Raw genomic sequence first — 57,671 nt, 5'->3', positions numbered from 1 at the left:
CACACTACAGTTTTTGTCTCAATTAACGCATTTAATCGCTTTGTGCCGTTTTCATCTAAAAGAACAACAATGCCTTTGCGAGTAGTGTTGGCTACCAATGCTACGCCATGCTCACTTTCTATTTTCGGCAGCATACCTTTGTCTGCAGTATCGCCGTCAACGAGTTGTGCGACTTTATCACCCGAAAAAAGTTGCTCTAGTAGGGCTTTAACCTCATCAGATTTTGCTGCATCAAGTGAAATGAAGTGAGCGCTGTACGCCTGCGAGTCGTCAACAATATCGACCTTAGAAAATACGCCATACTTATTGAGCTGGGCTAACGAATGGCTGCCCGCATCGTCATTTGTAAGCAGCAATAATTTGTTTAAGTGGCGGGTCACGTACCCCGTAGCCCACGTCTTGCCTTTATTGTCACAATGCGCAAAATGCCTTGCCGTATTTGCATCAAGTTTATTGATATTGACCGTGATTTGACCTTGAAGGTAGCTGTCAGCCTGTTCACCTACCAATGAAATAGTCATGGTGTTTGAAAGCTTGACCATAAACTCATGAGGAAGATCTTGTAATGCTGCGATAGATGTCATATTCACCACTGTAAAGTTCGCTGTATGTACTCAAGGTATGGTAAAACCAGCAATATTCAAGGGTAGTACACACTAATGTGTGAAGATTAAGTTCTATTTAGTTTGCCTATCAGACCAAAAGAGCAGTGATCCCCAGCCGCAGGGCATGGTATTATTGATGGCGAATAAAAAACGGTATAAAAGACATATGTTTGAACCAAAAAGACTAGCCCGATTAAAGTGGGCCTGCCGCAGAGGCATGCTAGAGTTAGATGTACTATTGCTTCCTTTCGTGGAAGAAGCCTTTGACTCACTAAGTTATGAAGACCAAGAAACATTTGAACGTTTACTTACCAGTGATGACCCTGATTTGTTTGCTTGGATAATGGGACATCAAAAGTGCGAAGATCCTGAATTAGCCGCCATGGTGGCGACTATTGTAAATCGTGTCAAAGTATAGAGTTAGCATAAAGCACAATAGATTTAGAAAAGTATTTGGGGAATTATGCGTGGCCGTTTGCCTTATGGCAGCACTATGCAGCCTTCCTCAATACCTATGGTCTTGGCTGGGCTTCACCGCGGAATTAGTGTGCATAGTTGCCGTGGCTACGTTAATGATAGTCTGGCGTCTTTATGACGCGTTTAGTAACAATATTTCTACTACTCAATATGCACTCTCTTTGACCAGCGATGGTATTATTCGCGCTATTGACGATAGTGCGCTTCTTTTAGAACCATCAAGCACGACCATGCCCAGTGTGTTAACCGATGCTTTATCCGATGGCACATCGATGAAGATTCATCAGTCTTCCCAGTTATTTACTTGGGGAATGTGCATTAACGTGTTGCGCCATAAACGGCATTGGTTCGAAAAAGGTCATAACCATTTGACGTGGGTCTTAAAAGGTGAGTGCTGCGAGGCAGACTACCGCAGGTTGGCAAGAGCCATTATCTTCGCAAGAAAAGCGACGCCCTAAAGGAATTTAACAGATGTTTCGTGAGTATACTAAAGCGTTATTCAAACGCGTTGACGCCAGGCAACTTATGCAGTTTAAGCCGCCTACGTTGCCGCAGCGCATATACACAAAAACGCTCAATGTCGATAACGTGCACTATGCTTCTTTTTGTCAAGAAGTTGATTGGCCGGCGAATGAGCATGCTCATCCTCTTTATTTGCAAATGCTTTCGTTGCCGTTACAGATGCAGTGCTTGCTAGACAAACAAAGCCCATTTCCTTTACTCGGTTTGATTCACGCTGCGAACAAAGTGTTTGTGCTAGAGCATTGTGATTTAAGCGAGCCATTTGAATGTCGAGTGCGCTTTCACGACGTGAGACCCCATAGCCGCGGGTGGGAAGTGGACGTTATGCTAGAAGCACTTCAGTCGGGGAATCTGGTCTATAGGGCCATAAGTAGCTATTTGGTGAAAGTTAAAGCCGTACATGTTGCACCGCTTGGCCCAAAAACCGACCTAAGTGACGAATGTAGCCTTGAAGATAGAGCGCTAATTGCTGACATTAATGCATCGGCAAATACCGGACGACGCTACGCTAAGCTTTCTGGCGACTATAACCCTATTCACTTGTCTGCTATATCCGCCAAAGCCTTTGGGTTCAAACAGCCCATAGCACATGGGATGTGGACCTTATCTTGTGCGGTGTCAGCGTTTGTAAGTCACCAAGAGAACAGTCAATCTATAACCGTGAAAGAAGTAAATTGTCGCTTTAAAAAGCCAGTTTTCTTGCCTAATAACATTCATATTCAGCAACACTGTAAAACGGATACTAGTGCGCTGTTAGACGTAACCGATAGTGACGATAGCCTTGTACATTTATCAGCGAGCGTGGCGTTTAATCAGTGTGGTATTTAATCAAAAAAAGCTTTAAAAGAAGATAGCCCTGAATTGAATCCAGGGTTGAGAAAAGGCATCTGAAAGAGTGATTGAGAGAGCATACAAGTATGCTCTCTTTTTTGTTTGGGCGTTTATAAATAGCACTGTTTGCTTGCAAGTGCTGTATTCTTAAAGCATCCGTTCGCACTAGCTGGCGTTTTTAATTTGAACGTAAACCTTAAATTAGCCCTACATAGCAAGCGTATATCGCTATGTTTTAGTCGGCGCTAGAAAAGCTGTCTTGGGTTATTAATAAACCTACGTCAGAACCCGACAATTGCTTTCTTGGTGTAAGAATTGTGGGGGCTGGATTGTCCAATTGTTCAGGATGGTCCAAGTTGAAATGTAGCCCTCTGCTTTCTTTTCGTTCCATCGCGCATCGCACAATGAGTTCTGCAACCGTAACGAGGTTTCGAAGCTCTAGCAGGTTATTACTTACTCTGAAGTGTGAGTAATACTCAGTAATTTCTTGCTCTAACAGTTTGATACGGCGCATGGCCCGTTCAAGGCGCTTGTCAGTGCGTACAATACCTACGTAGTCCCACATGAATAGTCTAAGTTCGTGCCAGTTATGTTGAATGATAACTTCTTCATCTGAGTTTGATACCTGGCTTTCATCCCACGGCGCTATAGCCTCTTCACATTCTGCACTGTGAAGGTTTTTAATTATATCGTCTGCAGCGGCGCTGGCGAACACCACGCATTCAAGTAGAGAATTAGAAGCCATACGGTTAGCACCGTGTAGACCTGTGTAGGCAACTTCGCCAATTGCGTAGACATTATTTAAATCGGTCTTAGCATTAAAGTCTGTCATTACCCCGCCACAGCTATAATGCGCAGCCGGTACTACTGGAATAGGCTCGCGGGTAATATCTATACCAAGAGAGCGGCACTTGCGATAAATATTAGGGAAGTGCTTAACGATAAAATCAGCAGGCTTGTGACTAATATCTAAATACATACAGTCAGCACCTAAACGCTTCATTTCATAGTCAATAGCCCGGGCTACTACGTCACGAGGCGCCAAATCGCCTCGTTCGTCAAATTTGTGCATAAAGCGGGTGCCATCAGCGTGGCAGAGGTTTGCTCCTTCACCGCGTAGTGCTTCAGTAATTAAGAAATTACGTGCCTGCGGGTGGAATAAACAGGTAGGGTGGAATTGGTTAAACTCCATATTCGCTACACGGCAGCCTGCGCGCCATGCCATAGCAATTCCGTCACCGCTTGATACATCAGGGTTAGATGTATATTGATAGACTTTGCTGCCACCGCCAGTGGCCAACGCTACGAAAGGCGCGCGTATGACTTCCACGTGTTCTTGTTGTCTATTCCAAACGTAGGCACCTACAACACTTTTTTTCTCTTCTTTTGAAGGAATAAGGTCAATAGCATTGTAGCGCTCGAAAACGTGGATATTCGGATGTGTCGATACCGCGTCATTTAATGTAATCTGAAGTGCCTCACCTGTGGCGTCAGCGGCATGAAGAATACGGCGATGGCTGTGCCCACCCTCGCGGGTAAGGTGAAAGCGTTCCTCGCCAGATTCGCTTTTTTCTGTATCAAAGGGTACGCCGTAACCGATAAGCCATTCAAGGCATGCCTTTGCTCGCTCCGCAGTAAACCTCACGGCAGGCTCTTCACAAAGTCCTGCGCCTGCTGCTAACGTATCTGTTACGTGAGCATCTATGGAGTCTTGTTCATCGAATACGGCAGCTATACCACCTTGTGCATAGCGGGTAGAGCCTTCATTGCGATCACTTTTACTTAGTACAATAACCTGGCAATGGTCGGCGAGCTTAAGAGCCAAGCTTAATCCCGCCGCGCCACTACCAATAATCAATACATCACAACGGTGTTCTATTGCATTTGAAGTGGAAGTTAGTGAAGACGATGCAGATTTCATGTATTTTTATATCAATTCAAACGAGCAAAGGTCCGGCAAGTCTAAAGGATGAGTAGCAAAACACAATCATTCTTGTCTGCTGACCTAAGCATTTTTTAAAAAATTTAATGCTTTTACAGAACTTTTGTAAAAAGAGCGCGTCTATACACATGCTTGTTAGAGCTATTGTGTAGTTGAAGTAGGGAGTAATGGCTCGAATGAGCGAGCAGATAACCGACCAACAACTGGTCGAAAAAGTACAGCGTGGCGATAAAAATGCGTTCAACTTGTTGGTAACTCGTTATCAACACAAAGTAATGCATCTCGTTTCTCGCTATGTGAAAAATACCGGTGACGTAGCTGATGTAACGCAAGAAGCGTTTATTAAAGCATACCGCGCCTTGCCTAATTTTCGTGGCGACAGTGCATTTTATACTTGGCTTTATCGCATTGCGGTGAACAGTGCCAAGAACTATCTTGTATCTCAAGGTCGCAAACCACCTGCAAGCGATGTAGATGCCGATGAAGCGGATTTTTACGAAGGAAGTGACGCTTTAAAAGAGCAATCCACTCCTGAGCGAAGCCTGCTATCTGAGGAAATCGAAGAAACCCTCTTCAAGGTGGTTGAAAAGCTACCAGACGATTTGCGAATGGCAATTACATTACGTGAAATTGAAGGGTTGAGCTATGAAGAAATCGCCAACGTAATGTCTTGTCCTGTTGGTACGGTAAGGTCCCGTATTTTTAGGGCTCGAGAGGCGATTGATAAAGTTATTCAACCGTTGTTAGAAAATTAAAAAGAAATAAAATCAAAAAAAGATGAACTTTCTTTTTTCCACGATGACTAACAGCTGTGTTAGGGTAGTTAATGATCACTTTGATCTGGAAATGAATATATGACGCAACAGCAAGAAAAATTGTCCGCATTCATGGATGGTGAGATAGAAGGCAATGAAATCATCGACGCTATTAAGCAAGATGAAGCGCTTCAAGCCAAATGGCAACGTTACCACGTGTATCGCGGTGCAATGCGAAAAGAGGCAAGCGTAGCCCCTCAGTTGGATATCACAGCAAGCGTAGCAGCTGCGCTTGAAAATGAACCGGCGATAGTCGCACCTAAACGCTCGCGTTGGCAGTCAATTCCATTAATTGGCAGTGTCGTTCCTTTTGCGAAGCAGTCAGGTCAGTTTGCGGTGGCAGCGTCTGTGGCGGTGGCAGTTATTTTTGGTGTGCAATACACCAATCAAGAAGCGCCAACCGAGCCATTTATGACAGCGCCAACAATTGCGCCTCAAGGCGGATTGTCTCCAGTGAGTTTGGAGCAGACCCGAACTTTACCGCGTAACGATATGAATGAAATGCTTGAGAAAAAGCGCAAAATAAATGCGCTGATTGCCGACCACGAACAGCAAATAAAACTCAAGCAAGCGCAAGAAGAAAGTGAAAGCGAGACAAGCGGACCAGAGCGCCCATAGATTATCGTTGAGCTATTAAAAATGAGTTGAAATGTGTGTTCGCACTTAAGTGCGGTTAAGATGCATTTCATATTTTAACCATACCAGCATATACTGCTGGTATGTTTGTTTTAAGGCGGGAATAATGCGCTGTAGTTCTATCCTTGCACTTCTTTTCATTTCGGGCGGGGCTATCAATCCCACGTTTTCTCATGCAACGGCACCCAGCGAAGTGGCGATTTCTTCTGGTGCAAAAGTTCAAGCGAATAGCGATATTGATGCTAAATCAGAAGATAACGCTGGTAATGGCACAAACGCTCCAAAAGAGGAAGGTGCTGGAAAGGAAGATGGCTTTCAAATAGAAGCTGAAGAAAGTCGTAATGAGGAAAACACATCTACTTCACGTACGCCACAGCTTCAGTCAGCGAATCAGTGGCTGGCCGAACTTCAAAACATTATAACCAACGCCAATTTTCAAGTGTCTTTTGTGCAAACTGTCGCAGGAAAGGAAACGGTTCCTTACCTGTGGCGTCATGGAATAATGGAGGATGGTTCTGAACTAGAGCAATTAAACCTTCAAAATGGGCCCGGTCGCGAGCTTATTCGCGTTAATGATGTAGTGAGCGTATTTGAACCAGACGTTCAACCTTACAGCTTACGGTCAAAGCATATAAATGGTCCAATTCCTAGTGCATTGCTTTACCACCCAGAACAACTCAGTTCAGCCTATGAGTTTGTCGCCGTGGGTCGAGCGCGAGTAGCAGGACGTTCGGCACAGCAAATTCGTATAGTTAGTCGAGATAACACACGGTTCGGCTATCAACTGTGGCTCGATGAGTCCTCTGGCATGTTGCTAAAGCTGAATATGCTTGATTTGCAAGGGGCATTGTTAGAGCAAATTCAAGTTACCGCTTTTGCCATATCGCCTGAACCTTCGGAATACTTTTCGCGAATAAACTCAGCATCTTTACCAGCGCCTATGGCTTTGAGTAATACGCCAAGTCGAGCACATAAGTGGGATGTCACATATTTGCCAGCGGGAATGCGAGAAATAAAGCAAGATACAAGACGCTTAGCATTAACAGGGCAGGTCGTAGAATATAAACTTTTTTCGGATGGTCTAGTGGACGTATCTGTTTATGTTCAGCCAGCCAAAGATGCGCTCGGCGAAACCCTTGCGTTACGAAACGAAGTTAGCACCTTTTTAACGCTAACCGACGGGAAGGCCCAAGTGACGGTAGTGGGGGAGATTCCACTGCAGACTGCTAATGCTATTGCTACGTCTTTACGACCTGTTGCTAATAAAGGGCAATAGAGAGCTAAGGTTAATCAGTACTAAAACACGGTAAAAAGACAAGTATGATTAAAGAAACCGCCACTGTAGTTGCCGTAGATGGTGATACGGTAACAGTTGAAGCGGCCATTAAATCCACCTGTAATGCATGCCAGGCCCAAAGTGATTGTGGCACCGGTGTCATCTCCCGTGCAATTGCACCTAAAACCCAGCAATTGACCTTACGCACGCCTATGCCTGTTCAAGTGGGTCAGCAGGTGACTGTGGGTATACCCGAAGCGGGTATTCTAAGCGCTTCGGCTTTCTTATATTTGCTACCGCTTATTGCTTTTATTGGCGCGTATTCAGTTTTTATATCACTGCTTAGCTCAACAGGTTTTAGTCATGAATTGTGGGCTCTGGGACCGAGTGCTTTGGTTACTTTCATAACTTATAAGCTTATTGCTTATAAGTTACATCGAGTTGAGCGCACGAAATATCAACCTGTTTTACTAGGCCAGCAAGGCCTGAATTGAGTGAAGTGCTTGCCTATAAGTGGGTTTTGTCTTTTTGATGTATTCATTTAATCTGTAGAGGCCCAAATTAGCAGAGCTTCACGTGTTTTAAGCTTCTGGGCAAGAGAGCAAAGTCACGCCAAGTTGCCACTTTTATGCGCTTTGCGTTCTATTTGTATTAAAATTTCCGCCATGCCAATTCGCTTTTCGTGCTAGAAATGGGTAAAATCCGCTCGCGCTGCGTGTAAGCCTGAACCCAAGGCAAGCAGCATTTTTTGTTTAATGAATTTTTCTGCAGGTAATTTCCAGCATTATGCAACAATCGCACATTCGTAACTTCAGTATTATCGCCCACATTGACCACGGTAAGTCTACGCTATCAGACCGTCTAATCCAGCACTGTGGAGGGCTAACCGATCGCGAAATGGCCGAGCAGGTTCTCGACTCAATGGATCTGGAAAAAGAGCGCGGTATTACCATTAAAGCGCAAAGCGTGACACTGAACTATGAAGCGCGCGATGGTGAAACCTATCAGCTAAACTTCATTGATACGCCAGGACACGTTGACTTCACTTACGAGGTTTCTCGTTCATTGGCAGCTTGTGAAGGTGCACTACTTGTTGTTGATGCCGGGCAGGGCGTTGAAGCACAGACGCTAGCAAACTGCTACACCGCTATCGAGATGGACATGGAAGTGGTGCCGGTGTTAAACAAAATCGACTTGCCGCAGGCTGAACCAGACCGTGTTGCAGAAGAAATTGAAGACATTGTCGGTATTGATGCACTTGACGCTGTGCGCTGCTCAGCGAAAACAGGTATTGGTATTGAAGATGTACTTGAAGTCATCGTAAATAAAATTCCACCACCAGAAGGTGACCGCGAAGCGCCACTTAAAGCGTTGATCATCGATTCGTGGTTCGACAACTACCAAGGCGTTGTTTCATTAGTACGAATCGTTGAAGGCCAGCTTAGCAAGAAAGACAAAATCCAGATAATGTCTAACGGACAAACTCACCAAGTAGATAAAATTGGTGTGTTTACGCCTAAGCCATTAGATACAGGCACATTGAGAGCCGGTGAAGTTGGTTTTATCATTGCCGGTATTAAAGACATTCAAGGTGCACCAGTAGGTGATACCATAACCTTGGCTCGTGAGCCAGCTGAAGCTATGCTGCCAGGCTTTAAAAAGGTTAAACCTCAGGTTTATGCCGGTATTTTCCCAATAAGCTCAGATGACTACGAAGACTTCCGCGATGCCCTTGCTAAACTAAGTCTGAACGACGCTTCACTATTCTATGAGCCAGAAAGCTCAGCAGCGCTTGGCTTTGGTTTTAGAATCGGTTTCCTTGGCATGCTGCACATGGAAATTATCCAAGAGCGTTTAGAGCGTGAATATGATCTTGGCCTTATTACCACAGCGCCTACGGTAATTTACGAAGTTGAAACAACCAAAGGCGAGACGCTTACCGTAGATAGCCCCGCTAAACTGCCGCCGGTAAATGATATAGCAGAAATTCGTGAGCCTATGGTTGAAGCTAACATTCTTGTTCCTCAAGAATACTTAGGTAACGTAATTACGCTTTGCGTTGAAAAACGCGGTATGCAAACCAACATGACATACCACGGCAAGCAAGTAGCAGTAACTTACGAGCTGCCGATGGCCGAAGTAGTGCTTGATTTCTTTGACCGTTTGAAATCTACCAGCCGTGGGTTTGCGTCTCTTGACTACAACTTTAAGCGTTTCCAAAGCTCAGATATGGTGCGCGTAGATATTCTGATTAATGGTGAGCGTGTGGATGCACTTGCAGTCATCACTCACAGAGAAAACTCTCAGGGTCGTGGTCGTGAATTGGTAGAGAAGCTTCGCGAGCTTATCCCACGCCAGATGTTCGATATCGCTATTCAGGCGGCTATTGGTAACCATATTGTTGCAAGAAGTACGGTGAAGCAGCTGCGCAAAAACGTAATCGCGAAATGTTACGGCGGTGACGTAAGCCGTAAGAAGAAGCTACTTCAAAAGCAAAAAGAAGGTAAAAAGCGAATGAAGCAAGTGGGTAATGTTGAATTGCCACAAGATGCGTTCCTTGCAGTACTTAAGGTGGGCAAATAATGGCAAATTATTTCTCCTTAATTTTGGTGGCACTCACCTTAATAACAGGATTAGTCTGGCTAGTGGATAGCCTGGTGTTTGCTCCGAAGCGAAAAGCGCGTTTACAAGCTGCAGCGACTGCAGAAGGTGCGGGCTATGGAGAAGACCCTCAGCTGCCGTACTTGGTTGACACCTCACAACAGATATTCCCTGTTATTGCTTTCGTTTTGGTATTGCGCTCGTTTTTATATGAGCCGTTCCAGATTCCATCAGGTTCAATGATGCCTACGTTATTGGTTGGTGACTTCATTTTAGTTGAGAAGTTTGCTTACGGCGTAAAAGACCCTGTTTTCAGAAGTAAGTTGATTGAAACGGGTGTGCCAGAACGCGGCGATGTGGTGGTTTTCAAATACCCTGAAGAACCGTCAATCGACTACATCAAGCGCGTAATTGGGTTGCCGGGCGATACCGTGGTTTATCAAAATAAGCAGGTTTACATCAAACCTAAGTGTGAATCTGGTAGCAATTGTCCAAAATTAAAAGCAGTGCCATTAACGTTCCAAGAGCGCGGCGAGTTTGTGCAAGACATGGCGCAACTTATGCGCTATACCGAAGATCTTGGTACAGTAGAGCATGATATTCTACGCCACCCCGTTCGTGAAATTTCACCGGTTAACTTTTACACCCAGCCGGGAACACGAAGTAACGAGTGGATAGTTCCAGAAGGTCAGTATTTCGTATTGGGCGATAATCGCGATAATAGCCGCGATAGTCGTTTCTGGGGTTTTGTCCCGGATGCAAACTTGGTTGGGAAAGCCGTAGCAATTTGGATTTCTTTTGAGTTTGAGCGAAGCCCTTCAGACTTTCTTCCTACGTGGGTTCCAACAGGTATTCGATTTGAGCGTGCAGGTGGCATTCATTAATGCAGGGAATTGATAAATATCGTCGCCTTTATAAGGCGATAGGCTATACATTTACCAATGAGGCGTTATTGGAACAAGCGCTCACTCACCGCAGTGCAGCCAAACAGCACAATGAGCGCTTGGAGTTTCTGGGCGACGCTATTTTAGGCATGATTGTGGGAGAAACACTGTTTAAGCGTTTTCCAACAGTACCTGAAGGCAAGCTTACCCGTATGCGCTCTACATTGGTTAAAGGCGAGACGTTGGCTGAACTCGCTAAAGAAGCTAGCGTGGGTGAACTACTCAACTTGGGGCCAGGTGAGCTTAAAAGTGGCGGTCACCGCAGAAGCTCGATTTTGGCTGACGCAGTTGAAGCTATCTTAGGTGCTATCTATCTTGACTCAGGTATGGACGAAGTCCGTGGCGTTATCGACCGTTTGTGGGAGACTCGCATAAACAAGCTCGACCCTAATGCCCACCCTAAAGATAGTAAAACACGTCTTCAGGAATTTCTGCAAGGTCGCAAGCAGGCACTGCCAACGTACGAGGTGCTGTCTATTTCCGGTAAAGACCATGCACAAACATTCGAAGTGAGCTGCAAGGTGGAAAGTCTACCAAAAGCAGTAGTGGCGTCTGGCAATAGCCGTCGTAAAGCAGAACAAGAAGCTGCTCGTTTAACATTGGAGAAGCTTGATGACAACACATGATGAGTCGAATTTGCCAGAGATGCCAGATATTCAAACTCGCTGTGGCCTAGTTGCCATAGTCGGGCGCCCTAACGTGGGCAAGTCGACGCTACTTAACCGTTTACTAGGTCAAAAGGTAAGTATTACCTCACGTAAGCCTCAGACCACGCGCCACCGTATTCTAGGTATAGATACTGACGGCGACTATCAAGCGATTTACGTTGATACACCAGGGCTTCACCAAGACGAAAAACGCGCGATTAATCGCTACATGAACCGCGCCGCGTCTAGCTCATTAGCTGAAGTTGGCCTTGTGCTGTTTGTCGTGGAAGGTGATCGCTTCAATGCTGAAGATGAAATGGTATTAAGTAAAGTTAAGCAGGCAAACCTTCCTTGCTACCTTATCGTAAACAAAATGGATAAGGTGGAAGATAAAGAAAACTTTATGGTTCACCTACAAAAGCTTGGTGAGAAACACCCGTTTGAGCACATGATCCCTATCAGCGCTAAACAGGGCAAAATGGTAGACGATATTAGAGACTTAGTGGCTAAGTCGTTACCTAAGAGTGAATTTTTCTTCCCAGAAGACTATATCACTGACCGTTCAAGTCGCTTTATGGCTGCTGAAATCATCCGTGAAAAGCTGATGCGCTTTACTGGCGATGAGTTGCCTTACTCTACTACGGTAGAAATTGAGCAGTTCAAAATGACAGACAATGGTGTTTATCGTATTAGTGGCTTAATTTTGGTTGAGCGCGAAACGCAAAAACGCATGATCATTGGTAAAGGCGGTAAGCATTTGAAAACCATTGGTGAGCAAGCGCGTAAAGATATGGAAAACTTGTTCGACAATAAAGTATTTTTGGAACTCTGGGTTAAAGTGAAACAAGGCTGGGCAGACGATGAGCGCGCTTTGCGTTCACTAGGCTACGGTGACGACAGCAACTTTTAGCCTATATCGTTGTTAGCATTAGTACGTTGAGCCTTATTCTAATGCTAATTAGCGCTTAATTCTAAAGTGCTTTTGGTGAACATGAAGTTAGAAGCATTCGCGTAAAGGTATGCACAAGCACTTACAATAAGCACTGGCACGTATAGTAATCTCTTTTCAGGAGCGGTATATGGCAATTTCAGATATGCGCAGACAGTACTCGAAAGGCAGTTTGAGCGAGACTGATATTACTTCAAGCCCATTTATTTTGTTCGATAAATGGCTGAAAGACGCCATTGAAGCTGGTATCCCCGATCCTACTGCGATGACGGTTGCCACCGTTGACGCTAGCGGTCAACCTTCTCAACGTATTGTTCTGTTAAAAGATGTCAGTGAAGAAGGCTTTGTATTTTTCACAAATCTCGGCAGTCGAAAAGCGCAAGAACTTTCGGTTAACCCAAAAGTATCCTGTCACTTCCCATGGTTTTTTATGGAGCGCCAAGTTCGCGTCTGTGGCAGTGTTGAAAAGCTTTCTGTTTCTGAAAATGCAGCCTATTTCTTCTCTCGCCCTAAAGACAGTCAGTTGGCAGCCTATGCGTCTAAACAAAGCAAGCCAATTGGCAGTAGAGAGCTTTTGCTTACCCAATTTAAGCAACTGAAAGATAAGTTTGCGAACAAGGAACTTCCTGTACCGGACTTTTGGGGAGGCTTTCGCATTGTGCCTCATCAAATTGAATTTTGGCAGGGCGGAGAAGATAGGCTTCACGACCGTTTTGAGTATAACAAAACCGAAGATGGTGCATGGGCAACACAGCGCTTAATGCCGTAAAAGCGCTTATTGACTGCATAGGGTAGCGAGTCTTATGCAGCCGCTAGACATTTTAAGTACTTAGCATTTGATTGAGCGTAAAGCGAGAAAGGAGCAACGCCATGATTGATAGTCATTGCCACCTCGACTTGCTTGCATCAAAAGTAGACCTGCATACTTCGCTGGAAACTGCCAAGGCCGCTGGGCTTACTCGCATAATGGCACCAAGTATTAACCCACGGTCTTGGGAAGCGCTTCAAGCGCTTAGTGAGCAGCACAGCAGCCTTTTGCCTATCGATACCGCGCTAGGTCTTCATCCCTATTTTTTGACCGATAGCAACCAAGATAATACAGCTTCGACCACTGACTTACCTGAGCAGGCGATTGATGAAAATCTTGGGCAGCTTGAAGCCGCTGCTGCCACTTTACACCCTTCGGTAAAAGCGGTGGGAGAAACCGGTATTGATGGGCACATAAGTGTGCCATTAACGCTTCAAAAGAAAGTGCTACATGCCCATTTGAAACTCGCCGATACAAAAGCGCTCCCTGTTATTCTGCATCACCGAAAAAGTCATCATTTACTACTTGAAGCCTTCAAGCAAGCTAAGTATCAAGGTGTTGGGGTAGTGCATGCTTTTTCTGGCAGTGTGGAGGCGGCTAAAGCCTATATTGAGCGAGGCTTTTACTTAGGAATAGGTGGTACCATAACCTATGAAAGAGCACGAAAGACGCGAGACACCCTGAAGTATCTGCTAGAAAACCATTTCGATAAGATACTACTAGAGACTGATGCCCCTGATATGCCCATGTACGGCAGGCAGGGTGCGCCTAATGAACCACAGTATCTATCTGATGTTGTTGACGTTATACACGAGCTTTTCGCTATATCACCTAAACAAATAATATCTATTACAACACAAAACTATTTACGCTTGTTTGAAACAGCTTAGAATTGTGAGCTCGTGTAAAAGTATCGTGAATACCCGCTTACGTATCTTTGTTCTTTCTCATAGATTCGATGGCTTGTATAAACCAAGGGCGAGACTTATAAAACGCCCGCGTCAGGTAAATGCCTAACATTAAAGCCAAAAACACTAAAATACACGCAATTAACGCCAGTTGATAACGCAGGGCAAGGGGACTTTCTAATATCGCCTGCGTATCCATATGAATGTTCACATAGCCTAAAACATTATCATTGTCGTCGGTGATCACGCCTACATAGGTAAGCGGCGTCACGCCTTGGGACTGGCTCATCGACACAACGCTATCAATCTGGGGTAAAGGCGCAATGTACCTTCCGTCTTTATCAAACACTGATAGAGCAAGAATATGCGGCTCCTTAACCAAAACAGTAGCAACACTTTCAATGTAGTTTCGTTGGGCAAGGGTACTCGATAGCGTCGAGTCAGCTCTTACTTCGGTTCCCTGGTTGGCTGCTTGATCAGCTTCAAATGCGGGGCGAAGTAGTTTAGCGTACTGCCTTGCTATGCTCTCCCCAGAAAAACGAGTTTGTACCGTTAGCCAGTCACTTTGGTATTGCTGCAGCAAAAGTATCAATACAATCACCAGCGCAAACACCGTACTTACAATCAGCGTATGAAATAGTCTTTTCAACGCCGTGTAAAGTGAGTGCGAATTGCTTTTTGATTGTGAAGGGGCTTTGCTCAGCACGTTTAACAATGCGTAATTCCATAATTGCTATGAGTTGCCTAACAGTAGGTGAAATCTAAATAATTTTAAAGGGGATATTTTATTAGTTAGCCTAATTGGTTAGCATTAGAGCAACATTTGCCAATCACCACAGATACTGTGTGCGTTATGAAAGACATATTCACCATCGAAATCAAAAATGACGATATTCATCTAGCTTCATATCTGGCAAACATTGTCAGCAGCGAGCACAATACAAAAGCGTATTCGCATACGCTAACTGTAATCGGACAAGCTATAACCCCGTATTTATTAAAAGGCGTATTAGATAAACTCATAAACGTATTTTCGCCAGTAAGTGCTGCGTTTCATCATTTGCATCAGCAAATGGGAGACGATGCTATCGAAATAAGAGGGCAGGTAATTAATGCAAAGCCTGAGCAAATAAAGTCTCTACTTGGTGATGTCAGTGATGCTTACAACCTTGATGTTGGGCTGCAAACCTCGCGACCGTCTTTGTCTGAACCTGGACTGCTGGTTATGGATATGGACAGCACCGTTATTGCCATAGAATGTATTGATGAGATAGCAAAACTGGCTGGTGTTGGTGAACAGGTTGCCGAAGTGACAGCAAGAGCAATGCGCGGAGAAATTGCCTTTAACGATAGCTTGACGCATAGGGTGGCGTGTTTAGAGGGGGTACCCATTGACCACCTAAATCAAATTCGTGACAGCATTCCTATTATGCCTGGTATTCAGACACTGCTTAAACATTTAAAAGCGAATAACTGGAAACTCGCTATTGCATCAGGTGGCTTTACTTTCTTTGCTGACCACTTAAAAGCAAGGCTGGGACTGGACTATGCGATATCAAACACGCTTTCGGTAAAAGACGGGCACTTAACAGGGAAAGTGGAAGGCGAAATTATTAATGCTGATGTAAAAGCTCGCACAGTAAAAGCGCTGTCTGAAAAGTGGCAAATACCATCGAGACAAACCGTTGCCATGGGCGATGGGGCGAACGACTTGGTGATGATGGCTGAATCAGCCTTAGGCGTTGCGTGTCACGGCAAACCTTTAGTGAATGAGAAAGCGGACGTAGCCGTACGCGTTGGTAGTCTGCACAGTCTTCTTTATTTCTTAGATAAATAGACGCTAAAGGAACTGGAAAGGGAGCAGCCATTCCTGCATTCCCACGCTTTGCTAGGAAACTTACCAGCGCCTTCGGAATGCACAATTATCTGTACGCACTGGTATGTAGGCGCCAGTTATTAAAAAATTGGCGCTTAAATAAATCAGAGGTCTGAGCTTAGTTTTTTCTAAGCGCAGGCCTGAATATGTAAGTTAAAATACTGCCTCTTACTTACGCGTTGTTAACCATGGCTCTAGGTTGTACTGCACTTTTTAGCGTTTTATTCGCCGTAATGTCTTGCATAGTAAAACCATATCTTATGAGCACCTCGTCCGTGACATCGACAAGATGGGAACAGGCAGCAATACTCCACATTTTCTTTTCTAACTCACGAGCTCTGTGCATGGCGTACATGGTGACGTAGTTAATTTCTGTTTGCAGCATGGTCAAGTCAGGCTTGCCAGTTGTGGTCAGCATAACGTGTATAGCGACAAACTGGCCGCGCACCATGGCTTCTCTTATAAATGCTCGGCGTTGTTCATTGCTTTCAAACTTATGTGAGTAACGAGGAATGATCGCCATTCGCGGCTCTTTTTGAGACGCATCGAAAGATATGAATAGCTCTTGTCGTAAGGGCATGTTTTCAAGCTTAACTGCTTTGATACCACTTTGTACGAAAGGAGAGTCTTGCTTTCTATCTCTAAACAAAAATTCCAAATTTACTTTACCGCGCTCTGCGTATTGCGTGGTAAGGGTAGTGATGCGTTCGTCTTGTTTTCCAACTATACAGGCCTGCGGAGTATAGCGCACACCTTCTTTACTCATCAGGAAAGATAAGGAGGTCGCATTTCTTGCGTTTATACAACGCAGTGCTTGGCCCATGCCCTCTACTTCTTCTTCATCGTTATCGACTTTAAGATTGGCCTTGTTCTTTTTAATTAATTCTTCAAAAAAGTTGCGAGCGCTTTTGCCCTCTTCGCCAGTAGCTGTCTTCAGGTGAAGGATATTCTTCTCGACATTATGATAAATAATTTCATACTGAAGGTGCATTACGTCATAGTTGTTCGCTATTTCCTGAAGCCGAGGAAAGGCAACTTCTACTCTTCCTTCCAAACTACCCTTATAATCTTTTGCTAGCTCAACACGAAGACCTAATCCGTGTACTGAGATGTCTTCGCTGATCCCTCGATGGACCGTCGATTCGCCATTAAACCTTGCTTCAATTTGCGTTCTTAGCTGGTAGCGGCTTTCAATGCGCTGCTCTTCGTACTTAAAACGTACAATATGAATGTTAGATGCTGCACGATTCCTTGGGTGACCGAAAATCCTTAAATGCGAAAGGTTGTCGCGATTAAACTTAAGTTCGTTGTACGTCTCTTGCCCTGTTACTGAGGTCACGTCTGTAACATGAGCCAGATAACGCAGGTTTTTAAGCTTTGACATCAAACGAGCAGAAGGCGGTGTATTAAGCTTTTTAACTTTATTGCCAACAGAGTCTGGGATAGAAAGCGGAATATGCGCTTGCTCTGGGTCCATGTCTGTCAGAGTTATTTTAAACACTCGCCAACTCGCTTTTCTTGAGCCAAAACCCAAAAATACACGGGATAAGACCTCTTTCTGCAGTAACTCTTCATAAGAGGCTGAATAAAAATAAACTTTATCTGTGTGCAAATGGGTAAAGCTGAAGACGAATATTTCACGAACTTCATCAGATTTGTTTAGTAACCGAGTAAGTCTTTCTTGCGATAGCAAGAAATTAAGACGACAGTTTTCTTCTTCGTCTTGCCAATACTGTACCGTTTCTCGGTTTACTTCATTTACCATCGCATAGCGAGGCACTAAAGTTTCGTTGACGACATCGATAAAAACAGGAAGCGTAGGGCTACGAGGTGAAAAATATTGTTCACAGGTTTTACTGGTTATCGCTTCGATGGTGTTCGTCATATTCACTTTATAGCGGCGTTTATTGCCGTGGATAAAGCTTTCTAGGAACTTATCGAATGCTGGGCTTGGATGAGTCTTATCGCGCTGTAAGGCTAAATAGTTAACATCATTTTTCGTAATGATTTTTACTAGTTTGTAAGCAATGCCATTTTTTTTATCCATGGCAAACTCGCTTTCAAGCCCCCTGAAATAAATAAAGAGCGTTTCACCTTTTTTGAAAAAGGCGTCTTTAGACAATTTTATCTGAAGGCCTTCAAGAGAAATATCTACGCTTAAGCCTCGCACAGAGCGGTTCTCAGTGTTAAATATTTCTACGGCAACCGCGAAGTTCATGCGCTCTGTATTGCGCTGCCTGTAATCGAGAAGGTTTACGGTAGGAACTTTGAACTGTTCTAAAACGGCTGAACGCTTTTTAAGTTCTGGGTTTTCTTTATCAGCTCTTTCTTGTGCGAGTTCTTTTTCACGCATTAACCGAAAGTTGTTTTCAGTGTTTTGAACGGCTTCGTATACACCGTAGGTGTAGCGTCCGAATACGCGCAGTTGTTCTTCAAACTTATCAACAGCCACGTCGTCCATGTAGTGGCTACGTCCTTCGTGGACATATTTCTTGCACTTGCCATCTACGTGACCGCGCAAATCTATAGTACGCATACAAGGTTTAGCTAAACGCTTCACTTCCATTTTAATAAGAAAGCGCTTTTCTTTAGGTACGTCAGAAGCAGTTTGAAGCAATACTTGGTTAAATTCAGGCCCATTAACCATGGGCTTTAGCTGTTCAATAATATCAGCATATTGCTTTAAATCTTGACTCATGAATGCGCAACTTTGTTGTTAAGTATCAATTATTTTAGTTGTTATCGGCAAATCAGCAAAACTCATTAACCCCTTAATTTTTATGCTTGGAAGTATATTCCTGAATGAAAACTGACCGTGGGTTTGTGCTTAATTCACCGTTATTAAGTGTTAGAATACTCTTTTTAAGCAATGGATAAAACTGGAATATGGCAAAACGTAAAACTGCTTATGTGTGTTCTGACTGCGGGGCCGAGTTCCCACGTTGGCAAGGACAATGCTCTGAGTGTAAAGCGTGGAACACGATAAGTGAGTTTGTGGTAGCGAGTGCCAAAAGTGTAGCTCGACAAACTACTTCAGGGTATGCAGGGCAAACCGCAGCCAAAATCGAGACACTAAACGCTATAGATTTAGAATCACTGCCACGATTTTCGTCAACGTTTAAGGAACTAGATAGAGTGCTTGGCGGAGGAATAGTCCCTGGTGCCGCTATGTTAATTGGTGGTTCACCTGGCGCCGGAAAAAGTACACTTTTGCTACAGGTAATGTGTCAGATGGCGAAAAGCGAAACCGCCCTTTATGTTACCGGGGAAGAGTCTCTCCAACAGGTGGCAATGCGTGCCAAGCGTTTAAACCTCCCTGACGATAAGCTGATGATGTTAGCCGAAACTAACGTGGAAACCATCTGCGATTTAGCGCTTACGAAAAAGCCTAAAATTATGGTTATCGACTCTATTCAGGTTATGCATGTGTCAGATGTTCAATCTGCACCGGGCAGCGTATCCCAAGTAAGGGAAAGCGCGGCGTATTTAACGCGCTTTGCCAAACAAAATCACATTGCCATGTTTATTGTTGGCCACGTAACGAAAGACGGAAACTTAGCGGGCCCTAAAGTACTTGAGCACTGTATCGATAGTTCTATGATGCTGGAAGGGGAAAGTGACGGTCGTTACCGTACTTTGCGCAGCCACAAAAACCGCTTCGGTGCAGTCAACGAACTGGGTGTATTTGCCATGACGGAAAAAGGCTTGAAAGAGGTCAGTAATCCTTCAGCTATTTTCTTAAGCCGAGGTGAAAATGAAACGCCTGGTTCTAGCGTTATGGTCATTTGGGAAGGCACCCGGCCGTTACTTGTGGAAATACAAGCGCTGGTGGATTATTCACAGATGTCTAACCCAAGACGGATAGCTGTGGGTCTAGATCAAAATCGTTTGTCCATGCTGTTAGCAGTACTTCACCGGCACGGTAATGTACAAATGAACGACCAAGACGTATTTGTGAACGTTGTTGGCGGTGTACGAGTCTCTGAAACCAGTGCTGACCTGGCGTTATTACTGGCGATGATTTCCAGCTTCAGAAACCGTTCATTACCGCGCGACTTGATTGTGTTTGGTGAAGTAGGCCTTGCAGGTGAAATTCGTCCGGTTCCCAATGGAACAGAGCGCATAATAGAAGCGGCAAAGCATGGTTTTAAACGAGCTATTGTGCCTAAAGCTAATGCCCCTAAACAAGCTATTAATGGCATGAAAGTCGTGTCCGTGGCTCGGCTTTCTGAAGCGTTAGATGCCTTGGAATAACGCGAAATGCATTAACGTTAAAGCTGTAGGGAACGCGCAAGAAGACTTGTGAAGTACGTCTTTTTGCGCAGTTTGAGGGTGGAGCCTTTTCTGAAGCTCTGCAGAGACTTGTCGTATTTTTTTGTTTTAATTTGGCGCTTGATAAACCGCATTAACCAGCGCATTAAGATCTTTCTCTTCAATACTAGCATCATCGCTGTTTAGTAAGATTAAACGGCGAAGGGCGCTTATGCTTTCCACATCCATACGCTCTACTTTACACCCCAACGAAACTAGCTCCTGTCTGCTGTCCGCGTGGCGATATAACTGTGAGATTGAAAGGGTGATAACTGGGCTGTCTTCATTTGCTTGGAAGGTAGCAACATAAGGTTCATGGCTGTCGAAAGGTAAGTTTGACAATGCGGTTTCCGTTGCTTGTAGTTTTATGCCCTGCAGAGACACGTCACTAACTACTACATCGATACTATTGTCGTTATGTGCCAGCTTGCCGTTTACATTCAGCGGGACTCGTTGGAATTGACGCTTATCTGTCATCACTCAAATACCTAATTATCATTGACGACCTCAGTATTGGCTAATTTTCTCCCGTTCGCAACGAAAAGCAAACAAATAAAAAAGCCGCTATCGATGACAGCGGCTTTCGGGCTTTTAAGGTAAGGAAATCTTTATCCCCAATTCCCTTTATTTAGACATGCGCTTGTATTTGAGGCGATGGGGTTCAACCACATCTTGCCCAAACTCCTGCTTCAACCAGCTTTCGTAGTCAGAGTAGTTACCTTCGAAGAAGTTAATGTTACCTTCATCGCGGTAATCCATGATGTGCGTTGCCACGCGGTCTAGGAACCAACGGTCGTGCGAGATAACCATGGCGCAGCCAGGGAATTCGAGCAACGCATTCTCTAGTGCGCGAAGGGTTTCAACGTCTAGGTCGTTGGTTGGCTCATCCAGCAGCAACACGTTGCCGCCTGCTTTAAGCAGTTTTGCAAGGTGAACACGATTTCGCTCACCACCAGACAAGTCCTTGATAAACTTCTGCTGATCGGTGCCTTTGAAGTTAAAGCGGCTGCAGTAGGCGCGGCTGTTAATCTCAAAGTTACCAATGCGAATGATATCTTGCTCGTCAGAAATTTCTTTCCACACAGTGTTTTCTTCGTTCATGTGGTCGCGGAACTGTTCTACCGCAGCAATTTGAACGGTATCACCTAAATCTATGTTGCCTGAATCAGGTTGCTCAGCGCCGGTAAGCATTCTGAATAAGGTTGATTTACCCGCACCGTTAGGGCCAACAATACCCACAATTGCACCTTTCGGTACTTTAAACGTTAAATCATCAATTAATACACGATCGCCATAGGACTTTTTAAGGTTGCTAACTTCAATAACCTTGTCACCTAAGCGCTCACCTGGTGGGATGAATAGTTCGTTCGTTTCGTTACGCTTTTGGTAGTCGCTAGTCGATAGCTCTTCGAAACGGGCCATACGGGCTTTACTTTTAGCATGACGACCTTTTGGATTTGAGCGTACCCACTCAAGTTCCTGTTTCATACTCTTCATACGTGCCGTTTCGGTGCGCTCTTCTTGCTCTAGTCGGTTCTCTTTTTGCTCCAACCAAGAAGAGTAGTTACCCTCCCATGGAATACCTTCACCTCGGTCAAGCTCTAAAATCCAACCCGCAACGTTATCAAGGAAGTATCTATCGTGGGTAATAGCTACCACTGTACCTTCATAATCGTGAAGGAAGCGCTCTAGCCATGCTACTGACTCCGCGTCCAAGTGGTTGGTTGGTTCGTCAAGAAGCAACATTTCAGGCTTTTCTAAAAGTAAGCGGCAAAGCGCAACACGGCGACGCTCACCACCAGATAGTTTGCTTACGTCCGCATCCCACGCTGGTAGGCGAAGGGCATCTGCAGCACGCTCTAGGGCATTTTCTAAATTGTGGCCATCTTTCGCTTGAATGATTGCTTCTAGCTCACCTTGCTCTTTAGCAAGGGCGTCGAAATCAGCGTCTGCTTCTGCATAAGCGGCATAGACTTCGTCAAGGCGAGTCAGTGCATGTTTAACATCAGCTACGGCTTCTTCGATATTGCCACGAACATCTTTGGTTTCATCAAGCTGAGGTTCCTGTGGAAGATAGCCTACCTTCAAACCTGGTTGAGGACGCGCTTCACCTTCGATGTCGGTATCTACGCCGGCCATAATGCGAAGTAAGGTAGATTTACCTGCACCGTTTAGACCTAGCACACCAATTTTGGCGCCTGGGAAAAAGCTAAGTGAGATATTTTTTAGAATGTGTCTATTAGGTGGGACGATTTTGCCCACGCGATGCATACTGTAAACGTATTGCGCCATGCTCTATCCTCGCTGAATAAGCGGTGAAAAATAAAAAAGTGATTGTGGTCTATTCTACTCGTAACAGGGTAGTTTGTGCCAGTTACTTACGCTTAGTGTATTAGTGCTTGGCGACATTTTAATCACTCATGCCAAAAAGATCGATTTATGCATCGGTTGGCGAGTTGATTTAAGGTAAACTTGCTTTTTATAAGCATGAGTAAATATGGGCTTTAGGGTGAGCTACTGATCTAGTAAAAAGCAATAAAGAACCCAAAGCGATAGACTCAATACTATTCATATTTCTGAACAGGCAATTAAGATGACCGCTATGAATAAACGCATATATAGTCTGGATGAGCTCGCCAAGCATGTAGGTGGGGAAGTGCAGGGCGATGGCAATATCACTATTTCCGCGGTTGGCACACTTTCTGGTGCAGCATCGCATCAAATATCGTTTCTGACCAACCCTAAATATAAACCACAGTTGAAAGATACAAATGCCGGTGCGGTTATTCTGCACGAGAGCTTAAAAGGTGACAGCCCAGTTCCTGCACTCGTTGTGGCAAACCCTCATGCAGCCTTTGCGCTTATCGCTCAACTATTCGATACCACACCAGCGGTTGCTACAGGCATTTCCGAGTCAGCGGTTATTGCGCCATCTGCCCGCATCGGCAGTGATGTATCGCTAGGCCACAACGTTATTATTGAAGATAATGTGGTGTTGGGCGATAGAGTTACAGTTGGCGCTAATACCGTTATCCGTAGAGGCACGCACATTGGTGAAGGCTGCACTATCCATCCAAATGTGACCATTTATCACGACGTGGTTATTGGCAAGCGCGTAACCATTCACAGTCAAACGGTAATTGGGGCAGCGGGCTTTGGCTATGCAAATGATAAAGGCGTGTGGATCCCTATTCCGCAAACCGGCTCAGTACGTATTGGTGACGACAGTCAAATTGGTGCGAGCAGCAGCATCGACCGCGGTGCTATGGAAGATACGGTGTTAGGCACCAACGTTATTATCGACAATCAAGTACAAATTGGTCATAACTGTATTATTGGCGACCATTCCTGCATTTGCGGCGCTACCGGTATCGCCGGCAGTTGTCATATTGGCAAACACGTAATTATTGGCGGAGGAGTTGGCATCAACGGTCACATTAGCATTTGTGATAACGTCCAGGTGACCGGCTATACCATGATTGTGCAAGATATCACTGAGCCGGGCGTTTATTCTTCTGGTCAGCCAGCACAAACCAACCGTGATTGGCGTAAAAACACAGTTCGCCTTGCTAAAATTGGCAGTTTATTTGACCGTGTTAAAGCCCTTGAGAAACAGGTCTGATCTCGCGCTGGCGCAAGTATTACGTTAAACCTGCGCCATTTATATTAATTTGGTCATAAAGCGGTATACAAGTAACCGAAAATGACTAGAATATGGCTCGAATTTGAGCAATCAGTGCGTAACGCCATATAAAAACCGCAGTTAAGGAGCCCCCATGTTTTCTCGCGAAATGAATATAGCCGACTTCGATCCTGAATTAGCCGATGCAATGTCTAAAGAGGTTGAGCGTCAAGAACACCACATTGAGCTAATTGCCTCTGAGAACTACTGTAGTCCACGTGTAATGGAAGCACAGGGTTCGCAGCTTACTAACAAATACGCTGAAGGCTATCCAGGCAAGCGTTACTACGGTGGTTGTGAGCACGTAGACGTTGTTGAGCAACTAGCTATCGACCGTGCAAAAGCGCTATTTGGTGCAGACTACGCAAATGTTCAGCCACACGCTGGTTCACAAGCAAACTCAGCTGTTTTCATGGCATTACTTGACGCGGGCGATACGGTATTGGGTATGAGCCTTTCTGAAGGTGGTCACCTGACTCACGGTTCGCATGTAAACTTCTCTGGTAAAACTTACAACGCTGTACAATACGGTTTGAACAAAGAAACCGGTGAAATCGATTACGCTCAAGTAGAAGCGCTGGCCAAAGAGCACAAGCCTAAAATGATTATCGGTGGTTTCTCTGCGTATTCAGGTGTTGTTGATTGGGCTAAATTCCGCGAAATCGCAGATAGCGTAGGCGCATACTTGCTTGTAGATATGGCGCACGTTGCAGGTCTTGTAGCGGCTGGCGTTTATCCTAACCCACTTCCTCATGCACACGTGGTAACAACGACAACGCACAAAACTCTTGCAGGCCCGCGTAGTGGTCTTATCTTGTCAGCATGTGGCGACGAAGCAATTTACAAAAAGCTTAATAGCTCGGTATTCCCAGGTAACCAAGGTGGCCCTCTATGCCATGTTATTGCAGCTAAAGCGGTTGCTTTCAAAGAAGCACTACAGCCAGAATTTAAAGTGTATCAGCAGCAGGTTGTAGCGAATGCGAAAGCTATGGTTTCTGTAATGCAAGAGCGTGGCTTTAATATTGTTTCTGGCGGTACCGACAACCACTTGTTCCTTCTTGATCTCATCGACAAGGATATTACGGGTAAAGATGCTGACGCAGCCTTAGGCGCAGCAAACATCACCGTTAATAAAAACTCGGTTCCAAATGACCCACGTTCACCGTTTGTAACCAGTGGTCTTCGTATCGGTAGCCCAGCGATCACTCGCCGTGGTTTTAAAGAAGAACAAGCTAAGCAAGTTGCTACTTGGATTTGCGACATTCTAGATAACATGGGCGATGAGTCAGTTATTAAGCGTGTTCAAGATGAAGTGGTTGCTCTTTGCGCACAATTCCCTGTTTATAAGTAAATAGGATTGTGTTTTATTGCGTACTTTGGTACTAATGCTGGACTAACTAGTCTAGGTTTGATCAATAAGCCTAAGTACGCAATATTTAAGGAATATTCATGTTTTGCCCGTTTTGTTCAGAACAAGAAACAAAAGTTATTGATTCTCGTTTGGTTGCAGAAGGGCAGCAAGTGCGTAGACGCCGTGAATGTATGGTGTGTCACGAGCGCTTCACGACCTTTGAAAGTGCTGAGCTCGTTATGCCCCGCGTGATAAAGCGCGACGGTTCACGTGAACCGTTTAATGAAGATAAACTTCGTGCAGGTTTGCAACGCGCACTTGAAAAGCGTCCTGTTAGCACTGAAAAAGTTGAACAGTGTGTCCTTTCACTGAAGTCAAAGTTGCGTGCAACAGGTGAGCGTGAGGTGAGTAGCGAACTGCTCGGCAACCTAATAATGAAAGCCCTAAAAGAACTCGACAAAGTTGCCTATGTCAGGTTCGCTTCTGTTTATCGTTCCTTCGAAGACATTCGTGAATTTGGAGAAGAAATTGCGCGATTAGGGGACTAGGTCGGGCACTCCCAAAACCTCAGACACTTAGGGCTACAACAGGAATCCAAGTGAACCACGAAACGGTTAAAAACGATTATCATTGGATGGCGAAAGCCATTCAACTTGCCCAGCAAGGGCGCTATACCACTTCTCCTAACCCTCGCGTTGGTTGCGTAATTGTTGATGAAAACAATCAGCTAATAGGTCAGGGATATCATATCCAAGCTGGCACTCCTCATGCCGAAATACACGCATTAAGACAAGCTGCTAGCACAAGAGAAGGCGGAGCAAAAGGCGCGACGGCTTATGTAACCCTTGAGCCCTGCAGTCATTTTGGCCGCACGCCGCCTTGTGCGGTGGCTTTGGTTGAAGCAAAAGTGGCGCGAGTGGTTATTGCCATGACCGACCCTAACCCAAACGTATGCGGTAACGGTATCAGCATTCTGCAAGAAGCTGGTATTGAAGTGGTCAGCGATGTGATGGCCGCAGAAGCTGCAGCATTAAACCCTGGGTTTATCAAGCGCATGCTTACTGGCAAGCCTTTCGTGCGCGTGAAATTAGGCATCAGCCTCGATGGAAAAATAGCCCTTCAAAATGGTGTAAGTCAATGGATCACTGGACCCGAGGCAAGACGCGATGTACAGCGCTATCGCGCGCAGAGTTGCGCGGTACTTACAGGTTCAGGAACGGTAAAAGCTGATAACCCTAGTTTGTTAGTTAGAAAGCAAGAAGCACAGCTCAATGATTATCCACTTGAACAAATTCGCCAGCCTGCTCGAGTTGTCGTTGATGGCAAAAGCAAGCTCAGTCGAGACTACGCGTTGTTTAACGACGGGAATATTACCTTAACGGCTACTTCCCAGTCCCATCCAGATACGGCAACACAGCACTACCTAGTGGTAGATGAAAAAGACGGTAAACTCAACTTACATACACTAATGTCGGCGTTAGGCGATAAGCAATATAATGAAGTATGGGTGGAAGCGGGCCCAGGCTTAGCCGGAGCATTGTTGCAAGAGGGGCTGGTGGATGAGCTAATTTGCTACCAAGCGCCTAAGCTTTTAGGTGAAAAGGGTATAAGTATGGTTAATTTGCCAGCGTTTACGTCATTAAATGAATGTATTTCGCTTTCGCTTATTGAAAATCGTCAGGTGGGGAACGATATTAAGCTTATCTTTCGCCCTGATGTTAGCAACACTCGTGGTTAACGCGATTAAAGAGGAACTTTATGTTTACTGGAATTATTCAAGCGCTCGGTACTATTAAAAAGCTTGATAACCGTGGCAACGATATTCGCCTAACCGTTGCGTCACCTACGCTTGATATGTCTGATGTCGCACTTGGCGACAGTATTGCGACCAATGGTGTTTGCTTAACAGTGACTGATATGGGCCCCGATTATTACTGCGCGGATGTATCGGCAGAAACCATCAAATTGACCGGGTTTGCACATTATAGTGCAGGCTCAACCGTTAACCTTGAAAAAGCTATGCGTCCTAGCGACCGTTTAGGCGGTCATATCGTGTCAGGTCACGTGGACGGCGTGGGCGAGGTTACGCAAATTATCAAGCACTCAGACTATGTAGAGTTCTGGGTAAAAGCGCCTGAAGCACTAGCGAAATACATTGCGCACAAAGGCAGTATCACCGTTGATGGTATTAGTTTGACCGTGAACGAAGTCAACGGCGCGGAATTCATGCTTTGGATCATTCCTCATACGTTGCAAGAAACGATTATGGGAAGCTATAAAGTGGGCACAGCGGTAAACCTAGAGGTTGATGTTATTGCGCGCTATTTAGAGCGATTAATGCTAGGCGATAAAGCCGCCGAGCCTACAAGGAAAGGCATCGACATGGCATTTCTTGCCGAGAACGGATTTTTAAGAAAATAACCCTACAAGAAGCACACAACATGGCATTTAACACTACACAAGAAATAATTGAAGACATTCGCCAAGGTAAAATGGTTATCTTGATGGATGATGAAGATAGGGAAAACGAAGGTGATTTAATCATGGCGGCGGAGCATGTCACGCCTGAAGCCATAAACTTTATGGTTACTCACGCTCGCGGCTTGGTGTGCTTACCTATGACTCAAGAGCGCTGCCGCACGTTAAATCTTCCTTTAATGGTTGATAAAAACGAAGCGCAGTTTTCTACCAACTTCACCGTTTCTATTGAAGCAGCAACAGGCGTGACAACCGGAATTTCAGCTGCCGACCGTGCAACAACAATCAAAGCGGCTGTATCCAAAGATGCCAAAGCGACAGACATTGTTCAGCCTGGGCACATATTTCCATTAATTGCTAAAGAGGGCGGTGTGTTAAATCGCGCAGGCCACACCGAAGCAGGTGTAGACTTGCCACGTTTGGCCGGCTTAGAGCCAGCTGGGGTTATTGTAGAAATTCTCAATGAAGACGGCACTATGGCTCGCCGCCCAGAGTTAGAAAAGTTCGCGGCCAAGCACAACCTTAAAATTGGTACCATTGCTGATTTAATTGAATATCGCAATTTAAACGAAACGACAATCCAAAAAGTTGCGCAGTGTAACATGCCAACAGAATACGGTGATTTTGAGCTGCACACGTTTAAAGACAGCATCGACAACCAGCTGCACTATGCGCTTAAAAAAGGCGACATTAACGAAGATGATCCGACACTTGTTCGAGTTCACCTTCACAATACTTTTAGTGATCTTCTTGGCTCGACGCGCGGTATTCAACGCTCAATGACGTTAGCAGATGGCATGCGCAAAATTTCACAAGAAGGTGGTGTGCTAGTGCTATTAGGCAAAGAAGAGCATATTGAGAGCCAAGTACGCCGCTTTGCAGCAGAAGACAGAGGCGAGCGCCCAGCTGGCGCTGACTGGCAGGGGTCGTCACGCACTATTGGTGTGGGCAGCCAAATTCTTGCCTCTATGGGCGTTCACAAAATGCGCCTTCTTAGTAAGCCAATTAAATATCATGCACTTTCAGGCTACGGCCTTGAAGTTGTAGAGTACGTGCACGACTAGCTCTGGGGTATAGGCCACAGTGAAAGTGGAGAGGGAATGCTCGTCGCAAACACGCGGTGAATACATCCCTGTACGCTCCGCCACCGCATCCATGCGGTGGAGGGTTTGCGACGCGCATTCCCTCACCACATTTTGTTAAGCATAAAGTGGCCGTTTACGAATAGTTGAAGTTAAAGAAACAATCGATTTAGTTTGGGCGCAGTTATGGTATACTTCGCGCCGTTTTTTCTCGAGGAATGAATCCATGCAGGTAATTGAAGGTAATATCAGAGCAACCGGTAAGAAGTTTGCTATCGTTGTATCACGCTTTAATAGCTTTGTTGTTGAAAGCTTACTGGAAGGTGCATTAGACACACTAGAGCGTCACGGTGAAGTAAGCGATGACGATATCACGGTAGTACGTGTACCTGGTGCTTACGAGTTACCTGTAATTGCTAAGAAATTAGCTGAGAAGAAGTCATTTGACGCCATCATCGCTCTTGGTGCAGTTATCCGTGGCGGCACGCCACACTTTGATTTTGTAGCAGGCGAGAGCAACAAAGGTCTTGCGCAAGTATCACTTGAATACGGCGTACCTGTATCATTTGGCGTAATCACAACAGATTCAATTGAACAAGCTATCGAGCGTTCGGGAACCAAAGCGGGCAATAAGGGTGCAGAAGCTGCACTTGGCGCGCTAGAAATGGTTAACGTTATCGATGCTGTTGAAAAGCTTTAAGGTAAACATTAAGTGAAAGTTTCAGCTCGTCGTAAAGCCCGTGAACTCGCCCTTCAAGGTGTGTATTCATGGCAAATGAGTCACAACGATATTCAGCAGGTTGAACTGGCGCTAGCCACCAGTAACGACATGCAAAAGGTAGACATGGCGTATTTCCAAGCCTTACTTCGCGGTGTTGCACACAACGCAAGTAACCTTGATGCAACCATTAAACCTTACCTTGGCCGTTTGCCAGAAGAGTTAGACGCTATCGAAAAAGCCATTTTGCGCATTGCGACGCTGGAACTCACTGAGCGCATCGACGTACCTTACCGCGTAATTATTAATGAAGCGATTGAGCTAGCTAAGGCATTTGGTGCTGAAGAAAGCCATAAATTCATTAATGGTGCACTGGATAAAGCAGTGCGCACGTTGCGTAAAGACGAGCGCGACTAACCTTACCGTGGCGGCATGGATTGCCGCTAAAAGGGTTTAAAAATTACCGTGAAAGAATTTGATCTTATCGGCCGCTATTTTTCAAACAGCGGCCACAAACGCAAAGACGTTGTTATTGGTATTGGTGATGACTGTGCAGTAACAACGGTTCCTGAAAACCAACAACTTGCCGTTACTACAGATACCCTTGTTGCAGGAGTGCACTTTTTAAAAGATGCCCCGGCTAAGTCTGTAGCATACAAAACTGTTGCTGTTAACTTAAGTGACCTTGCCGCTATGGGGGCTGAGCCCGCATGGATCAGCTTGTCTTTGTCACTGCCTGAAGTAGATGAAGCCTGGTTAGACGACTTTGTATCTGGTTTATACGAGCTTACTCAGTACTATTCTGTCCAGCTTATCGGTGGCGATACAGTAAAAGGCCCTATGGCGTTTACTATTACCGCACAAGGTTTTATACCGCCGGGTTCCGAATTAACGCGCAGTGGCGCTAAGCCGGGTGATTGGCTTTATGTTACCGGAACACTAGGTGATGCAGGAGCGGGCTTAGATATTCTGCAAAAAAATCTCAGCGTAAGTGGTGAAGCGAAAGACGTGTTGGTAAACCGTCATTATTTCCCAACCCCTCGCGTTGCGGTGGGTACGGCGATTCGTCGTATTGCAACGTCTTGCATTGATATCTCTGATGGCTTGATTTCAGATTTAGGGCATATTTTAAAAGCGTCTAATTGCGGTGCGAATGTTCATGTAGATCGTTTACCGCTATCACGAGCACTAACAAGTGCAGTCACACCTGAACAAGCTATTGAATATGCACTATCCGCTGGCGATGACTACGAACTTATTTTCACTGTAAGTGAAGAGCAGCGCGGTAGCCTTGAAACTTCGTTGGCAAGTACGAATGTGAAAGCCACGTGTATTGGCCAATTAACCGGGCATAGCGGCACACTTTCGTTGCTAAAAGATAACGAAAAGTATACGCCAGCTAATGCATCTGGCTACGAGCACGCCTTTTAGGCAAATCACATTTTACAATAGTAAATAAAGGAAGAAGCATGCAGGCGGAATATCGCGCTAGAGTGAGTATGAAAAATCCTGTTCATTTTCTCGCACTCGGTTTTGGTAGTGGGCTTGTTCCTTTCATGCCAGGTACATTTGGCTCGCTTGCTGCACTACCGCTACTTGTAGCGTGCAGCAAGATCTCGGTGGTTTCCTTCATCGCGCTTACGCTGATATTTTCAGTGGTAGGTATCTACCTGTGTGGCAAGACTGCAGACGATATGCAGGTACACGACCACGGCTCTATAGTGTGGGATGAAATAGCGGGCATGTTTATCACCTTTCTATTTGTACCTATCTCAGCGTCATCTTTACTCGTGGGCTTTGTTCTGTTCAGACTTTTCGACATCTTAAAGCCTTGGCCAATAGGTATTATCGACAAGCGCTTACACGGTGGTACAGGCATTATGCTGGATGATATTCTTGCTGGAGCCATGGCGTGTGGCTGTTTACATTTATTAATGGTGTTCTGGCCTGCAGCGCTGGCGTTGTTCTAGCTAAAAGTAAAGATTCAGAGCCGCTCTCATAGATAGGCGACAGAGAACGATTAGGCAATGAAAAGTTAGGCAGTGAGAAATCAGGCAATGAAAACTCAGGTAATAAAGAGTCAGGCAATAGCGAAAATACATAACGAAAAAGCCCGCAGTTTGCGGGCTTTTTGATTTCAGGTTTAAACGAAAAGCATAGTAGTCGCTTTTACTAAGCCAGTTTTATAACGAATTAGATAACTGATTAGCTAGCTGTAAACCTATTTGCAGCAGCAATAATACCTTCAGCATCTAAGCCGTGCTCTTTGTACATTTCCTGTTGCGTACCTTGCAGAATAAAGCTATCAGGCAGACCTAACATTTTGACTGCCTTTAGTACGCCGTTTTGCTGCAAGTGTTCTAGTACGGCACTACCAGCTCCACCCATAATACAGCCGTCTTCTAACGTTATAAGGGCGCTATGTTCACTGGCCGCTTTTAAAACGGCATCGCCATCTAGTGGTTTTATAAAGCGCATGTCGATAACCGTTGCATCAATAGCTTCTGCTGCTTCTAGTGCATAGGGCAATAAACAGCCGAAGTTCAAAATAGCAACGCTTTCAGATTTATCTTTAGAGGTTTCTCGACAGGTACGTGATTTACCTATTTCAAGTGCCGTCATCGCCTCATCTGGTGTAATCCCCATGCCTGCACCACGAGGGTAGCGCACTGCAGCAGGCTTTTGTAGCTTATGGCCTGTATAAAGCATTTGACGACATTCATTTTCGTCTGACGGTGCCATAACGACCATATTTGGAATGCAGCGAAGGAAAGCAATATCAAACGCGCCTTGGTGAGTAGGGCCATCGGCGCCCACGATACCCGCTCTGTCTATAGCAAATAATACCGGCAAATCTTGTATTGCCACATCGTGGATAAGCTGATCGTATGCGCGCTGAAGGAACGATGAATAAATCGCAACAACCGCGTTCATACCATCTTTGGCAAGACCGGCACCAAAGGTCACAGCATGCTGTTCGGCAATGGCAACATCGAAGTACTGTTCGGGAAAACGCTGAGAAAACTCAACCATACCAGAACCTTCACGCATAGCAGGTGTCACAGCCATTAATTTTGGGTCTTGCGCGGCCATATCACATAGCCATTTTCCAAAAATAGCAGAGTAGGTTGGGGCAGAGGGCTTCGACTTTGGCAGAGCGTTATCTGCTGGGTTAAATTTTGGCACCGCGTGAAACTTAATTGGGTCTTCTTCAGCAACGGCATAGCCCTTACCTTTCTTTGTCACAACATGTAAAAGCTGAGGACCTTCAAAGTTACGCATATTGCGAAGGGTATCGACTACAGCGTTCACATCGTGACCATCGATAGGACCAATATAATTAAAGCCCAACTCTTCGAAGATAGTACCGGGCACAACCATACCTTTAAGGTGCTCTTCTGCACGGCTAGCGAATTCCTTAATAGGTGGTACATTGCTTAACAGCTTTTTGCCGCCATCGCGAATTGAATTGAAAAAATTACCCGTTAGCAAGCGGGCTAGGTGGCTGTTTAACGCCCCTACGTTTTCAGATATGGACATTTCGTTGTCGTTAAGTACAACCACCATATCTTTTTTGATGTCACCTGCGTGGTTAAGGGCTTCAAACGCCATACCTGCGGTCATTGCGCCATCGCCGATAACGGCAACCACTTTGCGATCTTCACCTTCTTTTTCTGCCGCTACGGCCATGCCCAGCGCCGCGCTAATCGATGTAGAAGAATGACCCACAGCAAAGGTGTCATAGTCGCTCTCAGGCGGCCATGGGAAAGGGTGCAGACCATTCTTTTGACGGATGGTACTCATGCGCTCTGCACGGCCAGTAAGAATCTTATGAGGATAGGCTTGATGCCCTACGTCCCACAATAAACGGTCAAACGGTGTGTTGTACACATAATGTAACGCGACGGTGAGCTCTACTGTGCCTAAGCCCGAAGCGAAGTGACCACTCGTTTGACTTACACTGTTAAGTAAATACTCACGTAATTCATCGGCGAGCTCGCGTAATTTATCCTGGGGCAATTGCCTCAATTTTTCAGGTGTTTGCGCAAGCGCAAGCGTTGGGTAATGTTGGAGATCTAAACTCATGTACTTATTATCTTTTTCAACATGGCGCGTGGCTAATGGTCGCGTTTTACCAAAAGCTCGCTAAACGCAATTAAACTGTCAGTATTGTAGGGTAAACGCGTCAATGCTTGAAGTGCATTATTGTGAAGCATTTCTAATTCTTGTTTAGCGCCAGCCATTCCAAGCTTGGCGGGAAACGTGTTTTTACCCAATGCTTCATCCGACCCTGCCGGTTTACCTAACTTCTCGCTGCTGCCTTCAACGTCCAAAATGTCGTCTTGAACTTGAAAAGCTAGCCCGATATCGGCGGCATAAGCCATTAAGTCAGTTTTAGTTTGTGGCAATAAGCCTTCACTGACAATAGCAACCATTTCAACACAGGCTTTTAGCAATGCTCCGGTTTTTAATCTATGGAGCTGTTTTAGTTCTTCTAACGAGATGGCCTCACCTGTACTGGCCAAATCAATTGCCTGGCCACCACACATTCCTACATATCCTGCACTTTTAGCAAGTACAGACAACAGTTGTCCGCGCTTGGTTTCGGCAAATACGCTTAAAGGAGCATCAGCTAGTACAGTAAATGCAAGAGATTGCAGAGCATCCCCCGCTAAAATAGCCGTAGCTTCATCGAAGGCGATATGACAAGTTGGCATTCCACGACGTAAATCATCATCGTCCATGGCTGGTAAATCGTCATGAACTAACGAGTAGGCGTGCACGCACTCAATAGCCATGCTTATAGCCATCTGATCTTTTTTAGGCACGTCTAGCGTGTTTCCTACAACCTGTACTAGTAGAGGACGCATACGCTTACCACCCGCAAGCAATGCGTGACGCATCGCATCCTTAAGGCGCGGTGCGTAATCGGGTAAATCATCAATTAAGGTAAGAAGGGATGCATCAGTTTGCTGTTTTACTTGCTGATGCAAAGCAGAAAAATTCATAGGTCGCCTGTAAGTTAAAAATGAACGTTTTAAGGCTGTTCACTTTCAGGAAGAGTTTGAAGCGTTTCTTCGCCTTGTTCACTAAGCAGTATTTTTACTTTTTGCTCGGCGTTTTCAAGTGATTGCTGGCCTTGACGAGATAATGCTATACCTCGTTCAAATTTTTCCAGTGCTTTATTAAGCGGCAGATCACCGTTTTCCATTTCGTTAACGATAGCTTCTAGTTCTGATAAAGTTTCTTCAAAAGACGCTGATGCTTTTTCTGTCGTCATAAAAACACTCAATACATTGGCCAAAATACGTGTACCGCGCACATTAACCGAGGGCCGCACAAGGGTCAAATGGTTTGTCCGTATATCGCCTATATCACAGTAATATAGCTTTTTTTTCATGCAGTTGACCACGTTGAATATGAAGATATTGTGCTATATTCGAAATAAGTGACTACATTACTTTAAATAAACAAGTGTATGCGTGTTCTGATAGATAAGCGAACCCTATAAGCATGGTAGATAGATAGAAAACCTTTAAACAAGGTTTTTTAAAGTCACACTTAATAAAAAACAAATAAATATGATATTTTTCAATAATGTCGTTTTAGTATTTTTATCCGTTGCCGATAGAATATTTGTAGATTAACAGCACTGACTGCGCATAAATGGGGAAGAGTGAGTGGATTTAGCAACCGTCATAGGTATGTTGGGCGCCATTGGTTTCATAGTTATGGCTATGATTCTAGGCGGCAGCTTAGGCATGTTCATCGACGTCCAATCGATATTGATCGTGTTTGGTGGGACTTTGTTTGTTGTCTTGTCACAATTTACTTTAGGTCAATTCTTCGGTGCGGGTAAGATTGCTGGTAAAGCATTCATGTTTAAGATTGAATCGCCAGAAGAGCTTATTGAGAAAATCGTAGAGATGGCGGATGCGGCGCGAAAAGGTGGCTTTTTGGCTTTAGAGGAAGCGGAAATCTCGAACGAATTTATGCAAAAGGGCGTAGATATGCTGGTTGATGGCCACGATATTGAGGTGGTTAGAGAGACGCTCGCTAAAGATATTTCTATGACGTCAGAGCGACATGATTTCGGCGCCTCGTTTTTTAAAGGTATGGGCGATATTGCACCCGCCATGGGTATGATCGGCACCTTGATTGGTTTGGTTGCCATGCTATCGAACATGGATGACCCGAAAGCTATCGGCCCCGCAATGGCGGTAGCACTACTCACAACGCTTTATGGTGCCTTTTTCGCCAACGTTATCTGTTTGCCAATAGCATTCAAGCTGTCTGTGCGAGCGGGGGAAGAAAAGCTAAATCAGAGCCTTGTTCTAGATGGTATTGTCGGTATAGCTGACGGTCAAAACCCGCGAGTTATTGAAGGCGTATTGAAAAACTACCTGGCGGCGAGTAAACGCGGAAGCGCAGAGGAAGAGTAATGGCAGAAGAAGAATGCCCAAAATGCCCCCCCGAGGGGCTTCCAGCTTGGATGGGAACCTTCGCAGACTTGATGTCACTGCTAATGTGCTTCTTTGTACTTCTGCTTTCATTTTCAGAGATGGATGTACTTAAATTTAAGCAGATTGCGGGTTCGATGAAGTTCGCTTTCGGTGTACAAAACAAAATCGAAGTAAAAGATATTCCAAAGGGAACCAGTGTAATAGCTATGGAGTTTCGACCTGGTAAGCCTGATCCTACTCCAATTGAATCTATACAACAGCAAACCAACGAAATGACACAGCAGATGCTAGAGTTTCAGGCAGGAAACGAGGATTCGGCCGGCGGAAGGCAAAAGCAGCGTGGCGAACAACGCGGCGGTCAGTCTCAACAAACGGCTACTGAGTCATCTTCATCTGCTGAGCAAAGCACTGATCAATCTCAAATGGCTGAGTTGATGAAAAAGGTGGCCCAACAATTGGAAAAGCAAATTTTAGATGGCTCGGTAGAGATGGAGTCGCTGGGGCAACAGCTTACCATTCGTATTCGCGAGAATGGCTCCTTCTCAGCCGGGTCTGCTTTCTTGCAGCCACAATTTCAGCCCGTATTAAGAAAAATTGGTTCATTGTTAGCGGATGTGCCTGGTGAAATTGAGATTTCTGGCCATAGTGACGGACAGCATATTGCCAATGAGCTTTATCGCTCGAACTGGGATTTGTCGTCACAACGCGCCGTCGCGGTGGCCGAAGCCATGCGTACAGCACCTGGGTTTGATGAAAGCCGTATGTCTGTTGTAGGCAAAGCAGATACTAATCCTATTGTCGAAAATGCCACGACTGCAAGTGATAGAGCTAAGAATCGCCGAGTGGAGATTAATATTAACCAAGGTAAACCAATGATATCCAAACCTATATCAGTGGTAGACGATTAAGCGTTACTCCTTTGAAATGCAATATCCACAAAAAACGGTGCCATATGGCACCGCTTTTTTGGTTTCAAATTGCTTACTGGATATTCACACAACAACGAGAATCAAACTCTAGCCAATTCCTCTCTGTATTGAGGTTTAGATATAACAAGCTGTACAGTACTTATAGTTCTTTCTAGAAAGCCACCTTCGCAGTATTTCAGGTAGTAGGTCCACATACGCATAAAGCGTTCGTCGTAACCATCATTTAGTAATTCATCTTTCGCCGCGATAAATGCTTCATACCAGTGGTTAAGGGTTTTTGCATAGTCCACACCAATATCGTGTAAATCACGGATCATCATGTTCGTGTATTTTTTAAGATGGGCATTTAGCTGGTATTGCGATGGTAAAAAACCACCCGGGAAAATGTATTTCTGTATGAAGTCTACGCTGTTTGAGTAGCTATCATAACGTCTATCGTCAATGGTTATCGACTGAAGCAACATAAGGCCGTCGTCTTTCAAAAGAGAAGCACATTTTTCGAAAAAGTTACCTAAATACTGTTTGCCAACCGCTTCAATCATTTCAATGGAAACCAGCTTGTCGTATTTACCGTCGAGTAGACGATAATCTTTTTTAAGTAACGTAATTTTACTTTCTAGACCTTCTCGTGCAATCCAGTCCTTTGCCCAAGCGTGCTGTTCTTCTGAAATGGTGGTTGTTGTTACGTTGCAGCCGTAATGTTTTGCCGCAAAAACAGCTAGGCCGCCCCAGCCAGTGCCTATTTCTAAAAGGTGGTCTGCTTCAGAAAGTTGTAATTTGTCACAAATGGCTTTTAATTTGTAATTCTGCGCGTCGTTTAGCGTTGCATTTGTATCTGGGTATATTGCTGATGAATACATCATTGTTGGATCAAGAAAGCGGGTGTAAAGCTTATTGCCCAAGTCATAATGCGCTTCAATGTTCTTTTTAGCTTGGTCTTTTGTGTTTCGACGCGCAAAATGTTGAATTTTATTGATGGGCATGGTCAGCCACTTGAACTTATTTTCCCACTCATCTAGGGTGGGTAAGTTCCGTGCGAAAATCCTTACTACGGCTGTTACATCGTCACTGTCCCACAAACCATCCATGTACGCCTCGCCAGCCCCCACACTGCCGCCAAGTAACAACTGTCGATAGGCTTGCACATCTTTGATATTTACCGTAGCGCGCAGGTCGCTTTCGTCTGTGCCGAAACGCGCAACGACATCGCCGTTTTCTTGGATAGTTAAGCGACCAAATGGAAGCTGATTTAAACACTTCAAAAATAGTGTTCTACAAGTTTTATCTACAAAAGAGACCTCTGAGGTGGTCAGTAGTACAGATTCACCGAAAGACATTGTTATTGTTCCTGACTCTTTTCTGGGTGTGTATATAGTGGCGTTCGTTTTAGCAATAGCTTAAGCGCGTGCCAATAGATTCCGGCCACGGTTTTTATTGTCATACTGGGTATACGTTTAAGTGCAGCAGATAGATTCGCATTATCTAAAGTAAATTTGGTCAAATTAATCCCAGCGCTAAATTCTTTGTCTTCTCTTACGCAATCCATCGCTAAAGAAAGTCTAGACGAAGGCTGGGAAATCGACCATTTATAGGTCATATCCATAGGGTTAAAAGGCGACACGTGAAAAGCCTTAGGCGTATCGGCTTGGCTGTCTAGGTTTACAAGATAGTGATGGCGCTCATTCCAAGGAGTATTGCTAACCTCGGCAAGCATATGGGTGTATTTACCCTCTGCGTTGCGAAGGTAATAAAAATTCACCGGGCTAAAATAAAGCCCCCACATGCGTAATTGGCCAAGCATGAAAACGTCGCCGCTTAGCGCCTTACCATCATTTAATTCGGTCATTCTTTGCAACACGGCTTGTTTCAAAGGAATAGAAGCGTCGCCTAAATAGTCTTCTCGCTTGAATCGAACTCGTGCTTTGGAATGCGCGCTAAAATACTTCAGCGTATCCGATAGCTCGTTAAGTTCGTCGCTTTCAAGTTTTAACCAAAACAGATAAATGTCGTAGTCAAACTTGTGTTGGGTAGGCTTGAAACGTTGATGGTATACCTTGCCCTTATATATCGCGCTTTCTATCACAGGGCTTCACCAAAACGAGCACAAACGTCTAGTGCACTGGTAACGCCGTCTTCATGGAAACCGTTGTACCAGTAGGCACCACAGAAATGTAAGTTATCTACTCCGCAAATCTCATTTCTTCGTGACTGCGCTTCAACCATGTTGGCACTATACTGCGGGTGCGCGTATTGGTAGCTTCGCAAAATACTCTTTTCGTCGATTTCAGGCGTATTATTCAGCGTTACACAATAAGTATTCTCTGCTTCTAATCGCTGGAGAATGTTCATATTGTAGGTGACAGAAGCGGGGCGGGCTTCCTCGCTTGCGTCTTCTTTTAAGCTGTAATTCCAACTAGCCCACGCCAACTTCCTTTTAGGTAATTGGTCAGTGTCTTTGTGCATTACTACATCATTTTCCGCATAGGGAATATTGCCTAGAATATCTTTGTGCAGTGAAGTAGGAGAATGAATCATTTTTAGCGCTTGGTCACTGTGACACGCAAACACGACATGATCGAAGGTCGCAACTGCACCAGATGAATCGGTAACTTCCCACTTATCATCGCTTTTGACCACAGAAATTACCGCCGTGGATAATTTAATTTTAGACTCAAAAGGCGCAATCAGTGGGGGGATATATTGGCTTGAGCCACCTTTAATTGTGTACCACTGTGGTCGGTCAGTAATATTGAGCAGGCCATGGTTATTAAAAAACTGCAGGAAGAAGGTTAACGGAAACTTCCTCGTCTGTTCGAGGCTACTAGACCAAATTGCTGCGCACATAGGTAGTATATAGTAGCGCGCGAAATCGTCGCTTAGCCCTAATTCTTTAATAATATCTTCCAGCGTTAACGAAGACGTGTCGCGCTTATCAGCCACCATGGCTTTACACGCTTTATTGAACGTCAGTATGTCTCTAACAATGCGCCAAAACTTAGGTCGAAGAATGTTACGTCGCTGTGCAAATAAGCTGTTTAAGTTATTACCGTTGTATTCTAGGTTTGCTTTTTTACTCATAACAGAGAAGCTCATCTCTGTTGGTTGGTAGTCAACGTTTAGCTGAGTAATAAGCTTTATGAAGTTCGGGTAAGTCCAGTCATTAAAGACGATAAAACCCGTATCAATATGATGTGTCTGGCCGTTATCATCGATTTTCTTTGTTGCCGTGTGACCGCCAATGTAGTCATTCGCTTCGTAAACGGTGATGTCATGCTGTCTATTTAAAAGGTGTGCGCAGGTCAACCCTGAAATACCTGTGCCTATTATGGCAATCTTATTATTCATTCTTACTTCTCTTATTGTTTTTTTCGCATGGCCACGGATAAGCGCTTTTGAATTGGCGTCGGCAATATGTGCATAAATCGCAGAATAAACCCAAAGAAGCGAGGAAAGAAAACGGTTTGCTTGTTACTTTCTATTCCTTTTAGCATGGCCTCAGCGGCTTCTTCAGCGCTAATTTTCATCGGCATTTCAAAGTCGTTCTTGTCGGTTAAAGGTGTTTCAACGAAACCGGGCGATACTGCCTGTACTTTCACACCTCTATGGTGAAGATCGACTTCTAAAGACTTCGTAAAATAATGAAGGGCAGCTTTACTAGAACCATAAGCTTGCGTGCGTGTGAAAGGTAATAGACGGGCCATACTGTCGACTATCACTAGCTTGTCGCCATCTTTTAATCTCGGGAGAAGCGCATCAACACAGTGGACTACTCCGAAAAAATTAGGCTCGAAAACGCGGCGGAACATGTCTGGTTCGAAATCTTCAAGGTCGACATACTCACAAGTACCAGCATTAAGTACAGCAATATCGAACTTAACATTTGCTAATGCTCGCTTTGTATCTTCCACATCTGACACATCAAACTGACAAGCGCTAATATTACTATGTTTGCTAAGCTCATCGAGGGCATCTTGGTTTCGTCCACAGGCAATGACATTATACCCATTATCTGCACACTTGATTGCTAATGCCTTACCTATTCCAGATGTTGCGCCAGTAATTAAGATACTCTTCATTTTGCCAGCTTCCCTTTTATCTTTTTGATTATAAAACCTAAGATAGGTACGTGCTCGTAAACCATTTTGCCCAAGTCGTAATAATCTTTGTGGTAAATGATGATGTCATCGGCAACGCCAAGTTGCGTTGTACCGTCTAGCGTTATCTTTTTAGTCTTGTTTTTGAGGACGAGGGTCATTGTCCAGTTTATGACGTGAGTCACCTCGGATTGACTTTGGTTATTTTGTACAGAGCACTGGAAAATGTTCGCTATATCGAACTTGCACGTTTCGGCCTGGGTAAGAAGGTTAGAAAAGTAGCTTTTAACTTCGTCTATTCCGTTATGCACAGTGATGGGATCGATAAATGTAATATCGCTGGCATAGATGTCTTCCAAGTCATCTGGAGATATCTGACATATATCTGTGTAAATTTTACAAAAGCGCGCGATGACATCCATATAGCATCCTTCACGTTAAAATATTAGGTACCGGTTGACAGATAAGTTGTGACTTTCTTTTAATCTCTCGACCATTTTTTGATTATCGATTGCAAGTCTCTGATATCAAATCTGTTAGTATTTTTATACAAAATCTAAATTACATTAATTGCTGAACTTAAGATCATGTTTTTCAGTTTATCTGTGAAAAATTTTCCCATTCGATCCTATTTGTACTCGGTCGCGTAAGTATTTTCGTGTTTTCGGAAGTGTTGAGTATGAGTGTAGAACGTTTTCCCTTATTTCCTTTATCTGCGCATCTTTTGCCTGAAGGCAGAATGGCGTTGCGTATTTTTGAGCCTAGGTATGTGCGTATGGTTAAGCAGGCATGTGCCGAAAATAAAGGCTTTGTGATGTGTATGCTAAATGCAAACGGTGACAAAGATTCAAATGAACATATCCATAAAATAGGGACATACGCACAGGTTGTTGACTTTGATATGCTCGACGATGGGTTGCTTGGCATAAAGGTTGCTGGTTCTCACTTAGTTGAGGTAAGTAGCATTGAAGTCGAAAAAGACGGTCTTCGCACTGGAAGTTGTAAGGTGTTAGCGCCTTGGAAATGCGATTTGGCCCCTCAACAAATAGCGCCTATGGACGAGCGGCTTAAAGAAATATTTGGAAATTACGAAGAACTGGCGTCGTTATACGACTCACCAAAATTTGATTGTCCCAACTGGGTATTAAATAGATGGTTGGAGTTACTGCCAGTGGATGGCTCGCAAAAACAGCATTTTTTAGCACAAAGAGAATGTACTAGTTTGGTAAATTATCTTTCTGCACTGATTGCCTAGTTTTGAGAGTTGAAGTTGACATTACAAATTCGTAATCCAACATTTGCGTTTTTCGCAAACGTTTTAAGTCAGAACGTCGTAGAATGATACAACCAAAACGGAAAAGCGGACGAATCTTATGTTAGTTGGAATTCCTTTGGAACAAAGCAACAGCACAATCAAACCTAAAGAATGTGCTACTGAAATGTCTGATTACCTAGTGGCGGTTGCTGACGCCAGATGCAAACGCTCCTTTGCTAGAGTATTTAATTACTTCGCACCTCGCTTACGTTCATATGCTTTAAAACAAATGGGTAATGAAGCGTTAGCTATGGAGCTTGTGCAAGATACTATGTCAAATGTTTGGCAAAAAGCGCACCTTTTCAACGCTGAGAAAGGGTCTCCATCGACATGGATATTCACAATTGCGCGTAACATACGCTTTGATATGTTGCGTAAGTTGCAGAACCGAAAAGAAGACGTATGCTCTGATGACCTGTGGCCAGTGCTTTGTGAGCAAACTGCAGATGCTAATGAGGCGCCACTTGACGAGCAAGTTACTTTAGAGCAAATTGGTCACTTGTTTGAATCACTGCCGGTAAAACAAAAAGCGGTAGTTGAAGCTATCTACATTGATGGCAAGTCTCAACAGGAAGTTGCCGATGAACTTTCCATTCCGTTAGGGACGGTAAAGTCACGCACGCGTTTGGCGCTTCAACGATTAAAGGTCATGTTAAACGATAATGATTAGGTTTCATCCCAGTGCCCAACAACTTAGAGATTTCGTTGAGGGCACGCTGTCACCTGCTATATCTTTAATGGTTTCAGCACATTGTGATATGTGTCCGAAATGCCAACGATTTGTTGAGATTGAGACAGAAAGCTTAGCGGCACAAATGGTGTCATCTGTAAGCGAAAATGCTTTCGCGGCTTCTGATGCTTCCCTTCAGTTTGGCGATATGTTTTCACAAATTACACAACTCCCACAAATCGCTGACGGCAGTGTTGAAACTGCTGGTGTTTCTGAATATCGAGAATCTTTTAAAAAGCCTCTTGCACCATCTAAATCAGAAAAATTAAATACTATTGAATTGGATGGCAGGACGTTTACTTTGCCTAGAACCCTTCACCGGTATATCGACAAGACCGGGAACTGGTCTAGTTTAGTCGGTAAGCTATGGCAGGCCCCAGTTGATTTAGGTAATCAGGGTGTAGCCAATTTTATATTTATGGGCGGTGGCGGTAGTGTGCCAGAGCATACTCATCGAGGAACCGAATACACGCTAGTTATTGATGGTGAATTTAGCGATGGACTTAGCCGCTATGATACCGGCGACTTTATTTTCATGGATGGTGAAAAGACCCATACGCCCAAGGCTGAAGGAAAAGACGGTTGCTTAGTATTTAGTATTGTAGATCAGCCACTACACTTTACTTCCGGTTTAGCGAGACTATTAAATCCATTTAGCCATCTCTTCTTCCGCTAAGGTTTAAAACAATTGCTTGTCTGCTTCTTTGCTTACAATCGCTAAATAACAAAAAACGCACTTAAGTGCGTTTTTTCGTTTTAAATATTAATGTTCAATAGTCGTTCGCGCTTCGAACTTGCTTAGACTAGCTAATAAACTCGCTATCCGGATAGTTAAGTCTAAGTGTCTTCATGGCGTTATCACGAAGCTCAGTTAGACCAAGCTGTTCATAGCTTGAAACCATAATTTCCAGGGCTTGTTGGACCTGCGTAGTGTTCGGGAAGTGCTCAATAACATAGCGACCACGGTTGGCAGCAGCAACATACGCCTCCCTTCTCATGTAGAAACGTGCAATTGCAATTTCATAACGTGCCAAGCGGTCTTTAATATGAACCATACGCTGCTTCGCATCAGCCGCATACTTGCTATCAGGATACTGCTGAATCAAACGACGAAAGTCTTCAAACGCTGCGCGAGATTTTGATGGGTCTCTATCAGTACGATCGATGTTCATTAACTCTTGGAATAGGTTACTGTCTGATTCCATGTTAGTTAAACCACGCATGTAATATGCGTAGTCAACATCCGAATGATTAGGGTTAAGACGGATAAATCTGTCGATAGTGGCAAGTGTTTCTTCATTCTTACCCGACTTGTAGTAGCTGTAAATAAGATCTAGCTGTACTTGGTGAGACAGTGGTCCAAACGGGTAACGGGAATCTAGCGCACTTAACGTTTGAGCAGCAGCGCTAAAGTTACCGACTTCCATGCTTTGCTTTGCTCTGTCATACAGTTGCTGTGCACCCATGTTAGCTAAAACGGCTTTCTCTTCTTTATCTGAAAAACTACATCCTGCGACAGATACCATAGCGCCCAATAAAACGGGAGCCAGTAGACGAAATGATTTCATAATAATTCTATTTTCCTGCTAAACAGTTTAATACTTCGCTGTCTAAGCTCATGTGTTAAACAACAACACTTTAATTGCATTCTAACGTACTAACGACGAGAAAAACCATACAAAAACGTAAACAAGGCAGTGTACAGCGTGAATACTTGTTATAATACCCTTTTTTAGACGTAATCAATGGTGTTATGACACAGTCGCCGAACACAATACAATTAGAAGCTTCAACGGAAGCTGCGCATTTTGGTTTACGCTTAGATCAGGTTTTGGCTGATTTGTTCCCTGAATATTCTCGTTCTAAGTTAAAAACTTGGATTCAAGACGGGAATGTTTCGGTAAATGGTGAAGTAATCACCGTTCCACGACACAAAATGCAAATGGATGAACTCATTACTGTACAAGCCGAAATGGACGTGCAGGTAACAAGTGTTGCGCAAGACATTGCGCTAGATATTGTTTACGAAGATGAGCATATTTTAGTTATAAATAAACCTGCTGATTTGGTCGTGCATCCAGGTGCGGGAAATCCAAGCGGTACAGTGCTTAATGCATTGCTAAATCACTATCCTGAAATTGACAAAGTTCCCCGAGCAGGCATTGTCCACCGTCTTGACAAAGACACTACGGGTCTGATGGTAGTAGCAAAAACAATACCTGCGCAAACGCACCTTGTGGATCAGCTACAGCGCCGTGAGATGAGCCGTGAATATGAAGCCATCGCTTTAGGTACTATGGTTGCGGGTGGTATTGTAGATGAACCTATCGGCAGGCATGCCACAAAGCGCACGCACATGGCAGTTCGCGAAATGGGTAAACCAGCAGTAACGCATTATCGCGTTATTGAAAAGTTCCGCGCTTATACTCACTTGCGTTTGAAGCTTGAAACCGGTCGTACGCACCAAATCCGCGTACATATGGCGCATATAAAGCATCCGCTGTTAGGCGATCAGGTGTACGGCGGGCGTCCGCGTTTACCTAAAGGTGCGTCTGAGGAATTTATTGCTGCACTTCGCGGATTCCAGCGACAAGCGTTACATGCCGCTCAGCTATCGCTATTCCATCCTGAGACCGAAGAGTGGATGACCTGGAAGGCACCTCTGCCTCAAGATATGCAAGACTTGCTTAAGGCGGTGAAGAAAGACTCTGCAGACAACCCGCAAGATATGCTTTAAGCAGATGACACTATGACATTTTCAGCTGCAAATTCACCTATTACGTCATCGTTGGATTTAATCAGTCCGGCATGGTCATGCCCCTCTAACATTGTCGCATATACAACGACAAGATTGGGGGGCGGTAGTATGGGGGATTTTGCAGGTCTAAATGTTGGTGCACACGTGGGGGATGACCTTTTATTAGTTAAAGCCAATAGAAGCCTGATCCCACACAGCGAAAAGATAACGTGGCTAGAGCAAGTACACGGTAATCGCGTAGTGTCTCTGCCAAGCGTGGATACCACTGCGGATGCAGCGTACTCTTCTTCCAAGTCACACTTTTGTGCGGTGATGACCGCAGACTGTGTGCCCATCTTGTTGTGTGATGAAAGTGGTGAACAAGTAGCTGCAGTGCATGCCGGCTGGAAAGGTCTTGAAACAAACATTATCGCCAATGCCGTTGGACACTTTAGCTGTAATGCTAATAAGCTCATAGCGTGGATAGGACCTGCAATTAGCGGCGCTTGCTATGAAGTAGATGCACAGTTGGCAAGTAAATTTAGCCACATAGATGGCGCTATTGCCAATGGTACTAATAAAGGGAAGTACTTATTAGATTTACCTCTAGTAGCACAGATGCAATTGCAGCAAACTGGCGTTGAAGATATTACGCAAAGTAACCTGTGTACTTACACTGACGAGCGACGCTTCTATTCGCATCGAAGAGCTACTCACCAAAACAAACGCACAACTGGGCGAATGGTTAGCGTAATAGGTATGCTTTAGATACCCGGCCCCAAGGGCAGTAGTTCTTAATCCCATCATTTATTTGCGCTACATCAAAATTCCTACAGTATTTGTTATCTTTTTGGCTAACTTTTCAATCTCGTACTTGAATCGCAATTGAGCAGCCTACATAACTAGAACATAAAGAATACCATTGCGCATAGATCATTACCTACTCTGCGAGAGTTAAAATGTTCGTAACCGCGGCGTGTTACCGCAGGTATAGTTGTTCACTTATTAGGTTGAGATTATGAGACTAGATAGATTTACCAGTAAATTTCAGCTCGCGATATCCGATGCTCAATCACTCGCATTGGGGCGAGATCATCAATATATTGAACCTGTCCATTTAATGACTGCCATGCTCAACCAGCAAGGTGGTTCAGTACGCCCGTTGCTTGATCAAGCAAACATCAATGTCAATGCGCTACGCTCCGCATTGAGCCAAGCAATTGAACGCCTACCTCGAATCGAAGGCATTGGTGGCGATGTCCAATTAAGTAAAGACAGTGGCATTCTACTTAACCTTTGCGACAAGATTGCTCAGCAACGAAAAGACGAATATATCACTTCTGAAATCTTCGTTTTAGCGGCTCTTCAGGATAAAGGGCGGTTGGGTGAAATTCTTAAAAGCCTTAATATCAATAAAGACGCTATTGAAAGCGCGATAGATGACATGCGGGGTGGACAAAAGGTTACCGATCCCAACGCAGAAGACGTACGTCAAGCGCTTGAAAAGTATACCACAGACCTTACTGAGCGAGCAGAACAGGGCAAGCTCGACCCGGTGATTGGGCGAGATGACGAAATTCGTCGAACGGTTCAGGTGCTTCAGCGCAGAACCAAAAACAACCCCGTGCTTATTGGTGAGCCTGGGGTGGGTAAAACGGCTATTGTGGAAGGTTTAGCACAGCGCATCATTAACGGCGAAGTGCCTGAAGGTTTGAAGAACAAGCGCGTTCTTGCCCTCGACATGGGCGCATTAGTGGCGGGTGCTAAATACCGCGGTGAGTTTGAAGAACGTTTGAAGGCAGTACTAAACGAATTGGCTAAAGAAGAAGGCCGCGTCATTCTATTTGTTGACGAACTGCACACCATGGTAGGTGCCGGAAAAGGCGATGGTGCCATGGATGCTGGGAATATGCTTAAACCCGCGTTAGCCCGTGGTGAACTGCACTGCGTGGGGGCAACCACTTTAGACGAATATCGCCAATACATTGAAAAAGACGCAGCGCTTGAGCGCCGTTTCCAAAAAGTATTGGTTGAAGAGCCAAGCGTGGAAGACACCATTGCTATTCTTCGAGGCTTAAAAGAGCGTTATGAGCTCCATCACTCAGTAGATATTACCGACCCCGCTATTGTCGCAGCGGCAAGTTTGTCACATCGTTATATCAGTGACCGTCAATTGCCGGATAAAGCCATTGATCTTATTGATGAGGCAGCTTCTAGCATTCGATTGCAAATAGACTCTAAACCTGAGGACATGGATCGATTAGAGCGACGTATCATCCAGCTTAAGTTGGAAGAGCAAGCGCTTGCTAAAGAGACAGATGATGCGAGCCATAAGCGCCTTGAAATGATTGAACTTGAGCGCGAGCAGGCAGAAACCAAGTATGCAGAGCTTGAAAAAGTGTGGGTGGATGAAAAAGATGCCATGCAGGGCACCCAAACCATCAAAGGGGAGCTTGAACAAGCAAAGCTAGATTTAGAAATTGCCCGTCGAGCATCTGATTTGAATCGTATGTCGGAACTTCAGTACGGCCGTATCCCTGAGCTTGAAGCAAAGTTAGAGCAAGCGGCTGAAAATGAGACCCGAGAGACCACGTTACTTAAAAACAAAGTAACAGACATTGAAATTGCTGATGTACTCTCTCGATGGACAGGTATACCTGTAGCGCGAATGCTTGAGGGCGAGCGAGAGAAGCTGTTACGCATGGAAGACGTACTTCATAAACGGGTAGTTGGGCAAGAAGAAGCTGTTGAAGCAGTATCAAATGCTATTCGCCGCTCACGTGCGGGGCTTGCCGATCCGAACCGGCCTATCGGCTCTTTCTTATTTTTAGGGCCAACTGGCGTGGGCAAGACGGAGTTGTGTAAAGCTTTGGCCGGCTTCATGTTCGACACTGAAGACGCTATGGTGCGTATCGATATGTCTGAGTTTATGGAAAAACACTCGGTCGCACGCTTAGTCGGGGCGCCTCCTGGCTATGTTGGCTATGAGGAAGGTGGCTACCTAACCGAAGCGGTACGTCGCAAACCATACTCGGTTATTTTATTGGATGAGGTTGAAAAGGCACATCCAGACGTATTTAACATTCTGCTTCAAGTGTTGGATGACGGCCGTTTAACTGATGGCCAAGGTCGCACGGTAGACTTTAAAAATACCGTGGTGATCATGACGTCTAATTTAGGCTCAGACATCATTCAAGATAAACACAACGAAAGTCAGTATGACGATATGAAAGCGTCGGTAATGAACGTTGTAGGGCAGCATTTTAGACCTGAATTTATTAACCGCGTCGATGATATAGTGGTATTCCATCCGTTAGGTAAAGAGCAAATTAAGTCTATTGCTAAAATTCAGCTTGCTTCCTTAAGAGCACGACTAGCGGAAAAAGGTTACAAACTTACTCTTTCTGCTGCGGCAATGGATAAATTAGCAGACGCAGGTTTCGACCCTGTGTTTGGTGCACGGCCACTTAAGCGAGCGATACAAGTGCAGGTGGAAAATCCACTCGCACAGCAACTGCTAGCGGGTGAATTAATACCGGAATCAACCATTCGTATTGATGCTGACGAAAGTGGTCTATTTGTAGTAAGCAGTTAATCATCAAGCCAAATCTTTAATTCAAAGGCACTGGAGACAGTGCCTTTTTTATTGCTTTATTATTGCCTTGGCACTGTCTTTTCCTTTAGTTTACTTGCTAGAGCAATTTCAGCATGAGTGTTAGGAGTCATACATGGAAACAGCCCCAATTATTAACGCATTTAAACGCGTACTAGGGGAAAGCAACCTTGCCGTTGGAAAACGTGAGACTGAGCATTACAGAAAAGGGTGGCGCTCGGGCGAAGGTGAGGCATTGGCCGTGCTGTTTCCAAACACGCTAATGCAATATTGGGAAGTGCTTAAGGTTTGCGTTGAATATAACTGCATCATCATTATGCAGGCAGCCAAAACCGGGTTAACGGAAGGTTCTACACCAAGCGGAGACGATTACGATAGACCTGTGGTAGTTATTAACACCCTAGCAATGGATGATATCGTTCTAATAAATGATGGTAGGCAGGTATTGAGTTTTCCTGGGGCAACCTTGTTTAAGCTTGAAAAAATGTTAAAGCCCCTTGACCGCTCGCCACATTCGGTTATTGGATCGTCCTGTTTGGGGGCGTCTATCGTTGGTGGTGTAGCTAATAATTCTGGTGGCGCATTGGTTAAACGAGGCCCCGCTTATACGGAGTTGTCGCTATTCGCTCAATTAGATGCTAACGGTGACTTAAAGCTGGTGAATCACTTAGGGATAGACTTGGGTGAATCACCTGAAGAAATTATCGGTAATCTCGCATCAGGCAACTTTCCAAAATCACTCCCAGAAACGAGTGAAAAAGCGTCAGCTAGTGACTATGAAGAGCTCGTTCGAGATGTAAATGCTAGTTCGCCTAGTCGCTTCAATGCTGACCCATCAAGACTATATGAAGCCAGCGGTTGCGCGGGTAAAATTGCCGTTTTTGCCGTTCGCTTAGATACATTCGAAGTACCAAAAAAAGAACAAACGTTTTATATCGGTACAAACGATGCTGGTGTACTTACCCGTATACGCAGAGACATTTTGTCGACGTTTGAAAATATTCCTGAAGTAGGTGAATACCTGCATAGAGAAATGTTTGATATTGCAGATGTGTATGGCAAAGACACGATATTGAGTATTGAACGTTTGGGTACAGATTCACTACCTAAAATGTTTGCACTTAAAGGGCGGGTGGATGCTGTGCTTAACAAACTACCTTTTATGCCTCGTTACCTAAGCGACAACATTATGCAGTTTGTGAGTAAGTTTTTCCCTGACCAAATTCCTACAAGTTTGAGAGCCTACCGCGACAAGTACGAACACCACCTTATTCTTAAGATGAGCGATGGTGGTATTGAAGAGGCAAAGACTCTTTTAGCCAAACTGTTTGCTGAAGAGAAGCTAGATGGTGACTACATTACCTGTAATGAAGAGGAGGCGTCTAAAGCCTTTTTACTTCGCTTCGCAGCGGCAGGTGCCGCGGTGCGTTATCAAATGATGCATCACAAACAAGTAGGGGATATTTTGGCGTTAGATATTGCCCTGCGACGCAATGACAAGTTTTGGGTAGAAGAATTGCCTGAGCACATAGCCAAACATGTTGAAAAGCCGCTTTATTACGGACATTTCTTCTGTCATGTTTTTCATCAAGATTACATACTAAAGAAGGGAAGCGACGCTCACAAAGTCAAAGCAGACATGTTGGCACTATTAGATAGCCGTGGTGCTAAATATCCTGCCGAGCATAATGTTGGGCATCTGTATAAAGCAGAGAGTACTTTACAGCAGTTTTACAGAGAGCTAGACCCTACCAATACCTTTAATCCAGGCATTGGTAAGATGGAGAAGCACAAACGCAATTGTTCGTGCTGTTTATAGCTATATGTGAAGAGAGCCTTAAAGGCTCTCTAATAATGCTCTAGCCTGCGGACGCCTGAAGAAAGGTCGCTCTACATTTACTGCATACTCTAGCTCTTTCTTCGCTTCCTCAGTTCTATTCAATTTTGCTAGCGTGTACCCCAAATGATAGCGAATGTTGGGGTCATTAGCGTCTCTTGCGAAAGCGTCTCTAAGCATTTTAAGACTACCCTCATAATCTCCCTGTAGCGCTTTAATGTGTCCAAATGTGTCTAGTATTTTAGAAGAGTTAGGCTGTAGCTCATAAGCTTGTCGCGCATAGTTTTTCGCGGTAATTAGCGATTTTTCAATATGCATGATAGCTAAGCGATTAAAGGCTTCTGCTGGATTAAGTAGGTTGGGCTCTTCAATAAGTTCTTTATAGAGTGCTGTTGACTCCTCGAACTCTTGTATAAAGAAAAGGTACTGAGCCAGCAGATTTTTCGCCAGCAGGTTATTTTCATTTTCACGAACAAGTTTTCGCGCGGTTTTCAAAAAAACATCAACAAATTGTTCGTTTAATGCGTAGTTGTAGATCGCAATAAATGCCTGTGCAAAAGCAGCATCCACGTCTAGTGCTTTTTCAAAAGCGTCAATTGCTCTTTCATCATTACCCTTATTCGCAGCTAATCTTCCCTTCAGAAAGTGATAGACCGGATTTTCTTGCTGGTTTGCTGGAATGGTCGCTAATAGCGACTGTGCGTTATCGTTTTTCTGTAAATCTAACAATAAGCTGGTATAACGCAAAGTTACAAAAGTACTCGTGTTAGCTATTTCGTAAGCGCGCGCCATGGCACCTAGAGCGCTTTCGCTGTTTCCTACATTGCGAGCTTGGTCAGCATAAGCGATAAGCTTTCCAGCATCGTCGTTAATAAAGTTTCTAACAATGCTTAGCGTTTTTTCAGCATCTGCACGCTGGTTATTCCTTAGCTGAAGCGCAGCTTTACGAAGGAGGTAGTCAGCATTGTCGAAATCATCTTTTATAAGCAAATCTAAATTATACAGTGCGTTCTTGATGTCGCCTTGTTGCTGGTATAAAGATGAAATGCGCTCTCTAGCACCGATATTCGAAGGATTGAGCGTTAATATATCGAGGTAAATTTGCTTCGCGTCTTCTACGGCGCCCGCTTTGGTTAAATTAAACGCCTTTAGCATTAAAGTTTCGTTATGCTGAGGGGACAAAGCAAGTAGCTCTTCTACAAGTTGGTTAGATTTATCTACATTCCCTAAACGACTCTCTGTAGCTGCTAAATTGAATTTTGCTGGAAAGAGGGTAGGGTTCTGTGCCAGCGCCTTTTCAATATTGGTTTTAGCTTCTTCTAACTGACCTTGTCTAATCAAGATGCCGGCTTTAAGGTTATATACTTCAGCTTCATCAGGAAAAAGCTTACTGAGTAAATTTGCACCCTTCAGCGCATTATCGAATTGCTGCGCTTGTAAATTCATTAATGAATAAGTGAATAGAAAACCAGCGTTATCTTTGTAGGTCGGCAAATTCTTTTCAAGAATCGATAGCGCTTCGTCCTGCTTACCTCTGGCAGCCATTAATTTAATCTTGAAAAGCTGAAGCTTGTTCTCATTAGGGTATTTGTATTCAAGATTTTGCAGTAGGCGTTCAGCTTTAAACGCTTTGTTTTGGCGAATAAATAAGTCACCTAGAAGAAGTGCTGAGTCAGGGTCTTCCATTAACGTATCTTGATGGCGTTCAAGCAGTGCAAGCGCTTGTTTGTCTTGCTGTGTTGCCATATAGACTTGGCTTAGCATTAATACAGCCTGCAGGTCATCAGGCTCCTGCTGCAAGTAAGCATTAAAGTCCTTTGCGGCTGTTTCCATGTTGTTATTAAAGAAGTTCGTTAAACCACTGATATACAGCAACATGGGTTGAGAGGTTATCAGCTCAGGGTCAAGCTGCGCCATGAAGTCGTTAAGTTCTTTTAGCTTTGCATTATCAATAGCTTGCTGGTTGTCTCTACTTTGTAGCCAGCTGTTGAGTAATATGGCTAGCGGATCGTTCGGCGTGTCCTCAATAATTTCATCAACGAATAGCTTCGCGGTATCGTAGTCTTTTGCTTCTAAGTACAAGTCTACAAGGTTACGTAGCGCAATAGGATCGTCGCGGTTAAACGTTAGAGCTTTTTGTAAATGCGCGGTTGCTGCGTCAGTATCTCCCTGTCGGTAAGCAAGCTGGCCCTTCAATCGCCATGTTATTGCGTTTTCTGGTTCTAACAACATGGCTTTATTGATAAGAGAGTTTGCTTTAGATAAATCTTCGTTTTGAAGGGCAATAGACGCTAGACCATTAATGGCAGGTACGAAGTCTGGCGAAAGGGAAACGATGCTGTTGTAGTCGCGTAAGGCGCACTGCTCGTCTTCCAATCTAATACACGCGGTTGCACGAATCATCAACCATTCACGCTCTGCTTCACCTGACAGCTTGTCTGAGTCTAAAAAGTCCACAATCTTTTGATACTTGTTTAGAAATAGCCATGTGTTGCCAAGCGGTTCTGCCAGAAGGTTAATGTCAGCACCCATTTCAAGTGCTTCTACAAACTCCATTTCGGCCGCGGTTAAGTAGCCGTTTATAAGCAACATTTCGCCCATAAGAATTTTTGCAGCTAGATTCTCAGGGTCTTTCTGTAAGCTGTTTTTAAGGTGGATATAGGCTTCGTCATACTCGTTTTGGTTAAACGCGGTGAGCGCTTTTTCGTAATCTTCAGATGTAGTAGCAAAACTGTTGAAAGTGATTAACGATGAGGCAACTGCAGAGATAATAGCGCGATGTACAATTCGCTTTTTATTATTAAAAAAATCCATATAAACCTTCGAAACTTAGCCTAGCCACTGGCTCAAAAATAGCATAAAAAAAGGTGGCCTAAGCCACCTTCTAAAGATACGTGTTTTCTAAGCGTTTTTAAACAATTAAACGCGACGCTTACGTCGATAAAGAACAAGACCCAAACCTAAGCTCATCAGTGCAAGGGCACCTGGCTCGCTGACTTCTGTTGAGGGAGGCTGCTGCGTGTTGTCTTTCAACCCAATATTTAAAGATGAGAGTTTTAAGCCTATTCCAGTGTGAGATGTATTGTTTTTGTCGAATACAGTATTGTAAGCACCCACTAACCAATACTGAGCTGTTCCAGAAATAGTGTTTGTGAAACTTGATTCAAATACACCATTAACCTTATTCCCCAAACTAAAATGGCCCAGTGTGTTCTCAACTATAGTACTATAAACATCGCTCCAAGTTGAGTTTACAGCATCCTGAAAGGCGTTAGCATTTTTAAGTCCTGCTACCGTTATTTCTCTTTCTCCATCACCACCATGTTTATAACTAAATGAAGCACTCGTTAACGTAACTTCTTCGCTAAACGAAATTAAAAACATATCAAAGTCTTGGGAGCCTTCATTTGTATAGTTATCTAGACTATGAGTGTCATAGGTTCCGTATTGCGAATTATGTCGAGTGTCATTGTTATAGAGACCATAGCCCCAGACGCCTTTGCTGTTTTCCCAACCTTTAATAGCGCCTTGTTCTAATACCAAGTCTGAACTACCGCCAGTATCGGCCCAACCGGTGATTCCAACATAGATTTTTTGGCCATCTATTTCGATGAAATTCGATGAAAGCGGGTTAAGAGATTCGCTTATATATTTAGTAGAACCCAACGAATAGGTTTCTTCATTTAAAGTGCTGTCATTTGCGAAAACTGTGCTGCTAAGAAGTGACATAGCGCAAAGAGCCACTCTCTTTATATACTTCATGGATTATCCGTCACGTAATGCTAAAAACAAAATATGTTTTTACGTGTAAGCATTAAGTGTGCCGCTTTGTATCCTATTGATTTTAAGATTGTATTTTAAGTTGTTGTCGTCGTGAGTAAAAAAAACTGACAGGTTGTACCACCTGTCAGTGATCTAAAGTCTAATTTTCTTAAATGGCTTTTTTACGGCGCCACATGACGAATAGAGAGCAAGCCATTAACAAGCCGATAGTACCAGGCTCAGACACTTCTGTAGTATCCGGTGTTCCTGTAATTGAGAAACCAACATTAGCAAGTTTGAAAGCATCGTTGCCAATGTACCCACCAATATTGCCAAATACTGTGTTGTATGCCCCTACGAGCCAATATTGCGCAGATTCAGTGAATGCGAAATCTGCACGGTGTTCTAGGTAGTCGCAGTTCTCGATATCATAAGATGCAGAAGTAAGCGCGTCTGCAACAATATCACTCCATGTATTTACACCAGAGGTCAAAGCAGAGGTGTCATTTAAGGCAGCTACTGAAACTTGACTATCATTACTGCTATATAACCATGAAAAGCTCGCGCCAGTTAGCGTCACTGCAGAGTCAAATGAAAGCAGTACAAAGTCATAATCACGCTCAACATTGGTCACTCCGCTTTTATATGAAGCCTTACTACCTTCATAATAATAGTTTAGGTTGTCGATAGCATGGTCAGAACTACCGTTGTAGTAAGCTTCGTCATTATTGGTAACTCCATAAGCCCAAGTATTTGAGATTTTTTGTAGGCTAGCGGCAACCACTGTTTCGCCAGTTACATTATTAGTATCTGAAAATGCGGACAAAGAAATGTTTACGCCATCAATCTCCACAGGAGAGTTATCAGGGTTAACACTATTGTAAACACCATCGTCGACTAGATCATAGGTATACTCACCAAGCGGCGAGTTACACTGTTTACTTTGGGTGTTGCTGCTACCCGATGAGCCGCAGTAAGAGTAATCGTGCTTTTTATAATAGGTTGCAAATGCAGAATTGGCGCTCAGCGTCGATACTAACGCTATCGAAAGCAATAGCAAGGTCTTGGAAGAAAGGGTTTTGTCTAGTAATCGCATCATTACTTTCCTATTTAAAAAGCGCATAGCGCTTCAAGTACAATCCTTTCAAGCGTTGTACTATTTATATACACACACTTTTTTGGAAAGTACTTAGTTTCAACATGGAGTTGTATGATATATAAACGGTGACCTGTTTAAGGTATGTGACCGTATACCTAGTTATTACTGATTGGCGAGGTAAGTAAGGTAGCAGGTTCTAAATTATTAGCCTTTGTGCGTTGTCCTTATTTGATAAAGTGGACTCATCTAAATGTATTGCAAAGCTTTTTGAATATGTCATCGCAGAAATTTATGTATGGAAGCTGGCTGTATCTTTACTTTGCTATGCCTTCTTGCATATCTATGAAATAATTAACTCAATTACATGTAGAAGTACGAGGACATATGTCTGAACAAAAACGTAAAGGGATATACTTACTTCCCAACTTATTAACAACAGCAGGTTTGTTTTCTGGTTTCTTTGCTGTTGTATCATCAATGAACGGCCGCTTTGAAGCTGCAGCGGTTGCTATATTTGTCGCGATGATTTTTGATGGACTGGACGGACGCGTAGCTCGAATGACAAATACGCAAAGTGATTTCGGCGCAGAGTATGACTCTATGGCCGATATGGTCTCTTTTGGTATGGCACCTGCGCTTGTCGCTTATAATTGGGGATTAACAGAACTAGGCAAGTTAGGTTGGTTAGCTGCATTTGTATATGTAGCCGGTGCAGCATTGCGTCTAGCTCGCTTCAATACACAGGTTGGCATCGCTGATAAGCGTTTCTTCCAAGGTCTTGCTAGTCCAGCGGCAGCGGCAGTTGTATCCGGTCTTGTTTGGGTTGGTGTCGAGTATGATGCAGTAGGGACTGATTACGGATTAATTGTGGCCGCAGTAACTGGTTTAGCTGGCTTACTTATGGTGAGTAACTTTAAGTATAATTCTTTCAAAGAAGTTAACTGGCATGGCAAGGTTCCATTCGTTGGCCTTCTATTAGTGCTTTTAATATTCGTTGTTGTTGCAACAGAGCCAGCGCTTGTACTATTTTTAGTATTTGCTTTGTATGCACTGGCAGGGCCTATCAATACTTTCCGCACGGTAGAGAAAGTGACTTTAGATGACGTGGTAGGCGATCACGAAGAAGACGCGGACTTCAATGCTGATAAAAAGAACCAAAGCGAAAGTGAAGACGTTTCTAAGCAGTAAGTAGGCAGTTCTAGTCTTTATGAAAAGAAGGAAACCTCTTTTAGTGTTATTAAACAGAGCTCTTTTCCATAATTCTGCCTGCATAATAAACGAATAGAGTGAAAAGCGACCGAATGGTCGCTTTTTTTGTATTTATTTAAAATAAGTGTTGACGTGAGCGCTCATTTCCCTAAAATGCGCATCCGCTTCGGGGGAAAAGCAAAACAGCAACCCTCCTGAAGTAAGTCTCTACTACCTGCATAGGCCAGTAAAGACGGGAGTTTAGAAGAAACGCTTCAGAAAATAAATTTTCAAAAAGTGTTGACAACGAAAACTTCCAGCGTATAATGCGCACCTCGCTCGAGCAGGGTGAGTCACTAAGAAGCAACGGCTTCAAGTGAAATGTTCTTTAACAATTTAGACAAGACAATCTGTGTGGGCACTCGTTAAGAGTGTCACAACGAC

At 44.3% G+C, this 57,671-nt stretch carries 53 protein-coding genes (1 of these 53 cut by a window edge); 35 read left to right on the top strand and 18 right to left on the bottom strand.

The genetic code is table 11. The features are described from left to right. On the bottom strand, nt 1–584 hold the 5' portion of the coding sequence (ygfZ, locus tag PCAR9_RS13295) for a CAF17-like 4Fe-4S cluster assembly/insertion protein YgfZ (protein WP_179984007.1). The gene continues 463 nt to the left of window position 1, outside the view; 584 of the gene's 1,047 nt are visible here — the first part of the coding sequence; the start codon lies at nt 582–584; the stop codon falls past the left edge of the window. Nucleotides 585–771: 187 nt separating this feature from the next. On the opposite strand from ygfZ, the gene PCAR9_RS13290 reads away from it, so the two are divergent. From PCAR9_RS13290 to PCAR9_RS13280, 3 genes are read left to right on the top strand one after another with little or no spacing between them, the layout of a single operon-like run. Continuing rightward, nucleotides 772–1,023 carry an FAD assembly factor SdhE gene (locus PCAR9_RS13290; RefSeq protein WP_014950112.1) on the top strand — a complete coding sequence of 84 codons (252 nt, stop codon included), beginning with the start codon at nt 772–774 and terminating at the stop codon, nt 1,021–1,023. 49 nt (nt 1,024–1,072) lie between these two features. Then, complete coding sequence (locus PCAR9_RS13285) at nt 1,073–1,540, top strand: hypothetical protein (protein WP_232091202.1); 468 nt, start codon at nt 1,073–1,075, stop codon at nt 1,538–1,540. Nucleotides 1,541–1,553: 13 nt separating this feature from the next. Next, the gene (locus PCAR9_RS13280) at nt 1,554–2,432 is read left to right on the top strand and encodes a MaoC family dehydratase (RefSeq protein ID WP_179984006.1); all 879 of its coding nucleotides are present in this window, start codon (nt 1,554–1,556) and stop codon (nt 2,430–2,432) included. A gap of 238 nt (nt 2,433–2,670) precedes the next feature. On the opposite strand, the gene nadB is transcribed toward PCAR9_RS13280, so the two are convergent. After that, complete coding sequence (nadB, locus tag PCAR9_RS13275; protein ID WP_179984005.1) at nt 2,671–4,356, bottom strand: L-aspartate oxidase; 1,686 nt, start codon at nt 4,354–4,356, stop codon at nt 2,671–2,673. A gap of 197 nt (nt 4,357–4,553) precedes the next feature. Here nadB and rpoE point away from each other — a divergent pair, with 197 nt between their 5' ends. The 10 genes from rpoE (at nt 4,554) to PCAR9_RS13225 (ending at nt 13,943) form a co-directional block, all read left to right on the top strand. Then, nucleotides 4,554–5,132, top strand: a complete 579-nt coding sequence (gene rpoE, locus PCAR9_RS13270) for an RNA polymerase sigma factor RpoE (protein WP_012518957.1) — start codon at nt 4,554–4,556, stop codon at nt 5,130–5,132. Nucleotides 5,133–5,231: 99 nt separating this feature from the next. Then, nucleotides 5,232–5,810: a sigma-E factor negative regulatory protein gene (locus PCAR9_RS13265; RefSeq protein ID WP_179984004.1), complete on the top strand. Its 579-nt coding sequence runs from the start codon at nt 5,232–5,234 to the stop codon at nt 5,808–5,810. A gap of 124 nt (nt 5,811–5,934) precedes the next feature. Beyond that, nucleotides 5,935–7,104 carry a MucB/RseB C-terminal domain-containing protein gene (locus PCAR9_RS13260; RefSeq protein WP_179984003.1) on the top strand — a complete coding sequence of 390 codons (1,170 nt, stop codon included), beginning with the start codon at nt 5,935–5,937 and terminating at the stop codon, nt 7,102–7,104. Between the two features lie 44 nt (nt 7,105–7,148). Beyond that, nucleotides 7,149–7,598 carry a SoxR reducing system RseC family protein gene (locus PCAR9_RS13255; RefSeq protein ID WP_179984002.1) on the top strand — a complete coding sequence of 150 codons (450 nt, stop codon included), beginning with the start codon at nt 7,149–7,151 and terminating at the stop codon, nt 7,596–7,598. Nucleotides 7,599–7,890: 292 nt separating this feature from the next. Beyond that, nucleotides 7,891–9,687, top strand: coding sequence for a translation elongation factor 4 (gene lepA, locus PCAR9_RS13250; protein ID WP_179984001.1), 1,797 nt, complete (start codon nt 7,891–7,893; stop codon nt 9,685–9,687). Beyond that, nucleotides 9,687–10,589: a signal peptidase I gene (gene lepB, locus PCAR9_RS13245; RefSeq protein ID WP_179984000.1), complete on the top strand. Its 903-nt coding sequence runs from the start codon at nt 9,687–9,689 to the stop codon at nt 10,587–10,589. Before lepA ends, lepB begins: the two co-directional genes overlap by 1 nt. Beyond that, the gene (gene rnc / locus PCAR9_RS13240) at nt 10,589–11,275 is read left to right on the top strand and encodes a ribonuclease III (RefSeq protein WP_179983999.1); all 687 of its coding nucleotides are present in this window, start codon (nt 10,589–10,591) and stop codon (nt 11,273–11,275) included. The genes lepB and rnc overlap by 1 nt, the downstream gene beginning before the upstream one ends. 19 nt (nt 11,276–11,294) lie before the next feature. Further along, a complete protein-coding gene (gene era, locus PCAR9_RS13235) occupies nt 11,295–12,206 on the top strand; it encodes a GTPase Era (RefSeq protein ID WP_179985237.1) in 912 nt (303 codons plus the stop codon). A 169-nt stretch (nt 12,207–12,375) separates the two neighbouring features. Next, nucleotides 12,376–13,014: a pyridoxamine 5'-phosphate oxidase gene (pdxH, locus tag PCAR9_RS13230; protein ID WP_179983998.1), complete on the top strand. Its 639-nt coding sequence runs from the start codon at nt 12,376–12,378 to the stop codon at nt 13,012–13,014. A 101-nt stretch (nt 13,015–13,115) separates the two neighbouring features. Next, entirely contained in the window at nt 13,116–13,943 is an 828-nt protein-coding gene (locus PCAR9_RS13225) for a TatD family hydrolase (RefSeq protein WP_179983997.1), read from the top strand. Nucleotides 13,944–13,980: 37 nt separating this feature from the next. On the opposite strand, the gene PCAR9_RS13220 is transcribed toward PCAR9_RS13225, so the two are convergent. After that, on the bottom strand, nt 13,981–14,562 hold the full coding sequence (locus PCAR9_RS13220) for a hypothetical protein (RefSeq protein WP_232091201.1): 582 nt from the start codon (nt 14,560–14,562) through the stop codon (nt 13,981–13,983). Nucleotides 14,563–14,814: 252 nt separating this feature from the next. On the opposite strand from PCAR9_RS13220, the gene serB reads away from it, so the two are divergent. Beyond that, the gene (gene serB, locus PCAR9_RS13215; RefSeq protein ID WP_179983995.1) at nt 14,815–15,798 is read left to right on the top strand and encodes a phosphoserine phosphatase SerB; all 984 of its coding nucleotides are present in this window, start codon (nt 14,815–14,817) and stop codon (nt 15,796–15,798) included. A 211-nt stretch (nt 15,799–16,009) separates the two neighbouring features. Here the strand turns inward: serB and PCAR9_RS13210 are convergent, their stop codons facing one another. Further along, nucleotides 16,010–18,535: a PilZ domain-containing protein gene (locus PCAR9_RS13210; RefSeq protein ID WP_179983994.1), complete on the bottom strand. Its 2,526-nt coding sequence runs from the start codon at nt 18,533–18,535 to the stop codon at nt 16,010–16,012. 188 nt (nt 18,536–18,723) lie between these two features. Between PCAR9_RS13210 and radA the strand changes: the two genes are divergently transcribed. After that, nucleotides 18,724–20,091, top strand: a complete 1,368-nt coding sequence (radA, locus tag PCAR9_RS13205; RefSeq protein ID WP_179983993.1) for a DNA repair protein RadA — start codon at nt 18,724–18,726, stop codon at nt 20,089–20,091. Nucleotides 20,092–20,217: 126 nt separating this feature from the next. Here radA and PCAR9_RS13200 read toward each other — a convergent pair whose 3' ends face one another. Together PCAR9_RS13200 and ettA are read right to left on the bottom strand one after the other, a co-directional pair. Next, on the bottom strand, nt 20,218–20,625 hold the full coding sequence (locus PCAR9_RS13200) for a PilZ domain-containing protein (RefSeq protein ID WP_179985236.1): 408 nt from the start codon (nt 20,623–20,625) through the stop codon (nt 20,218–20,220). A gap of 147 nt (nt 20,626–20,772) precedes the next feature. Further along, nucleotides 20,773–22,440 carry an energy-dependent translational throttle protein EttA gene (gene ettA, locus PCAR9_RS13195; RefSeq protein ID WP_179983992.1) on the bottom strand — a complete coding sequence of 556 codons (1,668 nt, stop codon included), beginning with the start codon at nt 22,438–22,440 and terminating at the stop codon, nt 20,773–20,775. 301 nt (nt 22,441–22,741) lie between these two features. Here ettA and lpxD point away from each other — a divergent pair, with 301 nt between their 5' ends. The 10 genes from lpxD (at nt 22,742) to PCAR9_RS13145 (ending at nt 31,429) form a co-directional block, all read left to right on the top strand. After that, nucleotides 22,742–23,770, top strand: a complete 1,029-nt coding sequence (lpxD, locus tag PCAR9_RS13190; RefSeq protein ID WP_179983991.1) for a UDP-3-O-(3-hydroxymyristoyl)glucosamine N-acyltransferase — start codon at nt 22,742–22,744, stop codon at nt 23,768–23,770. Nucleotides 23,771–23,924: 154 nt separating this feature from the next. Further along, nucleotides 23,925–25,181 (top strand): serine hydroxymethyltransferase, encoded by a 1,257-nt coding sequence (gene glyA, locus PCAR9_RS13185; protein ID WP_179983990.1) that lies wholly within the window; start codon nt 23,925–23,927, stop codon nt 25,179–25,181. A gap of 98 nt (nt 25,182–25,279) precedes the next feature. Continuing rightward, nucleotides 25,280–25,729: a transcriptional regulator NrdR gene (nrdR, locus tag PCAR9_RS13180; protein WP_179983989.1), complete on the top strand. Its 450-nt coding sequence runs from the start codon at nt 25,280–25,282 to the stop codon at nt 25,727–25,729. Nucleotides 25,730–25,779: 50 nt separating this feature from the next. Beyond that, the gene (gene ribD / locus PCAR9_RS13175; RefSeq protein WP_179983988.1) at nt 25,780–26,919 is read left to right on the top strand and encodes a bifunctional diaminohydroxyphosphoribosylaminopyrimidine deaminase/5-amino-6-(5-phosphoribosylamino)uracil reductase RibD; all 1,140 of its coding nucleotides are present in this window, start codon (nt 25,780–25,782) and stop codon (nt 26,917–26,919) included. 20 nt (nt 26,920–26,939) lie between these two features. After that, complete coding sequence (locus PCAR9_RS13170; protein ID WP_179983987.1) at nt 26,940–27,602, top strand: riboflavin synthase; 663 nt, start codon at nt 26,940–26,942, stop codon at nt 27,600–27,602. A gap of 20 nt (nt 27,603–27,622) precedes the next feature. Further along, nucleotides 27,623–28,723, top strand: coding sequence for a bifunctional 3,4-dihydroxy-2-butanone-4-phosphate synthase/GTP cyclohydrolase II (gene ribBA, locus PCAR9_RS13165; RefSeq protein ID WP_179983986.1), 1,101 nt, complete (start codon nt 27,623–27,625; stop codon nt 28,721–28,723). A 244-nt stretch (nt 28,724–28,967) separates the two neighbouring features. Next, entirely contained in the window at nt 28,968–29,441 is a 474-nt protein-coding gene (ribH, locus tag PCAR9_RS13160) for a 6,7-dimethyl-8-ribityllumazine synthase (protein WP_025255832.1), read from the top strand. Nucleotides 29,442–29,453: 12 nt separating this feature from the next. Next, entirely contained in the window at nt 29,454–29,876 is a 423-nt protein-coding gene (gene nusB, locus PCAR9_RS13155; RefSeq protein ID WP_014979773.1) for a transcription antitermination factor NusB, read from the top strand. Nucleotides 29,877–29,924: 48 nt separating this feature from the next. Beyond that, nucleotides 29,925–30,890, top strand: a complete 966-nt coding sequence (gene thiL / locus PCAR9_RS13150; protein ID WP_179983985.1) for a thiamine-phosphate kinase — start codon at nt 29,925–29,927, stop codon at nt 30,888–30,890. A 38-nt stretch (nt 30,891–30,928) separates the two neighbouring features. After that, entirely contained in the window at nt 30,929–31,429 is a 501-nt protein-coding gene (locus PCAR9_RS13145; RefSeq protein ID WP_179983984.1) for a phosphatidylglycerophosphatase A family protein, read from the top strand. A gap of 235 nt (nt 31,430–31,664) precedes the next feature. Here the strand turns inward: PCAR9_RS13145 and dxs are convergent, their stop codons facing one another. The 3 genes from dxs to xseB are packed head-to-tail and all read right to left on the bottom strand — an operon-like array spanning nt 31,665 to nt 34,740. Further along, nucleotides 31,665–33,545 (bottom strand): 1-deoxy-D-xylulose-5-phosphate synthase, encoded by a 1,881-nt coding sequence (dxs, locus tag PCAR9_RS13140; protein ID WP_179983983.1) that lies wholly within the window; start codon nt 33,543–33,545, stop codon nt 31,665–31,667. 32 nt (nt 33,546–33,577) lie between these two features. After that, nucleotides 33,578–34,468 (bottom strand): farnesyl diphosphate synthase, encoded by an 891-nt coding sequence (locus tag PCAR9_RS13135; RefSeq protein ID WP_179983982.1) that lies wholly within the window; start codon nt 34,466–34,468, stop codon nt 33,578–33,580. Nucleotides 34,469–34,497: 29 nt separating this feature from the next. Continuing rightward, nucleotides 34,498–34,740, bottom strand: coding sequence for an exodeoxyribonuclease VII small subunit (gene xseB, locus PCAR9_RS13130; protein ID WP_136782332.1), 243 nt, complete (start codon nt 34,738–34,740; stop codon nt 34,498–34,500). Between the two features lie 400 nt (nt 34,741–35,140). Here xseB and pomA point away from each other — a divergent pair, with 400 nt between their 5' ends. Together pomA and PCAR9_RS13120 are read left to right on the top strand one after the other, a co-directional pair. Beyond that, on the top strand, nt 35,141–35,902 hold the full coding sequence (gene pomA / locus PCAR9_RS13125) for a flagellar motor protein PomA (protein ID WP_012518934.1): 762 nt from the start codon (nt 35,141–35,143) through the stop codon (nt 35,900–35,902). Then, nucleotides 35,902–36,831, top strand: a complete 930-nt coding sequence (locus PCAR9_RS13120) for a flagellar motor protein MotB (protein ID WP_179983981.1) — start codon at nt 35,902–35,904, stop codon at nt 36,829–36,831. The genes pomA and PCAR9_RS13120 overlap by 1 nt, the downstream gene beginning before the upstream one ends. A 101-nt stretch (nt 36,832–36,932) precedes the next feature. Here the strand turns inward: PCAR9_RS13120 and PCAR9_RS13115 are convergent, their stop codons facing one another. From PCAR9_RS13115 to PCAR9_RS13095, 5 genes are read right to left on the bottom strand one after another with little or no spacing between them, the layout of a single operon-like run. Continuing rightward, nucleotides 36,933–38,189: an SAM-dependent methyltransferase gene (locus PCAR9_RS13115; protein WP_179983980.1), complete on the bottom strand. Its 1,257-nt coding sequence runs from the start codon at nt 38,187–38,189 to the stop codon at nt 36,933–36,935. 2 nt (nt 38,190–38,191) lie between these two features. After that, nucleotides 38,192–38,935 (bottom strand): DUF1365 domain-containing protein, encoded by a 744-nt coding sequence (locus PCAR9_RS13110; RefSeq protein WP_179983979.1) that lies wholly within the window; start codon nt 38,933–38,935, stop codon nt 38,192–38,194. Continuing rightward, entirely contained in the window at nt 38,932–40,197 is a 1,266-nt protein-coding gene (locus PCAR9_RS13105; RefSeq protein ID WP_179983978.1) for an NAD(P)/FAD-dependent oxidoreductase, read from the bottom strand. The genes PCAR9_RS13110 and PCAR9_RS13105 overlap by 4 nt, the downstream gene beginning before the upstream one ends. Nucleotides 40,198–40,208: 11 nt before the next feature. Then, nucleotides 40,209–40,928, bottom strand: coding sequence for an SDR family NAD(P)-dependent oxidoreductase (locus PCAR9_RS13100; protein WP_179983977.1), 720 nt, complete (start codon nt 40,926–40,928; stop codon nt 40,209–40,211). Continuing rightward, on the bottom strand, nt 40,925–41,368 hold the full coding sequence (locus PCAR9_RS13095; protein WP_179983976.1) for a nuclear transport factor 2 family protein: 444 nt from the start codon (nt 41,366–41,368) through the stop codon (nt 40,925–40,927). The genes PCAR9_RS13100 and PCAR9_RS13095 overlap by 4 nt, the downstream gene beginning before the upstream one ends. A gap of 257 nt (nt 41,369–41,625) precedes the next feature. On the opposite strand from PCAR9_RS13095, the gene PCAR9_RS13090 reads away from it, so the two are divergent. The 3 genes from PCAR9_RS13090 to PCAR9_RS13080 all read left to right on the top strand — a co-directional run bounded on the left by PCAR9_RS13090 (nt 41,626) and on the right by PCAR9_RS13080 (nt 43,667). Next, on the top strand, nt 41,626–42,201 hold the full coding sequence (locus PCAR9_RS13090) for an LON peptidase substrate-binding domain-containing protein (protein WP_179983975.1): 576 nt from the start codon (nt 41,626–41,628) through the stop codon (nt 42,199–42,201). 118 nt (nt 42,202–42,319) lie between these two features. Beyond that, nucleotides 42,320–42,931 (top strand): sigma-70 family RNA polymerase sigma factor, encoded by a 612-nt coding sequence (locus tag PCAR9_RS13085; RefSeq protein WP_179983974.1) that lies wholly within the window; start codon nt 42,320–42,322, stop codon nt 42,929–42,931. Next, on the top strand, nt 42,924–43,667 hold the full coding sequence (locus PCAR9_RS13080) for a ChrR family anti-sigma-E factor (protein ID WP_179983973.1): 744 nt from the start codon (nt 42,924–42,926) through the stop codon (nt 43,665–43,667). The genes PCAR9_RS13085 and PCAR9_RS13080 overlap by 8 nt, the downstream gene beginning before the upstream one ends. Before the next feature lie 127 nt (nt 43,668–43,794). On the opposite strand, the gene PCAR9_RS13075 is transcribed toward PCAR9_RS13080, so the two are convergent. Continuing rightward, the gene (locus PCAR9_RS13075; RefSeq protein WP_179983972.1) at nt 43,795–44,559 is read right to left on the bottom strand and encodes an outer membrane protein assembly factor BamD; all 765 of its coding nucleotides are present in this window, start codon (nt 44,557–44,559) and stop codon (nt 43,795–43,797) included. 185 nt (nt 44,560–44,744) lie between these two features. On the opposite strand from PCAR9_RS13075, the gene rluD reads away from it, so the two are divergent. The 4 genes from rluD (at nt 44,745) to dld (ending at nt 51,160) form a co-directional block, all read left to right on the top strand. After that, on the top strand, nt 44,745–45,728 hold the full coding sequence (gene rluD, locus PCAR9_RS13070) for a 23S rRNA pseudouridine(1911/1915/1917) synthase RluD (protein WP_179983971.1): 984 nt from the start codon (nt 44,745–44,747) through the stop codon (nt 45,726–45,728). Between the two features lie 12 nt (nt 45,729–45,740). Further along, the gene (gene pgeF, locus PCAR9_RS13065; RefSeq protein WP_179983970.1) at nt 45,741–46,496 is read left to right on the top strand and encodes a peptidoglycan editing factor PgeF; all 756 of its coding nucleotides are present in this window, start codon (nt 45,741–45,743) and stop codon (nt 46,494–46,496) included. Between the two features lie 250 nt (nt 46,497–46,746). Further along, the gene (clpB, locus tag PCAR9_RS13060; RefSeq protein WP_179983969.1) at nt 46,747–49,323 is read left to right on the top strand and encodes an ATP-dependent chaperone ClpB; all 2,577 of its coding nucleotides are present in this window, start codon (nt 46,747–46,749) and stop codon (nt 49,321–49,323) included. 133 nt (nt 49,324–49,456) lie between these two features. Further along, complete coding sequence (gene dld, locus PCAR9_RS13055; RefSeq protein ID WP_179983968.1) at nt 49,457–51,160, top strand: D-lactate dehydrogenase; 1,704 nt, start codon at nt 49,457–49,459, stop codon at nt 51,158–51,160. A gap of 18 nt (nt 51,161–51,178) precedes the next feature. Here dld and prsT read toward each other — a convergent pair whose 3' ends face one another. From prsT to xdp1 (PCAR9_RS13040), 3 genes are all read right to left on the bottom strand, one after another. Then, a complete protein-coding gene (prsT, locus tag PCAR9_RS13050) occupies nt 51,179–53,992 on the bottom strand; it encodes an XrtA/PEP-CTERM system TPR-repeat protein PrsT (protein WP_179983967.1) in 2,814 nt (937 codons plus the stop codon). Between the two features lie 105 nt (nt 53,993–54,097). After that, entirely contained in the window at nt 54,098–54,940 is an 843-nt protein-coding gene (gene xdp1, locus PCAR9_RS13045) for an exosortase-dependent surface protein XDP1 (RefSeq protein ID WP_179983966.1), read from the bottom strand. Between the two features lie 169 nt (nt 54,941–55,109). After that, a complete protein-coding gene (gene xdp1, locus PCAR9_RS13040; protein ID WP_179985235.1) occupies nt 55,110–56,036 on the bottom strand; it encodes an exosortase-dependent surface protein XDP1 in 927 nt (308 codons plus the stop codon). 387 nt (nt 56,037–56,423) lie between these two features. Between xdp1 (PCAR9_RS13040) and pssA the strand changes: the two genes are divergently transcribed. Next, a complete protein-coding gene (pssA, locus tag PCAR9_RS13035; RefSeq protein ID WP_136782349.1) occupies nt 56,424–57,227 on the top strand; it encodes a CDP-diacylglycerol--serine O-phosphatidyltransferase in 804 nt (267 codons plus the stop codon). Nucleotides 57,228–57,671: the final 444 nt, after the last annotated feature.

It is taken from the genome of Alteromonas macleodii, from assembly GCF_903772925.1.
Taxonomy (GTDB): Bacteria; Pseudomonadota; Gammaproteobacteria; order Enterobacterales; family Alteromonadaceae; genus Alteromonas; species Alteromonas macleodii_A.
The sequence above is the reverse complement of the archived record's forward strand: the minus strand, read 5'-3'. Positions and strand labels throughout refer to the sequence as shown.

What these genes read in the sequence shown, in the direction of transcription:
- PCAR9_RS13255 (WP_179984002.1), top strand. Translation starts at nt 7,149, where the DNA reads ATGATTAAAGAAACCGCCACTGTAGTTGCCGTAGATGGTGATACGGTA.
- PCAR9_RS13120 (WP_179983981.1), top strand. Translation starts at nt 35,902, where the DNA reads ATGGCAGAAGAAGAATGCCCAAAATGCCCCCCCGAGGGGCTTCCAGCT.
- clpB (WP_179983969.1), top strand. Translation starts at nt 46,747, where the DNA reads ATGAGACTAGATAGATTTACCAGTAAATTTCAGCTCGCGATATCCGAT.
- pgeF (WP_179983970.1), top strand. Translation starts at nt 45,741, where the DNA reads ATGACATTTTCAGCTGCAAATTCACCTATTACGTCATCGTTGGATTTA.
- nrdR (WP_179983989.1), top strand. Translation starts at nt 25,280, where the DNA reads ATGTTTTGCCCGTTTTGTTCAGAACAAGAAACAAAAGTTATTGATTCT.
- PCAR9_RS13075 (WP_179983972.1), bottom strand. Translation starts at nt 44,559, where the DNA reads ATGAAATCATTTCGTCTACTGGCTCCCGTTTTATTGGGCGCTATGGTA.
- lepA (WP_179984001.1), top strand. Translation starts at nt 7,891, where the DNA reads ATGCAACAATCGCACATTCGTAACTTCAGTATTATCGCCCACATTGAC.
- PCAR9_RS13260 (WP_179984003.1), top strand. Translation starts at nt 5,935, where the DNA reads ATGCGCTGTAGTTCTATCCTTGCACTTCTTTTCATTTCGGGCGGGGCT.
- PCAR9_RS13290 (WP_014950112.1), top strand. Translation starts at nt 772, where the DNA reads ATGTTTGAACCAAAAAGACTAGCCCGATTAAAGTGGGCCTGCCGCAGA.
- PCAR9_RS13225 (WP_179983997.1), top strand. Translation starts at nt 13,116, where the DNA reads ATGATTGATAGTCATTGCCACCTCGACTTGCTTGCATCAAAAGTAGAC.
- xdp1 (WP_179983966.1), bottom strand. Translation starts at nt 54,940, where the DNA reads ATGAAGTATATAAAGAGAGTGGCTCTTTGCGCTATGTCACTTCTTAGC.
- PCAR9_RS13265 (WP_179984004.1), top strand. Translation starts at nt 5,232, where the DNA reads ATGACGCAACAGCAAGAAAAATTGTCCGCATTCATGGATGGTGAGATA.
- ribH (WP_025255832.1), top strand. Translation starts at nt 28,968, where the DNA reads ATGCAGGTAATTGAAGGTAATATCAGAGCAACCGGTAAGAAGTTTGCT.
- glyA (WP_179983990.1), top strand. Translation starts at nt 23,925, where the DNA reads ATGTTTTCTCGCGAAATGAATATAGCCGACTTCGATCCTGAATTAGCC.
- PCAR9_RS13095 (WP_179983976.1), bottom strand. Translation starts at nt 41,368, where the DNA reads ATGGATGTCATCGCGCGCTTTTGTAAAATTTACACAGATATATGTCAG.
- PCAR9_RS13210 (WP_179983994.1), bottom strand. Translation starts at nt 18,535, where the DNA reads ATGAGTCAAGATTTAAAGCAATATGCTGATATTATTGAACAGCTAAAG.
- PCAR9_RS13105 (WP_179983978.1), bottom strand. Translation starts at nt 40,197, where the DNA reads ATGAATAATAAGATTGCCATAATAGGCACAGGTATTTCAGGGTTGACC.
- PCAR9_RS13085 (WP_179983974.1), top strand. Translation starts at nt 42,320, where the DNA reads ATGTTAGTTGGAATTCCTTTGGAACAAAGCAACAGCACAATCAAACCT.
- PCAR9_RS13170 (WP_179983987.1), top strand. Translation starts at nt 26,940, where the DNA reads ATGTTTACTGGAATTATTCAAGCGCTCGGTACTATTAAAAAGCTTGAT.
- lpxD (WP_179983991.1), top strand. Translation starts at nt 22,742, where the DNA reads ATGACCGCTATGAATAAACGCATATATAGTCTGGATGAGCTCGCCAAG.
- PCAR9_RS13280 (WP_179984006.1), top strand. Translation starts at nt 1,554, where the DNA reads ATGTTTCGTGAGTATACTAAAGCGTTATTCAAACGCGTTGACGCCAGG.
- pdxH (WP_179983998.1), top strand. Translation starts at nt 12,376, where the DNA reads ATGGCAATTTCAGATATGCGCAGACAGTACTCGAAAGGCAGTTTGAGC.
- PCAR9_RS13135 (WP_179983982.1), bottom strand. Translation starts at nt 34,468, where the DNA reads ATGAATTTTTCTGCTTTGCATCAGCAAGTAAAACAGCAAACTGATGCA.
- PCAR9_RS13090 (WP_179983975.1), top strand. Translation starts at nt 41,626, where the DNA reads ATGAGTGTAGAACGTTTTCCCTTATTTCCTTTATCTGCGCATCTTTTG.
- PCAR9_RS13115 (WP_179983980.1), bottom strand. Translation starts at nt 38,189, where the DNA reads ATGTCTTTCGGTGAATCTGTACTACTGACCACCTCAGAGGTCTCTTTT.
- PCAR9_RS13080 (WP_179983973.1), top strand. Translation starts at nt 42,924, where the DNA reads ATGATTAGGTTTCATCCCAGTGCCCAACAACTTAGAGATTTCGTTGAG.
- PCAR9_RS13200 (WP_179985236.1), bottom strand. Translation starts at nt 20,625, where the DNA reads ATGACAGATAAGCGTCAATTCCAACGAGTCCCGCTGAATGTAAACGGC.
- dxs (WP_179983983.1), bottom strand. Translation starts at nt 33,545, where the DNA reads ATGAGTTTAGATCTCCAACATTACCCAACGCTTGCGCTTGCGCAAACA.
- serB (WP_179983995.1), top strand. Translation starts at nt 14,815, where the DNA reads ATGAAAGACATATTCACCATCGAAATCAAAAATGACGATATTCATCTA.
- ribBA (WP_179983986.1), top strand. Translation starts at nt 27,623, where the DNA reads ATGGCATTTAACACTACACAAGAAATAATTGAAGACATTCGCCAAGGT.
- rpoE (WP_012518957.1), top strand. Translation starts at nt 4,554, where the DNA reads ATGAGCGAGCAGATAACCGACCAACAACTGGTCGAAAAAGTACAGCGT.
- dld (WP_179983968.1), top strand. Translation starts at nt 49,457, where the DNA reads ATGGAAACAGCCCCAATTATTAACGCATTTAAACGCGTACTAGGGGAA.
- ettA (WP_179983992.1), bottom strand. Translation starts at nt 22,440, where the DNA reads ATGGCGCAATACGTTTACAGTATGCATCGCGTGGGCAAAATCGTCCCA.
- rnc (WP_179983999.1), top strand. Translation starts at nt 10,589, where the DNA reads ATGCAGGGAATTGATAAATATCGTCGCCTTTATAAGGCGATAGGCTAT.
- lepB (WP_179984000.1), top strand. Translation starts at nt 9,687, where the DNA reads ATGGCAAATTATTTCTCCTTAATTTTGGTGGCACTCACCTTAATAACA.
- prsT (WP_179983967.1), bottom strand. Translation starts at nt 53,992, where the DNA reads ATGGATTTTTTTAATAATAAAAAGCGAATTGTACATCGCGCTATTATC.
- nadB (WP_179984005.1), bottom strand. Translation starts at nt 4,356, where the DNA reads ATGAAATCTGCATCGTCTTCACTAACTTCCACTTCAAATGCAATAGAA.
- PCAR9_RS13145 (WP_179983984.1), top strand. Translation starts at nt 30,929, where the DNA reads ATGCAGGCGGAATATCGCGCTAGAGTGAGTATGAAAAATCCTGTTCAT.
- radA (WP_179983993.1), top strand. Translation starts at nt 18,724, where the DNA reads ATGGCAAAACGTAAAACTGCTTATGTGTGTTCTGACTGCGGGGCCGAG.
- PCAR9_RS13100 (WP_179983977.1), bottom strand. Translation starts at nt 40,928, where the DNA reads ATGAAGAGTATCTTAATTACTGGCGCAACATCTGGAATAGGTAAGGCA.
- era (WP_179985237.1), top strand. Translation starts at nt 11,295, where the DNA reads ATGCCAGATATTCAAACTCGCTGTGGCCTAGTTGCCATAGTCGGGCGC.
- pssA (WP_136782349.1), top strand. Translation starts at nt 56,424, where the DNA reads ATGTCTGAACAAAAACGTAAAGGGATATACTTACTTCCCAACTTATTA.
- xdp1 (WP_179985235.1), bottom strand. Translation starts at nt 56,036, where the DNA reads ATGCGATTACTAGACAAAACCCTTTCTTCCAAGACCTTGCTATTGCTT.
- xseB (WP_136782332.1), bottom strand. Translation starts at nt 34,740, where the DNA reads ATGACGACAGAAAAAGCATCAGCGTCTTTTGAAGAAACTTTATCAGAA.
- rluD (WP_179983971.1), top strand. Translation starts at nt 44,745, where the DNA reads ATGACACAGTCGCCGAACACAATACAATTAGAAGCTTCAACGGAAGCT.